Source organism: Ensifer sp. LC163, from assembly GCF_001695855.1.
Classification (GTDB): Bacteria; Pseudomonadota; Alphaproteobacteria; order Rhizobiales; family Rhizobiaceae; genus Ensifer.
The window spans coordinates 1-56944 of the sequence record NZ_MBSS01000008.1 but is presented as its reverse complement, the minus strand read 5'-3'; the positions used below and the strand labels follow the sequence as shown (position 1 = coordinate 56944).

Genomic DNA, 56944 nt, shown 5'->3' with positions numbered 1-56944 from the left:
TCACACCCTGGTGCAACAGCGACCTGATCGCCTCTTCGGCAGGCGTGTCGGAGCCTCCTCCCGCCAGCGGCGCAAGATCGGCCCCGCCCAGCATGATGGTGTCGAGTTTCGGCAGCAGATTGCACACCTGCGGCGCAACCGACAGGGCAACGCCGGCGGGAATATCCAGGGTGACGGGGATCCCGCCTTCCTGCGCAAGCTCGATTGCTCTCATCGCCGCGTCGGACTGCGGACTTTGCAGCAGGGCGTAGCCGGAGAGATGGAAGAGCGCCGCATCCCCAAACACATCGTCGGCAATGAATGCCGGCGATAGGTGCGCATTGGCTCCGCGATAGGCAAACATCGTTCGCTCGCCGCTCTTGCCGACGGTCACGATGTTCGTTTGCGTCGGCTCAGACGGGTCCCGGCCGATCCACGCCGTCGAGACCCCAATATCCTCGAGCGACGACAGCGCCTGCTGTCCCCATGCGTCTTGCCCCACCCGGCCGATCAGCCGGCAGTCGTGGCCGGCGCGCGAAAGCGCGATCGCCGTGTTGGTGGCCGAACCACCCAGCATGTGCCGCTGGGCGGTTGCGATCGCCTCTCCCCCCTCGGGCGGGTAGGCGGGGATATCAAGCACCAGGTCGATATTGATATCCCCGAGAAGGACGATCGCTGCCATTGCACAAGCCCTAGAGATCGAGGTGCATTTGTTCTATCGCCTGATCTACGTCGGCGATGATGTCGTCAACATGTTCGATGCCGACCGAGAAACGCACCAGGCCATCGACCACGCCCATTGCCTCGCGCTCCTGGCTGGGAATGTCGAGAAAGGCCATGGTCGCGGGCATCTGCGTCGTGGTGCGCAGTCCGCCGAGGCTTGCCGCGAACGAGCCGAGCTTCAGCCGCTTTAAGAGCCGCACACCCGAAGCCTCGTCCTCGACGCAGAAGGAGAGCATGGCGCCGCCGCCGCGCAACTGCTCGCTCGCCGAGGCATGGTTCGGATGCGAGGGTAGCCCCGGATAGAAGACCCGCTTGACCTTGGGATGCGCTTCGAGGTGTCTTGCAAGCGCCAGCGCATTGGCGCACTGCTTTTCCAGGCGCAGCGCAAGCGTCTGCGCCCCACGCAGCAGCAGCCAGGCATTGAACGGTGACAGCGGTGCGCCGAGCTTGTTGAGCGTGTTCCAGCGCACATCCTCCAGCCAGTCCGCAGGCAGGATGTCGGACTTCAGCGTGATCACCCCGCCGACCGCATCATTGTGGCCGCCGATGAACTTGGTCGCGCTTTCGACGACGACGTCGACACCGAACTCGTGGGGTCGGCAAACGGCCGGAGACGCAAACGTGTTGTCGCAAATCACGACGATGCCGCGCGCATGGGCGAGCTCCACCAGGGCTTTCAGTGGCGGCACCTTCATGGTCGGATTGGCGATCGCCTCGACGTAGAGGACCTTGGTCTCATCGGTAAACGCATTCTCGACCGCCCGCACATCGGTGCAATCGACAAGGCTGACCTTCAGCCCGAAATCGGCCGCGCGATGATCGAAGAACTCGTGCGTGCTCGAATAGGTGGTGAGATCGGCAACGATGTGGTCTCCCGCCTTCAGGATGCCGAACAGCGCATGCGAGATCGCAGCCATTCCGGAAGCCGTCGCCAGGCAGGCGGTTCCGCCCGTCAGCTGGGCGATGTGTTCTTCGAACTTGTATTCCGTCGGGTTGCCGCAGCGCGAATAGATGTTCACTTCCTTGCGCGCGCCGGCGACGATCTGGTCGTAGATGTCGCCGCCATACTGGAAGTTCGCCGACATGTAGATCGGGTAGCTGATCGACTGGGAATGCTCCTCCGGCGTGTAGAAAACTGCCCGGCTGGCAAAATCGAGCTCTTTAGGCGACATGAAACTTCTCCTGCATTGGACCCGGCTGAAGCCGGGTCATTAACGGCTATTCCTTGACGGCACCGCCGAGCAAAGCGGCAGTGATCTGGCGTTCGAAAAAGATGAAGAGGACCAGCGGCGCGATGGCGGCGAACAGGATTGCCGCCAGCATCACCGGATAATTGGTGATGTGTTCGCCGACGAAATCCGTGAGGCCCACGGGCAATGTCTTGCGCGCCGGACTGTTGATGAAGACGACCGGAAACAGGAAATCGTTCCAGACCCAGATCATGTTGACGATCGCCGCGGTGAACATCGCCGGGCGGGCGATCGGCAGCGCAACACGGGCGAAGATCGACCACTCGGAAGCACCATCCATGCGCGCCGCGTCGAAAAGTTCGCGCGGAAGCGTGTTGAAGAAGGCCTGCATGATGAAGATCGTGACCGGCACGTTGAATGCGGCGGTCGGCAGGACGACACCCATATGCGTGTCCAGCAGTCCGGCGCCACGAAGCATCACCACCAAGGGCACGAGCGCCACATAGGCGGGTATCGCCATGGCCGCCGTCAGGCCGAGTTCAACCGCAGGCATCCAGCGCGGACGATAAACCGCTAGCGCATAACCCGCCAAGGTCGCAACGACCACCGTGATAATCGTCGCTCCTGCCATGATCAGTAGCGAATTGACCGCGTAACCGCCAAGCGCGCCGCCGCTCCAGGCACCGACATAGGCGTCAAGCGAGAAGCTCCGCGGGAAAGACCAGACCGAACGCATGAACTCCTTGTTGGTCTTGAAGGTGCTGTAGATCATCCAGATGAACGGGAACACCACCAGCAGCACATGCAGCGTCAGGAGAACAAGGACCACCGTGTTGGTCACGGTCCAGCGGCGAACGGCACCCATGGCTCAAGTTCTCCCGCCGACGCCGGCTCTTTTCAGATACCGGAAGACGAGCCAGGCGCCGATCGCCGTCAGCAGCATCTGCGTGAAGCCGATCGTTGCGGCGTAGCCCATCTCGAAGCTGCCGAAGCCCATCTTGTAGAGGTAGGTGGAAACCACCTCGCTTGCATGGTTTGGGCCGCCATTGGTGAGGACAAAGACGAGCGAGAAGGTCTTGAGCGAGCCAATGATCGCAAGGAGAGAATTGGCACGCACCGCGTCTCCGACCATGGGGATGGTGATCGAGAAGAACTTAGTGAAATGGCCGGCCCCGTCGATCTCGGCAGCCTCATAGACGCTTTCGGGCACACTCCGCACCGCGGCCACGAAAAGCAGAACGTAGAGGCCGAGATAGGTGAAGCTCATCACCACCACCACGGCCGAGAAGGCCGTGCCGGATTCGCCGAGCCAACCGCGCTTCAGGCCGTCCAGCCCAAGCGCGCCGAATGCCGCGTTCACCAGGCCGAAATAGGGATTGTACATGAAGCGCCACAGCAGCCCGATGCAGATCTCGCTGACCATCACCGGTACAAGATAGAAGAACAGGAATATCCGGCTGAAGGCGGGCACGATGCGCACTAGGCAGTAGGCGATGCAAAGCGCCAGAAACACCTGGAAAACCATCGCCGAAAGCGCGACGAGAAGGTTTCGACCAAGCGCCCGCCAGAAGATCGGGTCGCCGGCCAGGCGGACGAAATTGCCTGCCCCTTGAAAGACGGGTGCAGACGCTCCGTCCCAACGGAAAAGCGAGAGCCAACCGGCATAGACGACGGGATAGGCGACGAAGGCTGCAATGAGCAGGAATGCAGGCGACAGGAACAGGAGTGCCGCCCTGTTGTGGCTGCTGGCAAAGCCTTTGCTGGTACTCATCGTTCTGGGGCTCCATGGAGGGCTTGCGCGGCGAGCGGCTCGCCGCGCAAGCGGATCATGTCGCTGGCGGCGATCTACTTGTCGGCCCGCAGCGCATCCTCGAGACGCTTGGCCGCATCGGCCGGCGGCACCGAGCCGTCAAGCACGCCCTGGAGCGATGTGTAGTAGATGTTGGTCGCAGCCGGCGGCATCGCCGTGTCATAGAAGGGATCGAGGTGGCCCGCAGCAGCCATCAGCTTGCTGCTGATATCGAACAGGACAGGGCCTGCGGCCGCCTCGGTCGTCGCGTCCTTCACAGTGACCATTGTCTTTCGAAGCTCGACATACTTGGTCATCACCTCGCGCGACGTCAGGAACTTGAGCAAGGTCACGGCATCGGCCTTGTTCTCGGCCTTCTGCGAGATGCCGAATGTGGCGGCGACGCCGGCCAGGACGTCAGACTGGTCACCAGCCCCGTCCTTGACTGTCGGGAAGGCGAAGTAGCCGAGCTCGAAGCCTTCAGGCGCATCCGCGGAGGCGCCGATCTGCCACGTGCCGTTCAGCATCATCGCCGCCTGGCCGTTGAGGAAGAGCATGTTGGCTTCCTGGTCTCCCATGCCGTTGAAGCCGATCGGGAAATAGCCCTTGCTCGAAAGCGCGGCGACATGTTCCAACGCCTTGGTCGCCTCATCGCCGAGCGCGGCTTTGGCATCCTTGTTGACGAAGGAGGAAACCACACCGGATCCCTTGAGGCGCATTTCGAGATACTGGAACCAGAACGTCGCGGGCCAGGCGTCCTTGTTGCCAAGCGCAAACGGGACAATGCCCTCGCCCTTGATCGTCTCGGCCAATGCCAGAAGCTCATCGTAGCTCGACGGCACCGTCCAGCCGTTTTCCGCAAAGAGCGCCTTGTCGTACCAGAAGACGACGGAGTCGACATCAACGGGAACGGCGTAGGCATGACCATCCTTGCTTGTCTGCGCCAGCGCGCTTTCAAGGAAGCTGTCGCCCCAGCCGTCCTTGGCGAGGTCCGCGTCGAGCGCATACATCTGTCCGCCATTGACGAAGGCGTTCAGGAAGCCGCCGGGCAGCGTGTAGAACACGTCAGGCGGATTGCCCGACGCCATGGCCGTGTTGAGCTTGGTCTTATAGGCCGACTGCTCGGCCGCAACCACATCCAGCTTGATGTCGGGATGGGCCTTGGCAAATTCGTCCAGTGCGAAGTTGATGAAATCGACCTTGTCCTGCTGACCCGCATAGGCGTGCCAGAACGAGAGTTCACCGGCCGCGGCCGGAAAGGCGGTCAGCACCACGGCCGCACCAGCAATCAACAAACGCTTCAGTCCCATGACATCCTCCCATAAGTCGAGCAGCGCAACTCATCGCGTCGATGCAGTGATGCCACATCATATCAGTCATGTCTATAGTGACACCACAACATGATTATGCTAGCCTCCTCGCCAAGACGCACCGCGAACCCGAAAAGGGCCCCGTCAATGATCAATGATTTGCGAGGCAACAGCAGCATTCCAGCCGGCAGCCGGCTTCGAAGCGTGCTGCCGAAATTGTCCGATTCCGAACGGCGCGTGGCGCTTTGGATGCTCGACAACAGCGACAGCGCCATCCGCCAGTCGATGTCGGCAATCGCCCAGGCGACGGATGTCAGCGATACGACCGTGCTGCGCATGTGCCGCACTGCCGGCTTCGAGGGGTTCACCGATCTCAAGCTGGCGCTGGCTCAGGAACCGCGCACCGTTCAAGCCGAAATATCGACCGAGCCGCAGACAAGCGACCTGCAGGCTGCCACCAGATTGTTTCGGGCCATCAGCCAGGCCCTGACCGATACGCTCGGCGTTCTCAATGAAAAGACCCTGGCCGAAGCAATCGATCTGATGGCCGGTGCCAGGCACATATTGGTCGGAGGCGTCGGCGGATCCGGCATCGTCGCGCAGGCATTTTATCAACGCTGCATCCGGCTGGGTCTGCGCTGCGATGCACCGGTCGATTCCCAGCTGCAGATCATGCATGCGGCGCTGACCGGGCCGGGCGATCTCGTCGTCGCCATCTCCTATTCGGGCATTACCAGCGATCCGGTTCTCGTGCTGCAGGAAGCCAAGTCGCGTGGCGCCTCGACGCTCTGTATCACCGGCAACAGCAGCTCACCGCTCGCCCGCCTCGCCGACGTCGTTTTGGTCAGCGTCTCGCATGAGCAGGGCAGCGAGCCGATGGCCGCGCAGATCGCGCAGATGACATTGGTCGACGCGCTCTATTCCGTCTTCGCCGCACGCAATACCGAGCGGGTTCAACTCACCGAGGAGCGCATGGTCAAGGCGATCCTCCCGAAGTCAATCTAGCCAAAACACGAGCAAGGCATTGAAAACACAAATCTACACCATGCAGACAGTCGCGGAAGCCCTTGCTGCGGCCGAAGTCGGCGTCGATTATCTCGGCGTCACACCTTCGAACCGGGGTCTGCCCGGAGAGATCAGCTTCGCCACGGCGCGAGAGATCACCGATGCCCTCAAGGGCAAGGCGCAACGGGTGGCGCTGTCGGTGGAGAGTGATCTCGAGGCGATCGTCGAGATGGTGGACGCAGTGCAACCCGACGTGCTGCACCTGTGCGGCGACATCGAACTCGTGACCGCCGAGCATGTCAAAACGTTGCGCACCAAGCTGCTTGCAAAGTATCCCGACCTGCAGATCCTCCAGGCCATTCCGATGACGGGCCCCGAGGCACTCGATCACGCCGCAAGGTTCGAGCCGTTCGCGGACATTTTCATCCTGGATTCCGTCGCCGCCCACATCGGCGGCATTGGTGCGGCCGGCGTCACCCATGACTGGTCGCTCAGCCGCGAGATCGTTAAACGCAGCAAACGACCGGTGATCCTGGCGGGCGGCCTCAAGCCGGAGAACGTCGCCGCTGCGATCGACGCGGTTCGCCCCTGGGCGGTCGACTCGCTCACGCACACGAACCGCCCGCTTCCGGAAGGCGGCTTTCGCAAGGACATCGACAAGATTGCGGCCTTCGTGGCTGCGGCCAAGCACGCCTGAAATTGAAGCCAGGCGCATTCCGGCGTGCAGCACCGCTGCGCGTCCTCGGGCCGCTTGGCTTCCGAATTCAGCCGTACCGCACCCGACGGTGGTGTCCAGAGAGCGACGGATTGCCAAGGAGGTGGCCGTTCATCCGCGCGACATGGCCCTGTCCAGCACCACCGACAGCAGCACATCCGCCCCGGCCGCAACGGCCTGGGGAGAGGCGTATTCCCGCGGATTGTGACTTATGCCATCACGGCAGGGAACGAAGATCATCACCGTCGGCATCCGTCGTGCCAGATGAAAGGCGTCGTGGCCCGCCCCGGACACCATATCGTGCGCGGCAAAGCCGAGACGTTCGGCGCAGGACCTGACCAGGTTTGCAAGGTTCGCGTCGAACCGGACAACGGGCGAGTGCCAGCGAGGCGCAACGTCCAGCCTTATTGCGGGGTAGTTGCGCGACAGGTCGCTGCAGCCACGCATCAGTGCATGATGCATTGCTTCCAACTCGATTTCGTCGGGATGCCGCAGGTCGACCGTCATCTCTATACGGCCAGGCACGACATTGATGGATCCGGGAAGAGCTCGCACTTGGCCAATGGTGCACCGCGCCTGCGGATCGCGGCCGCCGATATCATGGACAAGGTCGATCAGTCGCGCGAGCATCGGCACGGGATCTTTCCGCAGCGCCATCGGAACCGGTCCGGCATGGGTTTCCTCACCATGCAGCGAGATTTCATACCAGCGGATCCCCTGCCCGCCCGTCACGACGCCGATAGTCTTACCGCTGTTTTCAAGGATAGGCCCTTGTTCGATGTGCAGCTCGACATAGCAATCGGCCAAGCCGATATCCGGCACCGGCTCCCGCTCATAGCCGTGGCGAACGAGTTCGTCGGCGACACGGACTCCGCCTGCATCGCACGCGGCAAGAGCCTGTTCGAAAGGCAGGATGCCACAGGCCACGCCCGACCCCATCATCGCTGGCTGAAAGCGGCTGCCTTCTTCATTGGTCCAGACGCAAAGGTCCACAGGCCGCTCGGTCTCAAGGTCGAGGTCCGCAAGCGTCTCGAGAACTTCAAGCCCCGCCAGGACGCCGAGAACGCCGTCGAAACGCCCACCCGTCGGCTGGGTGTCGAGATGACTGCCGACAAGGACGGGTAAAGCGTCGGCATCGCGTCCCTGCCGACGGAAGAACAGATTGCCGATCGCGTCGCGCCGCAAGGCGAAACCCCGCGCCGCGCACCAGGAGATAAGCAGGGCGCGACCCGCCTCATCGTCATCGGACAAGGTCAGTCGGCAACTGCCGTCCCCGGGAATCGGACCAATCTGCGCCATCGCCAGAAGCCTTGCCCATAGCCGTTCGCCGTCGATGCGGTGCTGCATCCGCCTTCCTCCCTGCCTCGCTCGCTCCCAGATCGCCCTTATGCGCGAGCACTGCCAGTCCCCCGCATGGGGGACTCGATGGCCCGATCGAACGGCACGTAGGATGGCTGATCGAACGGAGCACCGAGGGGACAGCCCATGGATATGAAGGCGCATGTAAATTGGCACGCAATCGCACGCGCCGTCAGGCCGGAAACGCGACTGCTGATCGACGGCAAATTCCGCCATGCGGCGAGCGGGGCAACGCTCGCCTCCGTCAACCCGGCAACCGGCGAGCACATCGCCGATATCGCCTGTGGGGGCGCGGACGATGTGGACCTGGCGGCGAACGTTGCCGCCAAGCGTTTCAGGGACGGCGTCTGGTCCAAAATGCCCCTGCGCCAGCGCGTCGGTATCCTCACAAGATTTGCCGAGCTGATCGGCGAACATCGCGAGACGCTCGCCGTGCTGGACACGCTCGAGATGGGAAAGCCCGTCTCAGAAATGTGCACCATCGACATCCCTGCCAGCATCCTGACCATGAGGTTCATGGCCGAGGGGCTCGACAAGATCGGCGGCACTTGTCCCGTGACCAACGGCAACGCGCTGCATTACATCCTGCGCCAGCCACTCGGCGTCGTCGGCTGCATCACCCCATGGAATTATCCCTTGATGATGGCCGTGTGGAAGGTCGCCCCGGCGCTGGCGGCGGGAAACAGCGTTGTGCTCAAGCCCGCAGAAGACGCCTCCCTGAGCGCGTTGATGCTCGGGCGCCTGTTTCTGGAGGCGGGTGGCCCTGACGGCGTGTTCAATGTGGTCCCCGGCCTGGGCTCGGTCGCCGGCAAGGCACTTGCCCTGTCCCACGACGTCGCCAAGATCGCATTTACCGGGTCGACCGCTGTCGGAAGGCAGATGTACCGCTATGCCGCCGACTCCAATCTCAAGGCGGTCTCGGCCGAACTTGGCGGAAAATCGCCGCAGATCATCCTTGGGGATGTTGACAATCTGGCGAAAGTCGCCGCGACGGTCGCCGATGGCCTGTTCGGCAACCAGGGCGAAGTTTGTTCGGCGGGCACGCGGATACTGGTCGCGCGCCAGTTGGAAGAGGAGTTCACGGAATTGCTGCGCCAGGAAGCGCTTGCCCGGTACCGCCCGGGAGATCCGCTGGATCCTGCGACGACGATGGGCCCGCTGGTCAGCAAGACGCATCAACAGCGCGTCATCGGACATATCGCGACGGCCCTGGATGAAGGAGCGCGCTGCATCCTGGGCGGTCTGTCCGATCAGTCTTCCGAGATATCGGCCTTCGTGGAGCCGACACTCTTTGCCGGGGTCGACAACGGAATGTCGATCGCCCGCAACGAGGTCTTCGGCCCCGTCGGCGCCGTCATTGCCCATGATGGGCCGGAACACGCTGTCGCGCTCGCCAACGACAATCCCTACGGACTTGCGGCAGGGATCTGGACGACAAATCTAGGCGCGGCGCATCGGGCCGCGCGCGATCTGGAATGCGGCATGGTCTGGATCAACGGCTACATGAACGGTGACATGAGCCAGCCATGGAGCGGATGGAAGCTTTCCGGCCACGGACGCGACAAATGCCTCGACGCACTGGTGGATTCGACCCATAGCAAATCCGTATGGGTGACGCTCGAGTGACCCTGGCCTATGTGTGCCAAGAATTTGATCAAGACTGACGCGAGCAGGAGACCACGATGAAGACGTCAATCGGCACAGCGGCAGGCGCCGCAGCAGTCGCGTTCCTGACAACGTATGCGGTGGCGCCGGTCCTTGCGGCCGACGGGAACACCGTCATTCGCAACGCCGCAATCCACACGATGGCGTCGGACGAGGTCGAGGCGGATGCCCTGGCGATCGATGCCAAGGGCGTCATCGTCGCCGTCGGCAAGGAAGCCGACGTGATGTCGAAGGCAGGCTCGAATGCGCGTGTGATCGATCTCGACGGCAAGGCGGTTCTGCCTGGCTTTCAGGACACCCACGTTCACCTCGTCGAAGCCGGCGTGAACGAGATCCTCTGCGAATTCGAACCGTTCGCCACATTGAAGCAGACCCGAGAGGCGATCGAGGCATGCGAAGCCGAGACGGAAAGCGAGTGGGTCCTCGGTTCCGGCGTGGGCATGCCGCATCTGCTTGACCAGACGGATAACCCGGTCGCAGTGCTGGACGAGCTCGTGCCCGATCGACCGGCGCTCATCCTCGATGACATCGGGCACGCGGCCTGGGCCAACAGCAAGGCTCTCGAGGCGGTGGGCTATGACACGATTGAAGGAAACCCGCCCGGCGGCATTATCCTGCGCAATCCAGACGGCCGGCCCAACGGCATCGTGCTGGAGAATGCCCAGCAGAAACTGCGCAATCTGGCTTTTCCCGATACGCCCGAGAACGAAGAGTTTGCCTATGAAAGCATGCTGCCGACGCTGAAGACCTTTGCCGAGAATGGCATCACCACGGTCAGCGATGCCGGTGGGTTCTGGCCGCAGGGGCATGTCAAGGCATGGGAGACCGCCGAGAAAAACGGAACTCTGACGGTACGAGCTTCCAACGCGCTCTATGTCTACCCGGACATGCCTTTCGACGAACAGGTCCAGAAACTCGCGAAGCTCTACAGCAACGATCCGGATCGGCTGTTGAAGTTCAACCAGGCGAAACTCTACGTCGACGGCATTCTTGAGCAGCGCACCGGTGCTGTGCTGCGGCCCTACCGGAAGGGACCGGGCATCGATCATGGCTTCGAATCCGGCTTCCTCTATTTCGAACCGCCGGTCCTGACTGACTATGCACGCGCGCTTTCGCAGATCGGCTTCAAACTGCATTTTCATGTGACGGGCGACCGCAGCGCGCGACTGGCCCTCGATGCGATTGATCAGGCGGACACGAAGCCGGGTCCGCATCGGCTCACCCACCTCTATCTTCTCGACCCGGCGGACTACGGCCGCTTTCGCGACACCGGGGCCGTTGCCGATTTCCAATTGGCGCCGAGCTCGCTCGATCCCGATTACATCGCCTTCATCCGCCAGTTCATCGGCAAGCGCGCCGATCGCATGATGCCGGCGGCGAGCCTGGAAAAGAGCGGCGCAACCGTCGTGATGAGCAGCGACTTCGATGCCGATGAGCTTTCGCCGCTCGTCAAGATCCAGGCGGCGCTCGAGCGCCCGAAGGAAGGCGCGCCGGACGTGCGCACCGCCGTTAAGTGGATGACCGTCAATCCCGCCCGGCTCCTCAATCAGGAGGACCGCACCGGAACGCTCGAGGTCGGGAAATATGCCGATCTCGTGGTTCTCGACCGAGACATCTTCGACATTCCCGTGGGCGAAATCGGTGAGACGGATGTGAAGGCGACCCTTCTGCAGGGCAAACCCGTCTTTGATGCGGACAGTCTGTTCGCTGCAGAATGACGGGCTGCGAAGGATTGTTGTGAATCCCATGCCTTGGCGCGCCGTAGACCGGCGTTTCGGCGTGGCGGGAAGATCACTGGCCGAACAGCAGCGAAAACAGCTCGCCCTGCGACGATATCTTGAGTTTGGAGTAAATGCGCTTTCGGTGAACCTTGACGGTTTCCGGACTGTTGCCGAGATGGCGGGCGATGCTTTTGGTCGAATGCCCCTTGAGCATCAGTCTGATGACCTCGGCCTCCCGATTACTGACCGGCATGCTTGCGAGCCGGTCGAATACGGGCTCTTGAATGTCTGGCGGGCCGACCTGACAGACTTCGGGCCAATGCTTGCGGCAAAGGGCTGATATCACCGGCAACAGCGCGTCAAGCGATGCCTTGCCGGAAGGATCGGCGTGATGATCCTCCCGCCGCAATCCGAGAGAGAGCGCTATGCTTGTGTTCGCGCCCGCCCCGACGAGGATGGCGATCTCGTCCCGTAATCCGGTTTCGGCATAGAAGATCCGGTAATATTCGCTCTCCCTGAAATCATCCGGCGCGCATTCGTCGAGACTGACGACGCGGTCACGCGGTTCGCTGGCAAACAGGGCGTAGAAAGGGTCGAGCAGATAGGCAAAGCCGAGATAGGGCGCGACGGTGCGGCGCGTGGCATCCGGGTCGAGATCGCTGTAAAGCTGAACCGGGGGCCGGTCGGTCGAAAAGACCGAGATGAACAGGCTGTCGAAGCCGCATGCGCCAAGGCAAAGCCGACGCAGGGCGTCGGGAAAATCCGGCCCGCCAAGCGCCGCGACAGCCTGCGAGAGGGGTTGCACATGCTCGAAAGGAATTCCCGTCATCCGCATCCCCACTCCCGAAAGCCTTATCACAAGCCTACCTTGTCGAACGCGTCAGCTTTGTCAAAGCGGCTCCTGCTGCGTGATGCAATGAATGCCGCCGCCGCCAATTGCAATTGAATCAATCCGCACCTCGCGGATCCGCCGGTCGGGAAACAGCGACTGGAACATCCGCCTGACTGTCGTGTCCGAAGCGATGCCATAGGCCGGCATGATCACCCCGCCGTTGACGAGGTAGGAATTGACATAGGAGCGGCAGAATTTCGGATGGGTCGAAGGGGCATCGACCGCCTCGGGGATCGTGACGATGCGGATTGGCCGCCCCTTGGCGTCGGTCTGTCCCTGCATCGCTTCATAGTTGAGGCGAATGTAGTCGTTCCACGGCGTATCCTCGTCGCCGGGGCTCTCCATCAGCACGACGCCTTGCGCGGCGAAGACAGCGATGCCATCGGTATGGCCATCGGTCTCATCCTCGAGCGGATTGCCAGGAAGCCAGATGACCTTCTCCCCGCCGAGCATCTCCAAAAGCTCGCGCTCGATCTGCTCGCGCGTCCAATCCGGATTGCGGTTGCGATTGGGAAAGCAGGTTTCGGTGGTTATGATGGTGCCCTCTCCGTCGACGCTTACGCCGCCGCCTTCGGCAACCAGAGCGGAGACAAAGCCGGTTACGCCGGCCGCATCCACGACGGCTCCGGAGAAGCGGGCATCCGCGTCATGCGGATGATACTTGCCGCCCCAGGCGTTGAAGCGGAACCGTGTCGCTGCCCTGCGGCCGTCGACGGATTTGAGGAAGCACGGGCCAGCATCGCGGGCCCAGCTGTCGTCGATCTCAGTTTCGACGATATCGATCGACGGATCGAGCAGCGCTCGGGCACCGGCGACGTCTGCCGGCTGCACGGCCATCGTGACTGGCTCGAACTCGCGAATGGCATGAGCGACGGCAGCATAGTCGCGCCGGGTCGCTTCAATATCATCCCAGACCGCGCGGCGACCGGGCCACATCATCCAGGTCCGCTTGTGCGGTTCCCATTCCGCCGGCATGCGGAAACCGGCTTGTCGTGGCGTCTGATTCAGCATTTTCATTCTTTCTACCTAAGGTACTTGCTGTCGATTGCAAAACGGCTTCGGGCCGTTGGTCCTGTCGAATGCGGCTGGCGATATCACTCAACCGCGGCTTGTCTGCCCGTCCAACGTCAGGATCGGCCCGTAGAGATCCGGGCGGCGATCGCGATAGACCCCCCATGAGCGGCGGTAGCGTCTCACATCGTCGAGATCGAATGTCGCAAGCAAAAACGTTTCGTCGACGCGGTTGGCTTCGGCCACGATCAGGCCGGTATGGTCGGCAATGAAGGAGCTGCCATAGAACGTGCTGGTGGTTCTGCCGTCCACTTCCGTCCCCACGCGGTTCGATGCGATGAGCGGCACCATGTTCGCCGCCGCATGGCCCTGCATGGTGCGCTGCCAATGGCCCGAGCTGTCGAGGTCGGGGCTGTTCGGTTCGCTGCCGATCGCGGTCGGAAAGAACAGCAGTTCGGCACCGTCGATTGCAAGAAGACGAGCCGTCTCGGGAAACCACTGATCCCAGCAGATGCCGCAGCCGATGCGGGCATAGCGCGTATCCACGGCCCGCAGTCCGGTATCACCCGGGCTGAAGTAGAACTTTTCCTCATAGCCGGGCGCCTGCGGAATGTGAGACTTCCGGTAGTTCCAGAGGATCTCGCCGTCGGCATCGATGATGGCCAGTGAATTGTATTGAACCGGGCCGGCCTTCTCGTAGTAGGAGATCGGCAACACGACGGAGAGTTCCTTCGCCACCGCACGGAAGTGGTTGATCGCACGATCCTTGCCAAGTGGCGCGGCAAGCTCCAGATGCGCGAGCTTCTGCTCCAGGCAGAAATAAGGCGTCTGGAACAGCTCCTGTAAGAGTATGATGTGCGCGCCATCCTCATGCGCGAGCCGGATCAGCTCCTCTGCCTTTTGAATGTTTTCATCGACATCCCAGCTGCAGGCCATCTGGGTTGCTGCGACCGTCACTTGGCTCATTCGATTGTCCTTCGCCGTTTCTGCCGTTTCAACGCGCAGCCATGAAGTCCGCAACGGAGCCGGAGATTGCTTCGAGGATCTCGTCGCACTGGCTTTCGGTGATGATCAGGGGCGGTGAAAGGATGATGCGATTGCCGACAGGCCGCACGATAACCCCGCGCTCGACGCAGCCCTTGAAGATCTTTTCCGTCGCCTTTTCATGGGCGGGAAGAGGCTGGCGCGTAACCTTGTCGGCGACGAAATCGATGCCGAGCATGAGCCCGCCGCCGCGCACGTCACCGACGATATCGTGCTTCAACAGGAGACGGGCCCTCTGCTGCAGGTAGGCACCAACCCGCGCTGCATGGGCAAGCAGCTGCTCGCGTTCCATGATCGCGATGTTGGTGAGCGCCGCCGCGCAGGCGACGGGATGTCCGGAATAGGTAAGGCCCATGGCAAAGACGCCACCCTCGCATTGCGGGCGGCTGATAACGGCATGGATCTCATCGGAAATCAGCGTGGCTCCGAGCGGGATGTAGCCCGAGGTGATGCCCTTGGCGGAAACAAGAATGTCCGGCTGGGTCTCGTAGATCCGATCAGAGGCGAACCATTCGCCAAGGCGGCCAAAAGCCGTGACCACCTCATCAGCGATGTAGAGGATGTCATGACGGCGGCAGACCGCCTGCATCGCACGATGATACCCCTTCGGCGCGACCAGAACGCCACCTGCGCCCATGATCGGCTCGGCGATGAAGGCTGCGACATTTTGCGGGCCGAGCTGCTCGATCCGCATCTCGAATTCCGCCACCAGAAAGTCGCGATACGCGTCTTCGGTCATGTCCATGGGCTTGGCATAGCAGTCCGCGGCGGAAACATGATGGATGAAATCCTCGCCGACCTGGGAGAAACCATATTTGGTGCCGTGGATGCCGGTGAGGCCAGCCGCCACATAGGTCGCACCGTGATAGGCGTTGTTTCGCGAGATGATCTTGCGCTTGCCCGGCTGCCCTCGCATGGCGAAGTAGTAGTGAACGATGCGGATGGCCGCATCGTTGGCCGTCGAGCCGCCGCAAGTGTAATAGACATGGTTGAGACTGCCAGGCGAAAGATCCGCCAGCCGGGCAGCCAGTTCCGCTGCCGGAACATTCGTCGAGGCTCCGAAGGGATTGTAATATTCCATGTCCAGTACCTGCCGGGCGATGGCGTCGGCCATCTCCCGGCGGCCATGGCCTATGTTGACGCACCACAATCCCGCGATGCCATCGAGGAAGCGTTGCCCGGTGCTGTCGGTGACGAACATGCCTTCGGCTTTTTCGATCACCTGGCTGCCGGTCGCGGCAAAGGTCGTGAAATCGGCATAGGGATGAAGGACGTGGTCGCGGTCCATTTCCCATGCGGAACGGCTGTTGAGGCGCGTGCGTTCGCTGGCACCGAGGTTGTGCTGGATCGTCATCTTCTTTCTCCGGAAGGTTTGACACGGTCGAGCCGTGTCAGGACTGTTTGTCGCGATGGGCTCAGCGCAAGAGCTTGGTCCAGACGCGGTCGTAGAGCTTGGTCACCGCGGGCGAACAGGCCGGAAGAAATTCCGGTGTCGGCGCATCGGCAGGTGGATTGAGTTCGGGTGCAGCCGCAAGCGCCTTGTCGACAAAGGCCTCGGCCCCCTTGATGCCGTTGGAATAGCGGGCGTAGTTGGTGATCATCGCCGCATTTTCGGGGGCCATGACGAAGTTGACCCAGAGCTTGGCGTTTTCGAGGTTCGGCGCACCCTTCGGCACGGCAACATTGTCCATCCAGCCGGTATAGCCTTCCTTCGGATAGATATATTCCAGCGTCGGCTTCTCGTCGCGAGCCCGCATTGCATAGCCGTTCCAGCTCATCGAGACGACGGCCTCGCCCGAAGCAAGCAACTCCTTGGTCTCGGAATTGTAGCTCTTTACGAACGCCTTCTGCGTCGTCAACAGGTCGAGCACCGCCTTCAAATCCCCCGGGTTCTCGTTGCAGCGCGGCTTGCCGAGATAGCGCAGTGCCATGTTGATCACGTCGTTGACGTCGCGCAGCATGTTGATCTTGCCCTTGGTCGCGTCATCGGGCTCAAAGAGCGTCTTCAGCGAGTGATCTGCGCCGTCGACGAGCGCGCTGTCGATGACGAAGCCGGTGGAGCCCCAGGCCCAGGGCGCCGAGTAGACGCGGCCCGGATCCCAGAACACGTCCCGCCACGTCTCGTCGACATGCCTGAAGTTCTCCATCTGCGAAGCATTGATCGGTTCCAGCAGACCCTCGCGCACCAGGATCGTCATCGTGTCGTGCCCGGGCACGATGATGTCATAGCCACCGGCGCCTGATTTCAGCTTCGCCAGCATGGTCTCCATCGAATCATAGGTGTCGATGTGAACCTTCACGTCGTGGGTCTTCTCGAACTTGGCCACCATCTCCGGCGGCGTGTATTCGCCCCAGGTGTAGATGAAGAGGTCGCCGGCGGCGAAAGCGGGATGGCCGGCCATGCAGGTCAGCAATGCCGCGGACAGGATGATCTTCTTCATACGAGAGTTCCCCTTTTTGCTTGTTGTCAGGCAGTTGTCAGTGTTTGTGGCCGACCCGGCCGATAAGGGCGGAGACAAGGACGAGCACGGTGGAAGCGCCGAGCATCAGCGTCGAGATGGCATTGACTTCGGGCGTCATGCCGAGCCGCAGCATGCCGTAGATGTGGAGCGGCAAGGTGGTTGCGCCCGGTCCGGCCACCAGCGCGGTGATGATGAAATCGTCGAGCGAGATGATGAAGGCGAGCAGCCATCCGGATAGCAGCCCCGGCACCAGCAGCGGCAGAGTGATGCGGGTGAAAGCCTGCGCCGGCGAGGCGTAAAGATCGGCGGCCGCCGCCGGCAGGCTCGGATCCAGCCCCTCCAGCCGCGCCTTGATCGGCAGATAGGCGAAGGGAATGCAGAAGACGATGTGCGCCATCAGGATGGTGACGAAGCCGAGGCTGATGCCGATGGCCACGAAGAACACCAGCGAGGCAACGGCTGTGACGATTTCCGGTACCATCAGCGGGAAGGTCAGGACCACATAGGCCGCCTCTCCGCCGGTTGCTCGGCGATTGACGGTGGCAGTGGCGGCACCAAGGGCCAACAGCGTGGCGACCGTCGCGGCGATGACGGCGATGATCACGGAGTTCAGCGCTGCGGTCTGGATGTTCTCGTTGCCGAAGACGGTCGCATACCAGCGCAGGGAAAATCCGCTCCACCGACTGACCGAGCGGCCGTCGTTGAAGGAATAGGCCGCCAGAAAGACGATCGGCGCGTAGAGGAAGATCAGGCAGCCGACCGAGGCAGAGCCGAAGCCGGCGAAGGCCCGGATATCGCCGATGCGGGACGTGGCGGTGACCGTTCTCATGGTCGATGAAGAGGTGTTGGACATCGGTTGGTCTCCTCTAGAGCGTTTCCGGTTTAAGCGGAGCCGCAGAAACGCTCTATCTCTTTGTTTTTACGCATTTCCTGACGGAAAACCGCTTCGCACTTTTCCTGGAAATGCTCTAACGGCAATCGGACTTCTGGTGCCCGGCCCGACGGGCAAGCCACAGGAGCACAAGGAGCGTGAGCGTCAGCAGGATCATCGACAGCGCCGCGCCGAACGGCCAGTTTCGCGCGCTCTGGAACTGGGTGCCGATCAGGTTGCCAATCATCAGGGTCTTGCCGCCGCCGAGGATGTCGGGGGCGAGATACGAGCCGATCGACGGAATGAAGACGAGAAGGCTTCCGGCGATGAGGCCGGGCCGCATGACCGGCAGCACGATGCGGAAGAAGGCGATGCGGCGGCTGGCATAGAGGTCGTAGGCCGCTTCCAGCAACCGGAAATCGAAACGCTCGAAGGCCGAGTAGAGCGGCAGCACCATGAAGGGCAGGAAGGAATAGATCAGCCCGAGGCAGACCGCAAAGCCGTTGTAGCTCAAAGGCAAGGGCTCGCTGACGATCCCGAGATTCATCAGGACAGCGTTTATCGGACCATCGCCGCGCAGAACAAAGAGGAGTGCTATGGTGCGGATCAGCAGGTTGACCCAATAGGGAATGGTGATCAGCACCAGCCAGATATTCTTCTGCCGCTCCGGCCTGGTGGCGATGTAATAGGCCGTCGGCACGCTGATGACGAGGCAGAGCACCGTTGCGATGCCCGCCTGAAAGACGGAGCGCGCCAGGACGATGAGATAGTCGGGCGTAAACGTCAGACTGTTGTCGAGAAAATCCCGTTCGAACAGGATCGAGCTGTAGGCTTCGGTCGTGAATACCCATTCGACGCCGCCATAGGGCGCGGCCTGCAGGAAGGAGTAGACGAACATGATCGCCATCGGCGCGACCATGAAGACCAGGATGACAGCGATGGCGGGACCGAGCAGGCCGAGATCGGCAAGGCGCGGCGAGACGCGGGAGGAAAGGGAAAATTGCCGCGCGCTCATGACAGCAGCACCTTGATCGCGCCGGGCTCGAAACCCACGCCGACTTCGTCTCCCGGCGCGAAATCCAGCAGGCCTCGCAATCCGCCCCGCGGCGCCCGGGCTGTCAGCGACTGGTTCCCGGCAACGAGGTGATACTCGACCGCGTTTCCGAGATAGGTCCGGGCAACGACCCTTGCCATGCCGCTGCACGTTTCCTCGCCGGCCTCGCGGATAATCAGCCGTTCGGGACGAATGGACAGTGACACGGCCTGGCCGACCTCAAGCGGCCATTCGATTGGAGCACGGATGTCGGCGAACCCCTCGATGGTCAGGTTCGCCTCGGTGCCGCTCAGCCCCGACACCCGCGCATCGAGAAGGTTGGATTCGCCGATGAAATCGGCAACGAACCGGCTTTTCGGATGCTCGTAGATCTCTTCGGGCGTGCCGACCTGCTGCAATCTTCCCTGGTCGATGACCGCGATCCTGTCGCTCATCGCAAGCGCTTCTTCCTGATCGTGGGTCACGAAGATGAAGGTGATGCCGGTTTCGCGTTGCAGCGCCTTAAGTTCGAGCCGCATCTTCTGCCGGAGCTTCAAATCCAGCGCCGATAGCGGTTCGTCGAGCAGAAGCAATTTCGGTCGAGGCGCCAGCGCCCGGGCAAGCGCAACGCGCTGTCGTTGGCCGCCGGACATCGTGTCGGGTTTGCGATCCGCATACTCGGTCATGTGCACAAGCTCGAGCATGCGCTCCACCGTGCGTTCCGTTTCGACCCGAGAGGTGCCGAGCATTTCCAGCCCGAAGGCGATGTTGCGCCGAACCGTCATATGCGGGAAAAGCGCATACTGCTGAAACACGGTGTTGACCGGCCGGGCTTCCGGCGGCAGCCGGCTCACATCCTGACCAAAGATCGTGCAGGTCCCAGCGCTTAAGGTTTCGAAGCCGCCCAGGATGCGCAGAAGCGTTGTCTTGCCGCAGCCAGACGGGCCAAGCAGGGTGAAGAACTCGTTGGCATGGATCGACAGATGGAAATTCTTCAGCGCCTCATAGGCCCGTGAACTGCCGGCGTTGTAGACTTTCGAGAGCCCCTTCACTTCCGCAGCGATCGTGTCTTGTCGCGGGTCGTGAAGCCTTGGCTTTTCCGTTGAACCTTGAGCACGCTCGCTCGAGCGCGAAATCGATAGGCTGGCACTGGTTCGCATCTGATGTTCCCCTTGTTCGGGACTGAAACTTCCCGTCTTTTCCAAGGAGTATGGGGACATGGCGGAAGTGCGTTAAGTCACCCTTAGGGGGTATCGCCCGCGGATCCGTGGACCCGCGGGCAACGCCGGACGTGCGTCTATCCCTGCGCTTCGCTTTGCGGCCGCCTGCCGCGCAGGATGACGACCAGGGCCGTCACAACGGTCATCAGCACGAAATCGCCGCGATCGCCGGATCCAGATCGAGACGCAGATTGTCCGACATCCTCTTCGGCAAAGTCGTGACGTTGACGCCGCTGATAAAGAGGGTGACAGAACTCTCCTCCCAGGACATCACGAGGCTGATGAACCAGGCCGTGAAGAGGCCGAAGCGTATATTGGGCAGCGCTGGTGCCGATGCTGGCGAGCCACGTGTCGGCGTCCAGGAGTGCGCGGTAGTGGCGCAGCGAATAGTCGCCTTCAGGCAGCGAAAGAAACCGGTTCGCGGTAAAGGAGAACGGGACGACCGCCGCCGACGTCCGACGGCTGTATTTCGAGGATTTCAACCAAAACCTCGCCGCCGCGCGCGTCGGCTTGGGTATCGCGATGGGCGACAACATCACGGCTGCGGAGGAACTGGCCCAGGGTGCGCTGGTCCGCCCGCTGAAGGGCTCACTCAAGGCTTCGCCAAAAGGCTACTATGTGCTGACACAGAAGGGCCGCGAGAACTCCCCGCTGTCAAAAGTGTTCATCGAATGGATCTTCAACGAAGCCAGGAACGCAACTGACTGACCCCAGTCCCGGCGGCTTTGGCCCTTTGACGCCCGCCCCGAAAATGGCCATGGCGACGACGGTATCGAAACATTACCTGCATAAACCGAGAAATTCTTGCCCACCTGCCGAAGCAGCACCTGAAACGTGCGGAAGTGGCCGCGGCGTAGCCTTCGACAACCGTTTCGGCATCGAGCGAAGCTGTGTTCCTAAGCGCGAACATCATTCGGCCGCACCCTCGCTGGCAGCCAGTTCAGCACGCTCGCGGCGCGGCAGGCGACCGTTCAGCACGATGTAGGCCACAAGACCGATCACGAGCCCCCAGAACGCACCGCCGATGCCGAGCAAGTTGATATTCGCGGCCGACGCGAGGAAGGTAATCAGCGCGGCCTCGCGGGACTTCGGATCAGCCATGGCGCCAGCGAGACTGCCGCCGATTGTGCCCAGCAGCGCAAGTCCGGCCAGCGTCGTGATGAACGTCGCCGGCAATGCCATGAAGACCGCCGCAAGTGTCACACCGAATACGCCGACAAGCACATAGACGACACCCGCTGCGATCCCCGCCAGCCAACGCTTGGCCGGGTCTTCGTGGGCTTCCTTGCCTGTAGCGATCGCGGCGGTGATAGCCGCGACGTTGAAGGCGTGTGAGCCGAACGGCGCCATGACAAGTGAGCCAAGTCCCGTCATCGTCACGATCGGATTGGCGCTGGTCCTGAAGCCGTCATTGCGCAGAACCAGCATCCCCGGCATGTATTGCCCCGTCAGGGTGACCAGAAACAGCGGTAGCGCAACACTCAGGAGCGCATTCAACGAGAATTCCGGCAGAGTGAACACCGGCGCCGCCAGCTTCAGCTGAAGCCCGGAAAGGTCGACGCGGCTCTGCATAACCAAGAATGCAAGTCCGAGCACCAATATGCCGACCACGGCATAGCGCGCGGTAAAGCGTTTCAGCAGGAGATAGGCGATGATCAGAAGCCCGACCAGCAGCGGATCGACCGTCGCGCCACCAAAGGCCCCGATGCCGAATTGCAGCAATATACCCGCGAGCAGGCCCGAGGCGATGCCAGGCGGAATCAGCTTGATGACCTTGTCAAAACAGCCCGACAATCCCAGCGCCACAAAGGCTGCCGCCGAGATCAGATAGGCGCCTACCGCTTCAGCGTAGGGGGTTGTGGCAAGGGCGGTGACGAGGAAAGCCGCAGCCGGCGTCGACCAGGCCGTAATGATCGGCTCGCGATACCGCCAGCTCAGGAACAGTCCCGTCAGGCCGACGCCGATTGAAACAGACCACACCCAGGATGCCGTTAGCTCTGGACTTAGGCCGGCAACCTTTGCGGCCTGAAAGACCAGAATGAAGGTTCCGCCGTAATTGACGATGACGGAGATCAATCCGGCGACGATCGGGTGCGTGAAGTCGCTTAAACGTAGGGGCGATGGTGACGAGATAGGCTGCATGATCCTGTTGAATCTCCTGAAGATCTCTGGCCCCGGGGCCGTGATGCGGCTTGACTTTTAACCGATGAATGGCCTGATATTTCCCTCCACTTTTCGACAGGTAGCCAGACCATTTGTTCAAACATTCCCAATTGGAATCCGTGAAGGCATGGCTTGCCCATCCCGCACATGCTGAGCTGCCGCTGCATGCGCGGATCCAGCGGGCGGTACGGCAATTGATCGTCGACGGTGCGCTTGGCCCCGGCAAGCCACTGCCAGCCTCACGCGCTCTGGCCAAGTCGCTTGGCGTATCCCGCGATACGATCGAGGCCGCCTATTCCCAGCTCCATGCAGAGGGCTTTATCGACCGGCGGGTGGGCAGCGGCAGTTTCGTGGCGGAGATGACCGCGTTCTCCCCTGGCCATAAGCCCTCGCAACGGCGCGCGCTTCTGCGCCATCAGCCACCGAACCTCAGCAAACGCGGGACTGCGATGTTCCGCAGCGGCGGAGTATACGAGCAGCTCGCCCCCAGGCCGTTTGCGCCGGGCGTGCCTGAGACGCGCAGCTTTCCGCTTCCACTCTGGCAACGCCTGGAGCGACAGGTGCTGAAGGAAACAGGCACGCGAGCGCTGCTTCATGGCGATCCGCAAGGCACGGAGCCGCTTCGGCGCGCGATCGCCGACTATGTCAACCTTGAGCGCGGTGCTCGCGCCAGCGCCGACCGGGTGCTGGTCCTCACGAGCTCGCAACAGGCGATGACGCTCTGCGCCAATATGCTGCTTGATCCGGGAGATCGCATCTTGATCGAGGATCCAGCTTACTACGGCGCGCGGAAGGCGTTCGACGCTGCCGGGCTGGAATGCATACCAATTCCCGTCGACGATCATGGAATCGCGGTCGAACAGATCCTGGACGAGCCGCGCAAGGCCAAGGCCGTCTTCGTCACGCCTTCCCATCAGTTTCCAACCGGCGCAACACTTGCGCTCGAGCGTCGACTTTGCCTCATCGAATGGGCAGCCAGACATCAGGCCTGGATCATCGAGGACGACTACGACAGCGAATTCCACTACGACGGCAAGCCAACGGCCTGCGTGCAAGGTCTCGATCCACATGACCGGACCATTTACATCGGCACCTTCACCAAATCTCTTTTTCCCGGGTTACGGATCGGGTACGTCGTCCTGCCTCCGCAGCTGGTCAAACCGATGACCGTCGCACGCACACTGCTTGACGGCCACACCGCCTCGGCGGCGCAACTGACGCTTGCCCGTTTCATGGAAGGAGGACATTTCGGTGCGCATGTTCGCACCATGCGCGGCATTTACGCTGACCGGCTCAGAATCCTCACCAGCCTTATCGGGAAACACCTTTCGGCCTTCGTCGAACCTCGCATCCCGATCGGCGGGCTCCAGATGCCGTGCGTGCTGACCTGCGACTTGCCCGAGCGTGCAGCCATCGATGCCGCCCGGCGCGTCGGCATCGAACTTCTGGGGTTATCGGCGCTTCATGCATCCGGTGACGGCACGGCTGGGTTTCTGATGGGTTTTGCCGCCTACACGCCGGACGAACTTGAACTGGCAGTCAGAAAGCTCGCAGACGCACTGAAGACCCTGAAAAGCCCATAGCCAACCCTATTCCATCTGCGACTTTCACGCGCTCGACAGCCTCCGGGTAGCCTACTGCATAATTTATCCTTAAATCGGAATCGATTTAAGGATAAATTATGCAGCAAGTTTAAAGTGTTACAGCGTCCTTAGCGCGTCATGTTTGACGCGCGGCGCTGTAGGAATTAAACCGCCCGGCTGCAGGCGGCCGGCGCGATCTCGACGTCTTCGTTCAAGTGCACACATCCGGCGAGACCAGCAAATACGGTCTCCCGCCAACGAGCTGCTGGCGGTCGTCAAGCGTCGAGCGTCTACCGGCATATCCCCGGCTCAGGCCCGCGCGGCCTGATGACGCTCGCGATCTTCAGCGCAGACAAGGAGCGAATGCGAAACTGTTTCCGGTTGCCGCGCAGTCTGCGGGACCGTGCCGCGCTTATCGATCCGGCGGCCGCGATCCAATGGCCGAAGCGCCAAAAGGCACCTCGGCTCATCTTTGATCGGGCCTAGCCGACATAGCCGTGCACCTGTCGCGCCCGTTCGGGCGAGATATAACCGTTGCGGATATCGTCGGCGACTGAAGTCGGATCGCGCTCCTTCGGGTCGCCAAGTCCGCCGCCCGTGCCTGTAATGATCCGGATGACGTCGTTCGTATCCACCTTGATGCCGGATCCGAAGGCGTAGCGCTCATTGCTTCCGTCCTTGCGCATCACCAGCGCATAGTTTGGCGTTCCCTCGTTACCGCCGTCGAGCGACCAGGGCAGGATGCGCGAACGGGTGTAGCCAAGCGTCAGGAAGCTGTCGTCGCGGCGAATGCGGTAGTCGATGCGGATACCGTGACCGCCGGACCATTTGCCTTCTCCGCCGGCATCGGTGTTGAGCTCCATGCGATCGACAATGAGACCGTTGCGCGCCTCGGAAATCTCGGCCGGGCAATTGTAGGTCTCGCCATGCACGCCCGAGAAAATCGCGCTGTTGCCGTCCCGGCCGGCACTTGCGCCCCATCCACCAATCTGCGGTTCGATGATCGTGTACTGGCGACCGGTGTCGGGATGGATACCGCCGATGAACGTGCCGGCGATCGAGGAGAAATGCCCGGCCGGCAGCTTGTGGGGCATATGCGGCGCCAGGCAGCGCCAGACCAGATCGTAGGCCCGGATTCCGATCTCGTAGTAGAAGCCGACGGCAGCGGGCTCCCTCGCATGGAAGCAGGTACCTTTCGTGGTCAGAACCTTGAGCGGGCGGAACGATCCTTCGTTCGCCGGCGAGGCCGGGTCGGTCAGCGCCTTGAAGATGACCTGCATGCTGACCAGCGTATCGTCGCGGCAGGCGTTCGACGGCCCTTCGTCCTGCGCAGGGTTGTCGCGCAGGTCAATCACGAACTCGTCGTCGCTGATTGTCACCTTCACGTTGAAGAACCGGCCGTCGTCCTGCTCCTCCGTGAGCTCGAACGTGCCATGCGGCTGCTTGGCAAGCTCGGCGCGGGTGACTTTCTCCCCGAAGTTCATGAAGCTGTCCATGGCGGCCTCGAAGGTCGAGACGCCGTACTTCTCCGCGAGTTCGGCCAGGCGCCTGGCGCCGATGCGAACCGACGCGATCGCCGCCCAGAGGTCGCCCTCGATAAAATCGGGCATGCGCGAATTGACGGTGATGATGTCGAAGACAGCCGGGATCGGCTCGCCCCGGGCGATCATCTTGATCGCCGGCAGGCGCAGGCCTTCCTGAAAGATTTCCGTCGCATCGGCCGAGAGCGAGCCCGGCGACTTGCCGCCGACGTCGGAATTGTGGGCAATATTGGCGGTCCAGGCGATGATCCTGCCGTCGGCGAAGACGGGCATCGCGACGACGAGGTCGTTGAGATGGGTGACGCCGCCGTAATAGGGATCGTTGGTGATGAACACGTCGCCCGGCTCGATATCACCGGGCTTGTTGAACTTCTCCAGCAGCACCTTGACCGATTTGTCGAGCACGCCGATGAAGCCGGGGATACCGGCGCCGGACGACGCCAGCCGGCCGGTCGCATCAGTGATGCCGGTGCCCATGTCGAGCACCTCGTAGATGATCGAGCTCATTGCCGTCTTGCGCATGGCGGCAAACATCTCGTCAGCCGTTGCCTGCAGCGAATTCTGGATGATCTCCAGAGTGATGGGGTCGTGGGAAACTGAAGTCATGCCCCGCTCTCCTCAAGCCTTGAGATTGATATGGATGTTGCCGAAGCCATCGACCTCGACGCGATTGCCGGGATGGATGACGATCGTCGTCCCGGGATCTTCGATCACCGCAGGGCCGGAAAACGTCATGCCAGGCTCGAGCTTTTCGCCGTCGTAGATCGCGGCCTTGTGGACACCCTCAAGCGCGTAGTCCACCTCGCGCTCACCCTTGGAAGCCACCTCGGCCTCGGCACCGGTCGGCTCTTTATGGCGCATGGTCAGTTTGCCGACCTCGGCTGAGGCAACGAGGTGAATGCCGACAAGCTCAACCGGCGCGTCGAGCCGGTAGGTATATTCGCGCTCGTAGGTCTCGTGGAATGCCGCCTCGATCTCGGCCAGCCTTGCGTCCGAAATGACACCTTCAATCAGCACCTCGGTCGTGTGCTCCTGGTTCTGGTAACGGAACTTGCCGTATCGCAGGAACTTGACCTTCGACGCATCCACTTCCTCCTCGCCGAACTGCTGAAGGGCGACCGCTTCGGTCTCGGCGAACAGGGCCTCGACAGCATTGCCGCCGCCCGCCCTCAATTCCGCCAGCTTGGTGACGAAGAAATCGCGGCGAAGGTCGGACATCATCATGCCCCAGGCGGAGAAGACGGCGGCGCCCGCCGGAATCACCACCTTCTTCACACCGAGTTCGGCGCCGAGTGCCACCGCATGCATGGCACCGCCGCCGCCGAAGGCGACGAGCGTGAAGTCGCGCGGATCATGCCCGCGGTTGAGGGAAACCAGCTTCAGCGCGTTGACCATATTGTTGTTGGCGATGCGGATGATGCCGCGCGCCACATCGCTTGGGCTCGCACCTAGCTTTGCGCCGACATCGCTCAATGCTTTCTCGGCCGCCGCCATGTCTGCAATGACCGAGCCGCCGCAGAAATAGTCACGGTTGATGCGGCCAAGCCAGAGGTTGGCATCGGTCGTCGTCGGGCTCGTGCCGCCGCGCCCATAGGCGGCCGGTCCCGGCATCGCACCGGCCGACTTCGGGCCGACATGCAGCTTGCCGAATTCGTCCACCCAGGCGATCGATCCGCCACCATTGCCGATTTCGACCAGGTCGACCACCGGCACCATGATCGGATAGCCGGCAGAGGTCCGATCGCGCTCGATCCAATAGTCGGTCATGATCCTGACCTTACCGTCTTCGATCAGCGAGCATTTCGCCGTGGTGCCGCCGATATCGAGGGCGAGCACGTTCCGTTCGCCAATCAGCTTGCCGAGCTCGGCAGCGCCCCAGAAGCCAGAGGCTGGCCCGGACTCGACCATGGTGATCGGGATCTTCGAGACGGAATCCAGGGAATCGACGCCGCAGTTCGACTGCATGATGAACAGGTTACCGTCGAAGCCGCGATCCTTGAGACCGTCGTTCAGGCGGCCGAGATAGCGCTCAGCGGCCGGCTGGACATAGGCCGACATGACCGCCGTGTTGGTGCGCTCGTATTCGCGCCACTCACGGGTGATCTGGTGCGAGGAGACCGCTGATATGCCGGGCCAAAGGCGTCGCACCTCTGACAGGGCCGCCTGCTCATGCGCCGGGTTGGCGTAGGAGTGCAGGAAGCAGATGGCAACCGCCTCGACACCGTCGGCGCGAAAGTCGTCCAGGATCGCTCTCAGCGGCGCGAGATCGAGCGGCTGCAGTTCCTCGCCCTTGTAGTTCATCCGTCCCGGCAGCTCGCGGCGCAGATAACGCGGCACGAAAACCTCCGGCTTCACATAATGAAGGTTGAAGAAGTCCGGTCGGTTGCCGCGGGCGATTTCGAGCGTGTCGCGAAAGCCCTCGGTGGTGATGAGGCCGACTTTCACGCCCTTGCGTTCGGTCAGAGCGTTGATGACGACGGTGGTACCGTGGGCAAGGAAGTCGACCGTCTTCGGGTCGATCGCCGCCTTCTCCAGGACATTGAGCACGCCCTGCTCGAAGTTGGGCGGGGTCGTGTCAGACTTGGCGGTGATGATCCGGGACTGGCCCGTGGCGTGATCGGTCTCGAAGCAGACCAGATCGGTAAAGGTGCCGCCGACGTCGGTGGCAACGCGAATGGTTTTCTCGGCCATTATCTTGCTCCGGCTTTCATCTGTTCATGGAGAAGCATGCAAACGGCGCCGGGCAGTTTCAGCGCCTCGGCCGCCTTGATGCGTTCGTCGGTGTAAAAGCCCGCTTCGTGCAGGCAGTTCAGCGTGCCGATGACTTCGCCATCGACGATGATCGGCACATTGATGACGGATTCGCAGCCAAGCGACTGAATCAGCTCATGATCGTCGAACACCGTGGCGATGTCTTCGATCGTGTTGGCGACAAAGGTCTGCTTGTCACGCAATGTGATATCTGACCAACGGGTGTCGTTGTAGGGCTTCGTTCCCAGCACCGGATAGGCGTCGGGCATATTGGAGTAGACGCGTTCGGAAACCTTGTCCTTCGTGTCGCTGGTCATGATCGTGAACAGCTTCACGCCGACGACGTCGTGGGTGAGCTTTTCCAAGGCGGCATAGGCCGCCTGCGGCTGTTGGCCCGCAGCGGCCACGGCTTCGACGAAGAATTTATAGTCAGGCATCTGCATGGTCATTCTCCATAAGTCGGTCGCGAAGAGCCGCTTCCTCGCGGCTGACGACCGGAACCGCGCCGATAAGGCGGCGGGTATAGTCATGCTTGGGGGTGGTGAAGAGGTCCGTCGTCGTACCGAGTTCGACGAGTTTGCCGCGCTCGAACACCGCGACGCGGTCGGCGATGTTGCGCACGACGGAAAGGTCGTGGGTGATGAAGATATAGGTGAGGTTGCGCTTCTCCTTGAGGTCCTGCAGCAACCGCAGCACGCGGGCCTGGACCAGAACGTCGAGCGCCGAGGTCGGCTCGTCCAGCACCACCAGTTCGGACTGGCAGGCGAGCGCCCGGGCGATCGCCACGCGCTGCCGTTGGCCGCCGGAAAGCGCGGCCGGTGCGCGGGTGCGGAAGTCGGCGGGCAAACCGACTTCTTCCAGCAGACGCCCGGTCTCGGCATCGCGCGCCTTGCGGTCGCCAATATCGTGAACGTCGAGCGCGAGACGAAGCGAGGCGCCGATCGATCGTCGCGGATTGAGCGAGGACAGCGGGTTCTGCTGCACAAGCTGGATCCGGCGGCGATGCCGCTTCGTCCTCGTCTGGTCAAGCGGTTCGCCGTCGAAGATCATCTCGCCCGAGGTCGCACCGTAGATGCCGAGGATGACGTTGGCGATCGTCGATTTGCCCGAGCCGGACTCACCGACGATCGCCAGGCATTCGCCCTTTGCGACCTCGAAGGAAACGGTGTCGAGCGCACGAACCGTGTTGGAACCGACCGCGAATGCCTTGGACACGGAGCGTATGGAGAGCAGAGCACTCATGCCAGCAGTTCCTTCTCGCTAAAGCCGGCATGCGCCGCAAGCGGCGCGAAGAAATCGTCGGTCGTCTCGGCAATATCGGGGATGCCGCCGCCGGTAATCCGGGGAACGGCCGCCAGCAGCGCGCGCGTATAGGGATGGCGTGGATTGTCGAACAAGGCGCCAGTCGGCCCCTGCTCGACGATATTGCCCTGGTAGATGACGTAGACCCGATCGGCGAACTCGCGCACGACGCCGAGATTGTGGGAGATGAACAGCACGGCGGTGTGATGTTTTTCGGCAAGGGTGCTCATCAGCCGCAGCGTCTGCGCCTGGACCGTGACGTCGAGCGCCGTGCCGGGCTCATCGGCCAGGAGCAGCGACGGGTTGTTGGCGAGCGCCATGGCGATCATCACGCGCTGGTTCATACCGCCCGAAAGCTGGAACGCATAGGAATCGAGCACGCGCTCCGGTTCGTGAATCGACACATCGGCAAGCGCCTCGACCGCCTTGAGGCGTGCGTCGGCAGCGGAGATACCCGGCTTCGCGCGGTCGAGTACCTCGCGAAACTGCACTCCGATCGTATAGGTCGGGTTCAGCGAGGACGTCGGGTCCTGAAAGATCATCGACATCTTCGTTCCGCGCAGCTGATGCCGGTCGCGGCGCGACAGCCGATCGAGCTCCCGGCCCTCGAATTCCAGCTTGCCCGCAATCCGGGCCGTCTTCATCTGCTGCAGCAGGCCGAGCACGATGCGGGCCGTCACCGACTTTCCCGAACCGGACTCACCGACGAGAGCGACACGCTCTCCCTTGCGGATATGCAGCGATATGCCGTGCAGCACTTCGATCAATCCGCGATGCGTCTTGAAGGCGAGCTTCAGGTCTTCGATCTTGAGGGTCGGAGCACTCATTGATCCACTCCCAGGATTTCGCGCAGGGCGTCGCCGATGAGGTTGAAGCCGAAGACGGCAATGAGAATGGCAAGGCCGGGGAACACGGTCAGCCACCAGCTGTCGGGCAGATATTTGGCGCCTTCTGCGACCATCGAGCCCAGATCAGGCGTCGGCGGCTGGACACCGAGACCGAGGAACGACAGCGACGAGGCAATCAGGATCACGAAACCGAAGTCGAGCATCATCTTGGTCAGGATCGACGGCACGCAGTTCGGCAGGATTTCGCGGAACATGATGTGCAGCTTCGAGGCGCCGATGACCTCGGCAGCGAGCACATAGCCCTCCTCCTTCTCGGAGCGGGCGAGATTGTAGACGAGCCGGGTGTACCAGGGCCACCACATCACGGTGACCGCGATCATGCCATTGGTCAACGTCGGCTCCAGCAGCCCCATCATCGACATGGCCAGTACCAGCGGCGGGATCGACAGGAAGACATCGGTCAGCCGCATCAGCAGATATTCGGTCCAGCCGCCGACATATCCAGCGATCAGTCCGATCGCGACGCCGACCGGAACCGCAATCGCCAAGACGACGATGCCGAGTACGAGCGAAATGCGATAGGCATAGATGATGCGGCTGAAGAGATCGCGGCCGACCAGATCCGTGCCGAATATGTAGGGCCATTCCGGCGCCTTGTTGAAGTTGACGAAGTCGACGACAGCGCCGCGATGCTCGGGAAACGGCGCTATGAGATCGGCGAACACGGCCGAAAGCACCACGAGCGCGACCAGGATCAGGCCGATGAGCGAAAGCGGATTGCGGGTAAGGATGAGAAGCGTTCTCTTCATGACGCCCTCTGGGAAAGACGGATGCGCGGATTGATGATGGAGACCAGCAGGTCGACGACGATGTTCACGATCAGGAACAGGGCCGACATGATCAGCACTGTACCGACGATGGCGTTGAGATCCTTGCGCAGAATGACGGCGACGCCGTAGCGCGATAGGCCGGGCCAGGCAAAGACCGCTTCGACAAGGAAGGCGTTGCCGAGCATGGCTGCAAAGTCGAGCCCGATGATGGTCAGCGACGGGATCAGCGACGGCCGGAAGGCATAGCGCCTGGCGATGCGCTTTTCGGCAAAACCATAGGACTGCGCCATCTCGATATAGGGCTTGTCGTAGGTCTCCACCATGTTGGAGCGGACGAGCCGTGCCGCCTGCCCGATGCCCGACAACGCCAGTGCGAACGCCGGCAGCACGATATGCCACGCCGCATTGCCGAACGCTCTGATATTGCCGGCGAGCAAGGTGTCGATCAGCAGGAAGCCGGAAACGGGTGGGATCGTGAAACTATCGGAGATGCGGCCCGCAATCGGAAAGAGCGGCAGGAAATAGGCAAAGACCAGCATCAGGATCACCGCCCACACGAAACCCGGGGCGGAAACGCCGAGCAACGTCACCATCCGGATCGCATGATCGATGAAAGTGCCGCGATGGCGCGCCGAGAGAATGCCGAGCGGCAGACCGAAAGCGACCATCATCAGCCCGGCGATGATGACCAATTCCAGCGTTGCGGGTAGAAACTGGGCGATGTCCGACGTTACCGGCCGATTGGTGTAGAGCGATGTGCCGAGATCGCCCCGCACCAGGTCCGCGAGAAAATAGCCGTATTGCGTCAGGAACGACTGGTCGAGATGCAGCCTGTCACGAAGGGCGGCAATCGCTTCGGCCGTGGCGTTCGGGCCGAGTGCGATGCGGGCGGGATCGCCGGGGATGACCCGGGCGATGGCGAAAATCAGCAAGGAAACTCCGATCAAAACGATCAATGAGGTTCCCAGCCGCTTCGCAAGGAGGCGGATTAAAGACGGCATCTTGGTGGTTCTCGGTTGGGTCTGTCAGCAGACGACGGTCCGCGCCGCCGTCAGCGGCGCGGATGGCGCTTCGATCATTCCTTCATTTCCATCAGGCGGAAATTGAAGCCGAAACCCGCAAGCGGGAACGCCTTGGCCGGATCCGTCAGGGCCGGCACGGAAACACGGTTGCTCGCGGCAAAGACGGCGGTCTGATCCTGAGCGAAGATCGACGGGGTCACTGTCAGCAGACGCTTGCCGAGGTCCTGATAGATTTTCGCCCGGCCGTCGTCGCTTTGCTCCGCGCGGCCCTTGTCGAGCAGCGCATCGACCTCGGCGTCTTTCAGATATTCCGGCGCCTGCCAGGTGCCAGCGGCCGACGAATGGTACATGCCGTAAAGCAGCGTATCCGGATCGCCGGTCAGCGTGTTGACGAAGAGCTGCGAGATGTTCGGCGTGTTTTCCGGCTTGGAAACCTGTTCGGAGAACAATGCCCAGGGTAGCTTCTTGACCTCGGCCTTGATGCCGATTTCGGCGAAATTTGCCTGCATCAGCAGTGCAAAGCGCTCTTCGAGCGGAACTTCGCCGATCCAGGAGAGCTCGACATTCATCTCCTCCGGTCTGTACTTGCACTTGGCGAGATGTTCCTTGGCTTTCTCGACGTCACGCTTCAGGACGTTGTCCTGCGGCAGCGCACCGAGCATGCCGACGGGGATCGCACCGGTGGCGGGGCTGCCCTGCGAGACCTTGTCGTTGATGGCGACGATCTTGACGCCGGACTCGTAGTCGAAGGCATAGGAGACCGCGAGGCGGCACTCGGCATCGTCGAACGGCGGCTTGGCGGTGTTCATCTTGATGTAGAAGCCGGTCGTGCCGCGCTCGGTGAGCAATTGCGCGCCGTCGGCCGCCAGCGACTTCAGCACTTCCGGCGGCAGCCACTGCGAAGAGATGTCGTGCTCGCCCTGGGAAATCAGGGTGCGAACCGTCGCGGCCTCCAGGCCGTAACGCATGCGCACCGTATCCGGCGCCTTTGCCGGCACGCCGAGGAAGTACCCGGCGTTCTTCGACATCACCGTCTCCTCCTGCGGATTGTGCGAGACGACCTTGTAGGCACCGGTTCCGGCCGCATTGGCAGACAGGAAGCCCTGGCCCCAATCCTTCATCTCGCCATCGCCATTGCCGAGATGCTCGAGCACCAGCTTCTTGTCGACGACAGGCAGGCGCGTCAGCGCCGAAATGAAGGGTGAATAGGGTTGTTTCAGCGTGAAGCGCACGGTGGCGGCATCGATGGCTTCAACCTTGTCGACGTTTTCGAAGAGGTAGGAGAGACCGCTGCCAAGCGCCTTCATTCGCTCGAAGGAGAAGACCACGTCATCGGCCGTGAGCGGATTGCCGCTCTGGAACTTGACGTTCGTACGCAGTTTGAAGGTGTAGGCAGTGCCTTCCACCTCCCAGCTTGCCGCCAGATGCGGATCGTAGCCCGGCTGGCCCTGCTTGGGAATGACGAGAGCGTCATAGACGTTGAAGATCAGGATCGAGTCCGCGTAGTCGGAGGCCTTGGCCGGATCAAGCTCGCCGACAGGCGCCTCATCAAGCCGCAGGACCGTCTCGGCCGCTGCAAGGCCGTGGACCGAGGATGCTGTCAGGAGGGCCGCGGCCAGCATCTTCATGATGGTTTTCATTTCAATTCCCCTTGCTGATCTTACGTTTTTTGGGTGCGCTGCGACGGTTTTCCGCACGCGTCACCACCAGGCTGTTATCCGTGTTTCCCGACGGCTCGCCATCGCCGAAGACATCCATCGTGCAGGTGTGCAGGACGGTGGCCGGCTCGGTCGTGTGGTTCCAGGTCGCGTGGGTGCGGATCGATGGAAAATGGGCGGAATCGCCCGCTTTCAGAACCATGCGCTCGCCGTCCACTTCGAGCGTCAATGCCCCTTCCAGAATGAAGAAGATCTCTTCTCCCTCATGCGACATCGGCTCGCTTCGAAAGCCCGGCGGCTCGTGAATGATCGTGCTTCGAAGAACGTTGCCCGGAAAGGCTGCCGAGATCCGCTCGTAGGACACAGTGCTGCCGGCCTCGCCCCCAAGTGCGTAAACGGGGCGGCTTTCGCGCCGCGTGAAGGGCGAGGCGGGCTTGGGCGAATTGAGAAAGGTTCCGACCTCGACCTTCAGGACGCGGCAGACGGCAACGAGCGACGTGAGGGATGGTACGGTGATACCGCGCTCAATCTGCGAGATGAAACCGGCGGAGAAGCCGGCCTGGTCGGCAACCTCCTGCAGCGTCATCTTCAGCGCCTTGCGCCGCTCGCGCAACCGATCGCCAAGTGACGGCAGTTCTGTCGCGACAATTTCCGCTTTCGAGATATTTTCGGTCTTCAAGGGTGCCCCTCAGTTTTTTAGTATTTCTTCAGCGTAGGACTGGACGTAATTATCTGTCAATCGCATTTTTTTAGAATTGCTAAAAACGGTGAGGGCGGCGCGTCCAGCGGCCCGCTTGACTCCCTTTCAGAACATATTTAGTAAGTTGTAGGCCTAACCCTACAATTGGACACCATGACCCGATCAACCTCGAATGCAACTTCCACGCTGTCGCTGACAGACCTGCCGGGCCCGGATGTGCCTGTGCGTCGGTTGTGCCATCCTTGGCGCTGGATCAGTGGCGGCGCCGTCATCCTCCTGCTTGCCGTGATCGGTCGCGCCTTTGCGGTCGGTCAAATCCAGTGGCCAGTGGTCGGGGAGTTTCTGACGGCCGGCGTCATCATCACCGGTTTCGGCTGGACGCTGCTGATCTCGGCCTGCGCACTTGCGCTTGGCGTGATCCTCGGCTTCGCCTTCGGGATCATGCGCCTTTCGGAAAATCCGATCCTGCGCTTTGCCGCGTGGCTTTACGTCTGGATATTCCGTGGCACGCCGGTGCTGCTCCAGCTTCTCATCTGGTTCAACATCGCGCTCGTCTTTCCGCGGCTCTATATTCCGGGTCTTGTGGACGAGCGCATGGTCGATGTGGTGACCCCCTTTGTCGCTGCCGTTCTTGGCCTTGGCGTCAACGAAGGCTCCTATCTGACGGAAGTGGTGCGCGGCGGAATCTCGTCTGTCGATCGCGGCCAGAAAGAAGCGGCCCACACACTCGGCATGACGCCGGGCCAGACGATGCGGCGCATCATGCTGCCGCAGACCCTACGGTTGATCCTGCCGGTTCTTGGCAACAGCGCCATCGGTATGCTGAAATTCTCCTCGCTCGCCGCCACGATCGCCATGGGCGAGATGCTGAACGCGGCCCAGCGGATCTACTTCATCAACGGCGCGGTTATCGAGCTGCTGTTCGTTTGTGCCGCCTGGTATCTGGCCGGAACGACGGTGCTCTCCATCGGTCAGTATTATCTCGAACGCCATTTCGGCCGCGACGCTGCCGTCGCCGCTGACCGAAGCTGGTTCAAAGGACGGGCGCGGCGTGCCGCCGCCGTGAGGGAAGCATGAGTCTCGCAGTCAAGGCGGTAGGCATCCGCAAGAGTTTCGGCCACCACGAAGTGCTGAAAAACCTCGACCTCGAAGTGGCCTATGGTGAGGTGCTGTGCATCCTCGGTCCTTCGGGTAGCGGCAAGAGCACATTCCTTCGGTGCATCAACCACCTCGAAACGCCAAACGGCGGTTATGTCTGGGTCGATGGCGCGATCATGGGCTATGCGCTCCACCGGGGCGCTCTGCAGGAGCTGCCTGTCAAGCGGCTGCGCGCCCAGCAGAGCCAGCTCGGCATGGTGTTCCAGCATTTCAATCTGTTCGCGCATCTGACGGTGCTCGGCAATGTCATCGAAGGGCCGATGGTCGTACGCGGACTGCGCCGCGCCGAAGCCGAAGCCCGCGCCATGGATCTGCTGGAGCAGGTCGGTATGGCGGCCAAGGCCTCAAGCTATCCGTCGCAGCTTTCCGGCGGCCAGAAGCAACGCGTGGCAATCGCCCGGGCGCTCGCCATGGAGCCGCGGGTGATGCTGTTCGACGAGCCGACCAGCGCGCTCGATCCGGAGCTCGTCGGCGAAGTGCTGGAGGTCATGCGCAATCTGGCGCGCGGCGGCACCACCATGATTGTCGTCACCCATGAGATCGGCTTTGCCCGCGAGGTGGCCGACCGCGTCGTGGTGATGATCGACGGAGAAATTCGCGAGACGGGCGCGCCGGAACAGGTCCTCAGCAACCCCGGCGATCCGCGCGTGCGTACATTCCTCAGCCGCGTTCTGGCCTGACAATTTTCAGCTTAAAAATGGGAGAACAGAAAATGAAACGACTGCTGCCAATAGTTCTGGGACTTGCCTCCACCACATTCATCAGCCTCGGCGTAGCCGGAGCGGCCCATGCCGCGGCCGATGAGAAGCTGGCCGCCGCCCTGCCCGAAGCCGTGCGCGCCGCCGGCAAGCTGAACGTCACGATCAGCCTTGCCTATCCGCCGATGGAATACAGCGATGCCGGCTCGACCGACCTGAAGGGCTTCGACATCGATCTGGCCAAGGCCATCGCCGAGCGCCTCGGCCTGACGGCCGAATTCCAGAACGTCGAATTCCCGCAATTGATTCCGCAGGTCGTCACCGGCCGGTCCGACATGATCATGACCGCCTTCTCCGACAAGGTCGAACGCCAGACACAGCTCGATTTCATCGACTACTTCAAGACTGGCAACGTCTTTTATTCCACGGCCGATCATCAAGGTGAGATCAAGGTCGAAACCGACCTCTGCGGCAAGACCGTCGCCGTGGCGACGGGCACCAGCTGGGTCACCTGGGCGGAAAATGTCGGTAAGGCCAATTGTGCCGCCGACAAGCCGATCACCGTCATCCAGATCCCCACCCAGGCCGAGCACATCATGCAGATCCGCCAAGGCCGCGCACAGGCCTCGGTCATCGGCCTGGAAGGCCTGCTCGATCTGATGAAGCAGGAACCGGACAAGTTCTACCAGATCGGCAAGGTGGACGACATCAACTACTACGGCATCGCCTTCGCCAAGGCGAATGGCCCCTTGCGCGATGCGGTGCTGGCAACGCTCGAGGCGCTGAAGGCGGATGGTACTTATGCACAGATCCTCGACCGTCATGGCTTGAAAGAAGCCGCCGTGGAAGAGTTCAAGGTGAACGGAACCACGAAGTAACGGAGCCAAACCGGAGCCCGCCTTGACCCATCCTTCCATGCCAGACGCCTCCACCGCCGCGGACGACAGATTGTCGAGATTGCGCCTCGATCTCTATTCGAGCGAGCAGCTTTACCGGCAGCTCTACCGGGCTCTTCGAGCCGCAATCCTGAGCGGTGACTTTTCCGAGGGGGAAGCCATTCCCTCGGAAAACCAGTTGCGCGATCAGTTCGGCATCGCCCGGACCACGGTTCGCAATGCGATGGCGCTTTTGGTGTCGGAAGGACTGGTCCAGCAGGTTCGCGGCCGAGGCACGATCGTTTCGCACCGGCCGATCAGCCACAATATCTGGAACTTCGGCAGCTTTACCGAACTGGCCCGCCGACAGGGCCAACGCCCGACGACGCGGGTGCTGGAGCACCGGGTCGAGAACGGTGAACTGTTGCTGGTGCGCGCACGCGGACTTGCCAACGGCGAAACCGTCAACTGGCTGAACGTCGATACGTCGCAACTCGATCTCGCCCTCTATCCAGGCATCGACCGCTACGATTTCGCGGCGCAATCACTCTACGAGGTATTGCGCCGCGATTATGATCGCCACCCCCTGCGCTCGGAATTGCTTTTGACGGTTGTGCCGCCATCCGAACGTCTGCGGGAGGTTTTTGCTCCGGCGCCTGAAGTGCCGGGCTATCTTTGTGCCAGCGGGGACGTGCTCGACGCCGACGATCGGTTGGTGGAACGCACGTCGATCGTCTACTCGCCGGCCGTCCAGATGAAATTCGCAACCCGCTGGGGACGCGATACCGCACCCGCCTGAGGGCGGCGCGATGCAGGAGAACAAACATGAGCCGCTTCGGCGAGACCTTCACGACCCCAAAACCCATTCTCGGCATGTTGCACCTGGGAGGCGATAGCCCTGAGTCAAAGCTTGCCCAGGCCCTGGAAGAAGCCCGCATCATGACAGGCGAAGGCGTGGATGGGTTGGTGGTGGAGAATTATTTCGGCCATGCCGAGGATGTGGAGCGGGTGCTGGAGCGGCTGTTCGGTCTCGATCTCGGCACGCGCATCGGCGTCAACGTGTTGCGCGACGACGCGCGCGCCTTTGAACTTGCCCGACGCTATCCCGTCGCCTTCATCCAGGTCGATTCCGTCGCCGGTCATCTGCCGCCCGAGACGGATGCACCCTTCGCCGCAGACCTTGCCGCTCGCCGTGAAGGCGTCTCGGCGCTGCTGCTCGGCGGTGTGCGATTTAAATATCAACCGGTGCTCTCCGGCAGGCCGGAAGCAGAGGATGTGCGCATTGGCGCCTCGCGTTGCGACGGTCTCGTGGTGACCTCGGACGCCACGGGCCGACCGACCGATATGGATAAGGTGGCGCGTTTCCGCGCCGCAACCGGAGGAACCGTGCCGTTGCTGATTGGCGCCGGCCTTACCGAGGCCAATGCCGCTGAACAGTTGGTCCACGCAGACGGCGCCGTCGTCGGAAGCTGGTTCAAGCACGACCATAAGGATACCGGCCGGGTTGAAGCCGCTCATGTCGCCGGCCTGATGCGCGTCGTGCGCGCCGCAAGGAGCGCCGCATGAGCGCTCCGGATGCCGTTCTCGCCCGGCCGGTGACCGCGGAAAACTTTTCGCGGTTCGGCACGACCTACGACCTGACTGACGATGCCGATCCCAAGGTGATATGGACCGCGGGCGCCGGCTGGCATGACGGTTTCACCGCTACGCCGCTGATCGAGGGCGCCGGCCACCTCGGCATCACCCGCGGCGGCAGCGCGCCGTGGCTCTGTGCTGCGATGGAGCGGCATCCGGGCACCGAAGAGGCGATATTCTGCGCATCCCAACCGATCGTGCTCGCCGTCGCGCCCGCGTCAGACGCCGAGGCGCCGCATCGAGATGACATTGAAGCATTCGTGGTCGCGCCGGGACAGGCGGTGGTGATGCGTCGCGGCGTCTGGCACGACGCCTGTCGCGGCGTTTCGGGGCCCACGCCCTACTACTGGATGGCAATCTGCGGCCTCGGTGAAAGCCCCTGGGTGCCGGTCGCTGGCGGACCACGCCTGATCAAGGCGGCTGCTCAGGAGGGACCAGACGCATGACGACCTTTTTCATCGGCGACGTGGCGCTCGACGAATATTACACGGCCGATCGCTGGCCCGGCCGTGCGGACAAGGGCATGGTCGCGGAACTGCCGGCGGAGACCGGCGGCTCCATCGCCAACGCCGCTGTGGTACATGCGGCACTGGGCGGCGAAACGCAGTTCATCTCGTTGCTCAACGACAGCCCGCTGTCAAAACGGCTGATTGCCGACCTCATGGAGAACGGCGTCGGCGTCGACCACATGCTGACCGATCCCGCCATTCCGGAATCACGTAACCTGATCTTCCTGGTCGAGGGCGAGCATATCGTGCTGACGGTCGAGATGGGCGAACAGCCGATGTGGCTGTCACCAGACAGCTTGACGGCTCTGCGTCAGCCCGGCCTCATGTATACAACGCTTTATCGTGCCCGCCGCCTGCATATACGGACTGAAGGCGGTATTCTGAAACAGGCCGGACTTCTGGCCGATCTGCGCCGGCACGGGCGCCGCACCATCTTCGACCTCGACGTCGGCGGCTGCACGCCGGAGGATATGGCCTACCTCAACGGTGCGGCGGTGGTCATCTTCAACCAGGTCGGCTTCCGTACCGCCTTCGGCCATGAAGACCTGTCGCTTATCGGGGACTGGATGCGTGACCAAGACATCGACTGGGTGGTGCGCACGGTGGCCGCCGAAGGCGCAGAGGCGCGTAGCGGTGATACGATACTGCGCGCCAGCGGGTTTCCCGTCGATGTCGTCGACGTGACCGGCGCGGGCGACACCTTTGGCGGTGTGCTGACCTGGTGTCTTGAGCAGAACCAGCCCTTTGCCGCTGCCTTGGACTTCGCCGTGGCCGCCGCAGCCCGCTCAGTGACCATCCATGGCCCCCGCGGCGGCAAGGCGAACGCCGACGAAATCCGCCGCTGGCGCGATGCGAGACGCCGGTAAGCCATCAGTTTGCCCTACAGCGCCGCGCGTCTTAATCAGACGCGCAAAGGTCGCTGCAGCAAGTCAGGACCGCGCAGTCGCACAACGCTTAGTTAGAGCGATTCCGGTTTAGACGGAGTCGCAGAAACGCTCTATCTCTTTGTTTTTACGTATTTCCTGACGGAAAGCCGCTTCGCACTTTTCCTGGAAATGCTCTAGGCGTTGTCCGTCCAGTTCTCGTGACCGTGCCGGACACGGACAATGAGAATGTCGCCGTCGGCCTCAACCCGATAGACGACAAGATGGGCTTTGAACGGATGGATGCGCATCGGCGGCGATAACTCTGGACGCTCGCGCGCCATGCGAGGACTAGCGGCAATCAGGACGAAGATACCGAAAAGCTCGTCATGATACCGGCTGGCCTGAGCGGCCCCGAAGAGGCGCACGCCTTCCTCGGCAATAGCGATAATGTCTTCTTCTGCAGCGAGGGAAAGGCGGAATCCCATTAACGATGGTCGCGCGGTGTTTCAGCCCGCGCCAATGCCGCAGCGAAAAGTTCGTCCTTCGAGCGATTACCGGTTCCGCTTTTCAGGCCGTCGTCGACGAAGCGCTGCATGACGGCAATCTTGTCATTACGCTCCTGATCCCTGCGAATGAGATCGCGCACATAGTCGCTGGCGTTTGCATAGCGGCCCGTGCGCGTTTGTGCTTCCACCCAATCCTTCATCGGATCGGGCAACGATACGTTCATCGTGGCCATATTCAGCCTCCATAGCTCCCTTCACGATGACACAGTTTGCCAAAGTTTGTCAAACATCAGGAATGTTGCCGGCGCTGCTGCCACGCTCTTTTGAGGCGTGTAGCGGCACGGCTTCGCACCAATCGCGCCAGCGAGTGCGCGTTTTCGAGATGTTGCCCTGGGCGGCGGTCCGGTCTTTCTTGTCAGCAGTTCGAACCCCATTCGGATAGCCGATGAGCCCGATTGACCGCGTGCCTTACCCCACTCTCAATAGTAAGGCGAAACGCACACCTGTCGCGGACCGTAATAGGGCTGGAACGTGTTGTCGTAGGCCCGATAGGAACGGTAGCGCGCATAGCACCAGTGCGTATGTGCACCGCCGTCATAGTAGACTTCGCGGTAATAGCGTGGCGCATAATAGTGCGGACGGTAGTAGGTCCGGCCGTAGTAGTCCGGTTCATAGTAACTGGGGCCATAATACCGGGGCTGCGCCAGCAACCCACCGATAACGGCGCCGGCGGCAAGTCCACCCAATGCCCAGGCCCAATCATCGCCACCGTTATGGTGATGTCCGTTGTAGTATCCGCCGCGATATCGCCTGTACTGCACCAGCTGAGCTTGCGGCGCTTCAATCCTCGGCGCGGCAATTGCGGGAAACGCCATGGCCGGCGGAGCGCTTGTCAGCGCCGTCGCCAGCGCCAGAGTAACGATTGCAAACCTTTTCATCGGCTTCACCTTCCCTCTGCAGCGCCACACGTCGAATTCGGCGCGCAAAGGACACTGCAGCCCTTTAATCGCGGCATAATTCTACCCTAGAATCGAACGTGAGTTGAGGATTTATGCATTCGCAGGAAGCATCCCCGTCCAGGCTTCGAATGCGGGAATGCCTGTCTTTTCGACGAACCCTCGATGAGGTCCCTGCCTCGAAAGGCGCGCGCCAGCTTGCCGGCCGACAGCTGCCGTTCGCCCAGGAGCAGGCGTCACCTCGAGCCTCTCCAGGAAAAGTCCGAAGCGGTTTTCCGCCGGGAAATGCGAAAAACAAAGGATAGAGCGTTTCCATGTGTCCATTTAAGACGGAAACGCATCTACAGCGCCGCGCGTCAAATATGACGCGCTAAGGACGCTGTAACACTTTAAATGTGCTGCATAATTCCTTAAATCGGATCCGATTTAAGGAATTATGCGGTAGGATGCGCGATAGCTAAGGAAGCTGGCAACCGCGCTTCAGCGCACGACCTTCACCGGCCCGGGGTCAACTTCCCGGGCCTGGCGACTTGCCTGTCAACCGCCGGTCAATCGGCGGTCGGTGGCGGCAGCGTATCGCGGATCTGATCGATCTTGCCGTCCTCGGGCCCGACCCCGAGGATATCCTTGGCCTCGTCAAGCATATCGTCGGTCACGACACCATCTTTCGAGAAGCCGGCAAGCGCCTCGCGCAGGGCCTCGTCGCTGAGAGCCGGATCGCTTGGGATGGCGTCGACGCCGTTCTCAGCTTCGAACTCGGCATAGGCAATGGCGTAGGCAGAAACCGCGGCCATTCGGGGATCGTTCGAATTGAGGTATGCGTGATAGTTGCGGTTCAGCGAGCGCAGTCCCGGGGTGCCGACGCCAGCACCTGTCGGATCCACCTTGGCCAGCTTGTCGGCCTTGGCAGATTTTCTTGCTGTGTCCGGTGCCTTGTCGCGTGTGAAGAACGATTTCAACGTCGACTTGTCGCTGGCCTTGCTCGACCGGGAGTCCTTGTTTGTGCGCGCGGTTTCCGATTTCCCATGGCTGGAACCTGAGCCCCCGCCATGGCTGCCGCCATTTCCGTTACCGCCGCCACCACCGGAATTGCCATGGCCGTCCTTGGCGAAGGCTGTGCCCGCCGCGCCGACCATCCCGCCCGCCGCCGGAGCCAGAGCCAAACTCAGCGCCACGATGCCACGAGCGACTGCTTTCGTGAAAACCATAAGAAACTCCTCTTCGAATCGCCGCGGCACCGAATTTGACGAAGGCCGCGCTTGTAGAGGAATTGAACCTATCTTGGGCAAAAGGGATCGGCTATGACCCTCGGACCATTGCGGCGGCCTATAGGACCTTGGTCCTGTCCGGCAGGCAGTCAAAGGTCCGATAAGAATTGAGAACCGAGCCACGGCATTGACCGGCCTGCCCAACCGGATAGGTTATCGTGGGTTTGTTGTACCACAGCGACGCTGGCGAACAGCGGTCGATCCCGGGAAATTTCGTGCGCGCCAGCCAACTCATCAAAAATTGGAACGCCCGCTCGTTGGCAACGCAGTTCTTGCTGATAGGCGGCCTTGTTGCGGCGTCTGCAATGGTGCTGGTCGGGGCGTTTGTTTCGCGCCTTATCGAGGAGGCGGTCACGCGGAACTCCGCCGCGACCACCGCTCTCTACGTGGACAGTGTGATCGCACCGTTGTTGCCCGACATGCAGACGACCCAGGTACTCAACGACGCGGTGGCGCGCGCGCTGGACGAAACGCTTGGCCAAGGTGCTCTGGGAGACCGCCTCTTGTCCTTCCGCCTCTGGCGGGCAGACGGCACGGTTCTCTATTCAAGCGACGAAGCCCAGATTGGAAAACGGCTCGAACTCAGCGACGAGTTGCGAACGGCGTTCTCCGGCAGCATGGTGGCGCTCTTCGATCAGTCCGGGGAGCTGTCAGACAAACGCCCAGCCGACATGCCGGTCCTTGAGATCTACAATCCGGTGCTGCAACCGTGGTCGGGAGAGGTCGTCGCCGTTTCTGAATTTCATGAAGTCTCCTATGATTTCCAACACGGCTTGAGCCAGGCGCGCTTCTATAGCTGGTTGGCGGTTGCAGCCTTTACGCTCGCCTTTTTTGTGGTCCTCTCCGCGATCGTGCTGCGCGGCAGCCGGACGATTGAAAGCCAGCGCCATGCACTCAAGGATCGGATCGCCGAACTTTCAGGTTTGCTCGCTCAGAACGAAGCTTTGCGGGGACGGCTCCAGCGGGCCTCGCAACGCACGACGGCGCTCAACGAAAGCCACCTGCGCCGCATCGGCGCTGATCTGCACGACGGGCCGGCGCAGTTGCTGGCCTTCGCTTCCCTGCGGCTCGACAGCGATGCTTTCACGAGCCAGAAATCAGCACGCACCGCACGCGAGCGCATCATCGGCGAAATCAAGGAAAGTCTCGATGAAGCAATGCAGGAGATCCGGACGATCTGCAGCGGCCTCGTCCTGCCGCAGATCGAGACGGCGACGCTCTCCGAGATCTTGAAACGGGTGGTTCACGCTCATCAGCAGCGAACGGGAACCGCCGTGAACCTGTCGGTTTTCGACCCGCCTGATCACCTCTCTCTGTCCGCCAGGATCTGCATCTACCGCTTCGTGCAGGAGGCCCTCAACAATGCCTACCGCCATGGCGGCGGCGTCGGCCAGCGTGTCTCGCAATGGACGAAGGGTGAGCAGGTGACGGTCGAGGTCGGAGACAACGGGCCTGGCTTCGACCCGGATCTCGTGCAACCGACGGGCCTTGGCCTTGAGGGATTAAGAGAACGCATCGAAAGCTTGGGCGGTGCCTTCGAGATTAGCGTCTCCGCCTCCGGCACCGTTGTTCGTATGACAATCAGCACTGAGGAGACAAAAGCGGCATGACGACAGCGATACGCGTGGCCGTGGTCGATGACCACCCCCTGTTTCGAGAAGGCGTAACAAGGAGCCTGCTGGAGATTGGCGGCTTCGAGATCGTTGCCGAGGGGAGTTCCAGGGATGATGCCCTGCTTATTGCCGAGAACGTGCGTCCCGATGTCTTGCTGCTGGATATCTCCATGCCCGGCGGCGGCTTGAACACAATCCTCCCGATCCTCGAGTTGTCGCCATCGCAAAAGATCATCATGCTGACCGTTTCCGAAACCAGCGACGATGTCACCGCGGCGCTTGACCGAGGCGCGCTCGGATATGTGCTGAAGGGTGTAGGCGGTCGAGCACTGGCGGAAATCATTCGCAGCGTCGCCGCGGGCGAAAGCTATGTCACTCCCGCGCTTTCAGCCAAACTCCTTTCCAACCGCACGCGCGGTCCAGGAAACCTGTCGGCCCTGGTCGCCAACTTGACCGCGCGCGAACATGAAGTGCTGCAGTTGGTGGCCGCGGGCATGAGCAACAAGCACGTCGCTCGGAAGCTCGACCTGCAGGAAAAGACAGTAAAGCACCATATGACGCAGATCATGGCCAAACTCGGCGTCAGCAACCGGACTGAGGCTGCCATGGTACTGCGCGACGCCGTTGATTGACGTCCCCTCACTGAATGAGGGACTGAATTCGTTTCAGGTCCGCCAGGGTGGCCCTTCGGTTGATGATCGTGCGCCCTCGCGCATCCTTCATGATGTAGCGGCCGCCGCTGATCTCCTCGCTTATGCCATCGGCATGGCGCACGCCGACCCTGGAAGCATCGCCGCCGATAGCAGCTCCGCCACCCCTGGCCCCCGTCGAATTGCCACGGGCGTTGCCGCCGCTCGATCTGTCTTTTGCGGAGTTGCCCCCTCCGTTCCCCCCGCCGTTGCTACCGCCATTTCCTCCGCCATTGCCTCCACCGTTTCCGCCGCCATTGCCCCCACCATTGCCGTTGTTCTCCCCGCTCTTGGCAAAGGCAGCTTGGGGGACAAGTTCCAGCAACGAGCCGGCAGGGCCGACAGTATATGGAAGAGCTACGGCAAACAGACAAACGGCTCCCGAGCTGACTGCGGTAAGAAACTTCCGACGCGTAGGCATGACATCTCCTCAGAACAGAACTTTGCCGACCCTTTACTGGCGGTCGAGATTACGCACGCTTGATAGAGCCATAACCAGGGCCCTTCCCGGCAGTGTTCGTCCCCGATACCCTCGTCAACAAACGCCGGCAATAAAGGGACCAAGTCTTTGAGACCGAGGCTGCTCCCCCCCGATCAACGCATGGCAGCAGGCCGTCGTTGGGAAACGTGCACGCCGTCAGCCCGATCCATCTTCTCGAGAGATGACATGAGCCGCGCTTCAATATCGCGACAAAGGACTTCGAGCTCACGGATCGCTTCTGGCCGCGGATTATCTTCTGCCTGCAGTCTGTGCAGCTCCATTACCACCAGGCTGTAGGCTTGCCACAGGTCAAGAAGAGACTCCAGGGCATGTATCCTGATTGCCGGCTCTTGCGGATCCGGCGGGGAAAGAAGTCGGCGCAGAGAGTTCTTGATCGACATGTTCGCGACACCAGCCCAACAATCCTATCAGCGTGCGGAACAAGCGGGTTTGTGTCAAAGCGGACTGAAGTCGGATCAGACATAGGACCAAAGTCCGCGACCGCGACAACTCACGGCATTTTTTGATACCGTTACCGTGTCTCGGGTTTGTTCTCCAACGGCATCCGCCTCCCGTCGCAGGGGACCTTTTTCTGTTCAGCGCGCGGCACAATCTCGAAATTTGAGAGTTGCATCGTGCGATATCGCACGAGCATCGCGGATGCGGAGAACCTTGCGCTTCCCTTATACATCTGGGTTTGTGAACAAAATCGGCGGCGTCCCGTTGTTCGGCACGGGGAGAGGACGAACGAAATTTCTCGGCCGCCATCTTGAATTTACACGCAAAGCGCGAATATCCAGGCAGTCATATGCCGTTTTGGTGCATTCCCCTCGGTATTCTGCGCGGTGCATAAAGTTGTAGATAGCTAGGAAAGGGAATATCCATAAAACTGCACTAGACCGATTATCGTCAGTGAATCGGGAGCTGGATGCATGCAGAGAGAGGTACCATTCAACGGGCAGAAGGACTGGCGGATCGCGCGCTATGTCCTCGGCGGCATCGTTGGTTTCGCCATCCTCGCCCAGGCCCTGGTCTATCTCAGCCTGGTTGCTCTCGTCGATCGCCCCTATGCGGCGGCCGTTGTGGGCGCGGCTTTGATTTCCCTGCTGATGGGTGTGCCGCTGATCGTCATCGCGGCCATGCAGTTTCGTCGGGCCCAGCGTCTCCGTAACCAGATCAACCATGTCGTTGCCCATGACACCACGACCGGCTGCGTCACCGGCCGCGGGCTCGTCCAGTATGTCAATGGTCTTGAGCGCCGCCGTCAACGCGCCGTCGAGGAGCTTCACGGGGCTCTCATCCATCTGCGGATCAACAACCTCGACGATGTCGGCGCCGCCTTCGGCCCGGAATGGAGCGAGGAACTGCTGCAATTCGTCGCCTCGACCATCAGCACCTCGGTGCGGCGCGATGATATCGTCGCGCGAACCGGCCCAGCGAGCTTCGACGTCCTGTTGGTCGCTGCGACCGAAGCCGATGCCGAGCAGGTTTGCACCCGCCTGACGAAAGCGCTGACCTCGTCGCATTTCTCTGCCGATGGCCGCAAGGTCGATCTCGCACTCAGCGTTGGCGGTGCGTTGTTCGAGGGCAGCGTCGATCTGGAACGGCTGCGCCGCGCCGCAACCTCGGAGACCGTTGCGGTTGCTGCCGGGGCAACTCAGAGCGTCGGCTTCGTCCGCCTGCCTTCGGCCTGAAACGATGCGGCACTGGCGCGCGCTTCGGCTTAGTACCTAGTCCTCGCTCGCGGCGGCTGAGGTGAGTCTGCCGCATTCGCGTCGGCGTTGAGTTGAGGGCAGTGTCCTGGTCGATCTGAGCCGGCTCAGATCCTGGAGCAATTACGCCCGCTCCATTTCTTTTCAATAGGTTAAAAGATCCTCTTGCGGCAGGGCGGCTGTTCCATTTTTGCAACATAGCCGTGCGAAAGCTAGCGACGGTCTGGAACGACCCCAAATTTGGTGGCCGCGTTTTATTACCGCTGTATTATTTAGCGGTGGGTTTCTGCAGTTTTAACGTCCGCCTGGATTTGCTAGCGTGACGAACTGATTGCGAGGGGGATAGTATTGACCGTGGGGAAAACCTTAAAGGGCGGATTGTTTTCCATTCTGCTCGCGTCGACCGTGTTCGCGGGGAGTGCGGCCGAAGCGATGACGCTCAAGGAAGCGCTTCAAATCGCAATGGAATCGAACCCGGAGATCGGACAATCGATCGAGAACCGCGAGGCGATCGAGTTCGAATTGCGGCAGGCCCGTGGCCTCTATCTGCCGAGCCTCGATGTGGAAGCGTCGACCGGCGTGCAGCATCTCGAGGATACCGGCCGTCGGCTGGCCTCGATCGAGAACGACCCGCTCTATCCTTCCGACGTCGGCATCACCGTCACGCAGAAGCTCTTCGATGGCGGCGGCCGTCGGGCGGAGCTGGAGCGCCAGGCGGCGCGCGTCGATAGTGCGTCGTTCCGCGTGCTTGAGCGTTCCGAAACGATCGGCTTGCAGATCGTGCGCGAGTATTTCGAGTATATCCTTCAGCAGCAAATCGTGGCGGAGGCCCGCAAGAACGTCGGCGTGCACCAGTCGATCCTGTCGGATATCAGCTCGCTGATATCGGGGGGCGCCCTGACTGAGGCGGATCGCCAGCAGGCCAGCGAACGCCTGCTGTCCGCAAAGGCTCGCCTGCAAGAGGCAGAGGAAGCGTTCGACACGGTCAAGATCAGCTTCAACCGCCTGGTTGGTCAGCCGCTCACCAAGCCGTCCATGCCGAAGTCGGTTGGCGGTGCTCTGCCGAAGACGCTGGAAACGGCGATCGGCATCGCTCGCGGCAACAATCCGCGCATCAAAGCCGCCGATTCCGACATCAGCGTCGCGGATTCGCAGGTCAAGGCCGCGCGCTCGAACATGCTTCCCGAGGTCTTTGCCGAAGGGCGCGCACGCACGGGCAACGATATCGACGGCACGACCGGCAACACCTGGGACGCGCAGGCGCGGATCGTGGCGAAGTGGAACCTCTATCGCGGCGGCATCGACATCGCCAATGAGCAGGAGCAGATGCGCCGGGCGAGCGAGCAACGCCTGGTCTTCCACCAGGCGCATCGCGAGGTCGAGGAAGCCGTTCGCATTTCCTGGGAACGCCGCACGAGCCAGTATGACATTGCGCGCACACTGAATGCACAGGCCCAGATGAACGTGCAGCTCGTCGAGTCCTATCGCGAGCAGCTCAAAGTCGGCCAGCGCTCTCTGCTCGATGTGCTGGGCGCGCAGAATTCGCGTTTCAACGTCAGCATCCTCGCGAAGACCGCGCAGTACGCAGCCTTGTTTGCCGAATATCGCCTGCTTGCCGCGACCGGACAACTTCTGTCCACCATGCAGGTCAAGGCACCGGCTCAATCCGAAGCCTACGCGCGCGCCGAGTTCGATGTTCCAGCCACGCCTGCTACGGAAACCTATCGCCGTGTCCCGTCGCGCCAGACAAACGACTTGCCACTCGACTTGTTGGCGCCGATCCGGCAGAAATAACAGTCCTCGTGAGGGCGGACACAACCGGTGGTGATGCAAGGTATCGACAGGCATGCGCAGATTGGCCCGTCCCTGACCGGCTTTTCCGAGGCGTTCAAGGAGATTTGCATCTTCTTGAACCGCCCGTCGTCAGACAGTGTGCTCTATTCCGACGTCCCCTTCGACGCCCGGTCGCCGAGCGCTGAAGACGTCTCGCGCATAGCCGAACGGGTGGGTCTGGAGACGGAACTCGTTTCGACGCGCGCGCTTACCAATCGCGATTTCGTGTTCCCGCTGCTGCTCATCTTTCGCGACGGCAGCGCCAGGGCGTTGTTGGAAGAGGCTCTGGACGGCACTCTCAGTCTTTCGAACAAGGTGGGCAGACCCGACGAGCCGGCGATCAAGCTGTCTGATCTGCAACTCGGCGGGCTCGCCTATGCCGTGTCGTTCTCGGCCACCTATTTGAATGCGGCGGCCGGTCGGGGCGTCGGCGCGGCGCGCAACATCGACCGCCGGCACTGGTTGACCTCGACGATCAAGCCCTTCTGGCAAGCCTATGTGCAGGTGGCGATCGCGGCATTCTTCATCAACGTCCTGGCGCTCGCCGCGCCGCTCTTCACGATGAACGTCTACGATCGCATCCTGCCCAACAAAGCGATCGCGACGCTCTGGGTTCTGGCGCTGGGCATCAGCGCTGCCATCCTCTTCGACTTCCTGTTGAAGACGGTGCGGGCGGCGCTGATCGACTACGCCGGCCGCAAGGCCGATCTGAAACTCTCCTACATGCTGTTCGAGAAGATCCTGCATGCAACCATGGCCTCGCGGCCGCCGTCCACCGGCGAATATGCCAACCGGGCGATGCAGTACGAATTCGTGCGGGAGTTTTTCACGTCGAATACGCTCAGCACCATCATCGACAGTCTTTTCGTTTTCGTCTTCATCGCGGCCATCTATGCGGTCGCGGGCTGGATCGCGCTTGTTCCGACGATCGCTTTTGTCTTGAGCCTCGTGATCGGCTACGTCGCGCAGTATAAGATCGGCCACCGCGTCGCTGCGGCTTCGAACGAGTCCGCCCAGCGCCAGGCGCTGCTGGTCGAGACGATCGGCGCGATCGAGACGGTGAAAACGCTGCAATCGGAAAAGCAGCTCCTTCGCCGCTGGAACGAACTGGCCAAGCATTCCTCGAACACGGCCGAACAGATCAAGGAGATTTCCTCCTGGGCATCGCACGCGACGCAGTTCGTGCAACAATTGGTGACGGTCTGCATTGTCGTGGCCGGCGCCTATGAATTCACGGAGGGAAATATCTCCTCCGGCGCGATCATCGCCGCGAGCATGTTGGCCGGCCGCGCCGTCGCGCCCCTCGGCCAGATTGCGATGACGCTGGCGCGGCTGCGCCAGGCGCTTCTATCGCTGCGGATCCTGAATGCGGTGATGGAGCAGCCGGAGGACCGACCCGATACGATCGGTTTCGTCAATCGCGAGATCCGTAACGGCAGCATTACCTTCGTCAACCTCGAGTTCGCCTACCCGGGTAACGACCACAAGGTAGTCAGCGGTATGAACGTCGCGATCAAGGCGGGCGAGCGGGTCGGCATCATCGGCCGCATCGGCTCCGGAAAGACGACGATCGGCCGCCTCCTGGGGGGGCTCTATCCGCCAAGCGCCGGGCGTATCCTGCTCGACGGCGTCGATATCCGGCAACTGCACCCCTCCGTCGTTCGCTCGGCGGTCTCGTTCGTGTCGCAGAATTCCGACCTGTTCTCGGGCACCATCAAGGAAAACCTCCTGATGGCGAATCCGACCGCAAGTGATGAAGAAGTGGTCGCGGCAGCGCGGCTCGCCGGGGTCGACGAATTTGTTTCCCATCATCCGCGCGGCTACGACATGCCTGTGGGTGAGCGCGGTTCGCAGCTTTCCGGCGGGCAACGCCAGGCGGTTGCCATCGCCCGGCTGCTGTTGCGAAAGCCGAAGATCGTTTTCCTTGATGAACCCTCCGGAGCAATGGACCTCGCCAGCGAACGCGAGCTGATCAACAAGCTCTCCAATGTCTTCAGCAGCGATGTCACTCTTGTGATCTCAACGCATCGCCACAGCATGCTGAGCCTCGTCGATCGGCTACTGGTCCTCGACCGCGGGCGCGTCGTTGCCGATGGTCCGAAGGCCGAGGTCATCGAGCAGTTGCAAAGGCGGCCCGGTCCTTCCGGCCGGCCGGCGGGAGCTGGGCTATGATGCACGTTTTCAGCAAGAGCGCGAAACGAAGCCGGTCGGCAAGTGGCGGAAGGTGCCAGCATGACTGAGAAACCGCCGCTTGCCGCGCGCGCCGGGCTGCTTGTCGTAGGCTTGCTGATCAGTTCTTTCGTCGCCTGGGCAGCGATCGCCGAGGTGGATGAGATCGCCCGCGGAGAAGGCAAGGTCATTCCCGTCTCAAAGACGCAGATCATCCAGTCGAGTGAGCCCGGCATCGTGCGCGAGATCGCGGTGCAGCCCGGACAGGTCGTTCGCCGCGGCGATCTGATCCTCCGGCTCGACGATACCGCGAGCGGCTCCTCGCTTGGCGAGCTCGAGGCGAAGGCGCGATCATTGCGCGCGCAAATCGCGCGGCTGGAGCTCGAGGAGACCGGCGCCTACGACGCAAAATACCAATGTCCTGACGAAATCACCAAGGTCGCGCCGGCCATATGCGCCAACGAAGAACAGCTGCTTCAAGCCAAAGCCGGTAATTTTAACAACAAGCTGTCGGTCATGCAGGCACGTGAGGGCCAGCGCCAGAAGGAACTGGCCGAAGCACAGGCGAATATCAACCGGCTGGCAGAGAGCTTGCAGGTAACCGAGCGCGAGCAGGAGCTGCTCGCGCCGATGGTCAAGCGTAAGCTCGTCGCGCAGACCGAGTCGCTCAGGGTCGAGAAGGAGCTGACCGATACCCGGGGCCAGCTCGCCCTCTGGAAGGAATCGGTCGGAAAGCTGGAGGAGGCACTCCGGGAGGCAACGCTGCAGGTGACGGAACTTTCGCTGCAACTGAAGCAGGAGGCCCTGGCGGAGAAAACCGAGGCGCTTTCGCAGCTTTCCGTAATCGAGGAAACCATCCGCGGTGCCAGCAGCCGGGTCGCCAACACCGACATTCGTTCGCCGGTCGACGGCATCATCAATACACTGGATGTCAACACGGTCGGCGCCTATGTGACGCCCGGTGGAGTGATCGCAGGCGTCGTCCCAACGTCAGAGATCCTGCTTGTCGAGGCGCGGCTTTCGCCGCGGGATGTTGCCTTCGTGCGCGCCGGCCAGCCGGCGCTGATCAAGATATCGGCCTATGATTTTTCGATTTACGGCGGCCTCGGCGGTGTCGTCGAGACCGTCAGCGCGGACAGCCTGGTCGATCAGAACAACGGCGAAACCTACTATCTCGTACGCGTCAAGACCGACACGGCCGCGCTGGTGAAGGATGGCCGCGAATATGCCATCATGCCCGGCATGATTGCGTCGGTGGATATCATGACCGGCAAGAAGACGATCCTTGCCTATCTGATGAAACCGATCAACAAGGCGCGCGAGGAAGCTCTGCGGGAGCGCTGATCAATGAACGAGACGCCGCCTCCCCCGTCCGAAAAGGACCTGAGCGCGCTGCGGTTCCGGGTCGTCACCGTCGGTGGTCAGCGCCACGGAATAAAGCTCGAGGAGATCTATTGGCAGAGCCTTGGCGAGCTTGCCGCGCGGCATGGCCGCAAGCTAGCCGATATCGTTGCCGCCTGCGAAAGAGAACTTGAGGGCGAAGGCAACCTGACGGCGCGGCTGCGCTATATCGCCACCCGCCACCTGCGCGACGAACTTTCGTCGGCCAAGGCGCGCAGCAATCTGGCGATAGTCACGAGCCAGGTCCGCGCAAGCCCGTCGCCAGCCTTTGCGCTCACCGGGAACAGGCATATCATTGCCTACAACCCCGCATTCCTCTCCTTCGTCCAATCTCGTGTCCTGCGGTCGCAGCAACCACAGCCCGCCCTGGGCTTGAAACTTTCCTTCGACGTTCAGTTTGTCGATCTCGTCGGCCGCCTGAAATCGGCTCCCGGCGAGCCGCAATCGGCCGGCTTCACCATAGGGGCGCAGGGTCAGGTCACGCGGGGCAAGCTCAACGCCGCCCTCGCCCCGATCTCCGACCAGGACGTGATCATCGGCTTTATTCTGATCTGATGACGCGGCACCATCGCTGCAGCAGCGCAGGTTGGCAGGACAATGGCGATTTCGAGCGACCACCGGTGCGGCGAAAGGTTCAGCGAAGCGCGACACCCTCGCCGGGCATGACATCGGACAGTGGTGCGGTCGACGCGACCTTGTCGCCGGTCGACTTGACGCCGTGGATCCAGGAGCGGTCGGCGCTGACCGAAAAGAGCGGCTGGTAGTTGGGCAGCGCGCTGTCGAGCTTCACCTCGTCGCTCAGATTGTCGAGGATGAAGTGGCCCTGGCTGGTCGTGATCGCGAGCACGGCATGATAGAAATTGCGTCGGACATCGCGAAGAACGACGATCGCCATGGCTTCCGCCGGAAGGCCGGCCGCCTTCAGGGCGGCCATTTTCAGGATGGCATAGTCTTCGCAATCCCCCTTGCCGCGGCCGAGAATTTCGGCCGGCGTCGCCCAATAATCCTTGGAGCCGTAGTTTTCGGCGTCCGGCTGGTAGCGAACGAGCCGGTTGACCGTCCGGTTGATGCCGCTGATCTTGTGCCGGAAGGCGAGACTTTCGGCGTTTTCAATCGCCTTGCCGAGGATGCCGCGGGCGGCACAACCACTCTGTTGTGCGCAGCGGCTGAAATCAGTCGCGGCAACCGCCGGGAAGACAGTCTTCCATTTGCGGGCGACAGGGATCGAAGAGACGCGAAAGGCGACGGAATGAAAGACGGCGGAGGGTTCCGACCGTGCCGCCGTTTGGCTGCCAATGTTGGCGCGCGTCGCTATCGCCACTTTCTGGACCTGCTGACGCTTGAGCCCTTCGGAAGCTTGGTGCGACCAGGCGCCGATTACCTGCGTGGCGACGGCAGCCAACGGGCTTGCGAGGCTCATTATCTGCTGAAAGAGAGCGGGCTGGAGCATGCCGGTTTGTCCGGCCTGTACGGACGATGTTGCAGAAAGCGACACTAGGCCCATCGCAACCACCGAAGTCTTCAGGTATTTCGCGCAGTGGTTCCAGCTCTTCTTGTTCATCACCGTGCCTCTCGTTGCATGAAGGCACTCTACGAATGAAAAGAAAAACTCCGGTAAAGCGGCATGTATTATTTAGTATGTCTTACAAAAATACGTTTTACATAAAATTTTATTCAAATTTTATACTTGTGTATTCTTTTGGAGCACGGGCGGATTTTCACCAAATCGCGAACCTCGGCACTATGAGGTGTCACGACAGCCAAGACCAGGCCGCTCGCCGCCGTGGCACTCATCGCGGTCTATTTGGTGGAGACGCGTTCGTTGAGGATGCAGCGTGTGGCAACGCGGTTCGGTCGATTATGTGAATTCCGGTGCTGCTCCGCGGGACGTCAGGGCTTGTTTAATCGAACTCTGGCGGGCCGTCCGGCATTCGTTTCGCGATCATGACCAGAATTGTTAAAATTGCGCTAATCTAACCAATTTTGGGTATTAGCATAACATATTATGCCATTTTTCGATAACCCCTCCGGTACCGATTGCGGCCGCACAAGGTTGGTGTTTTCTTGCCCGCAAAGGTCGAGGGGTATTTCTTATGGCAACCGAAGGCACCGCAATTTCCAACGAAGCCGCCGCAACGCCGGCAGAGGCAATCGAGCATCACGAAGCGCCAGATGGCAAAGTCGGGCGTCTGGTGGCGCAGGCCGGTGCTGGCGCGGCGGAAGAGCCGCAGCTCCTGGACCCGGCAACCGGTGCTCCGGTGAAGGGTGCTGAGACCACCCCCCTGACGCCGCCGATGCCGGCGACGATCAGCGCTGATGCTTCGAATATCGTGCACCTGCCTGCAGGCGCATCGATCGAAAAGATCAAGGTCGTCGGCACGGATATCGTTTTGGAACAGCCTGACGGCTCCACCATCACGGTCCAGAACGCCGCATTGAAGGTTCCGACTTTCGTGATCGGGGACGCCGAAATCCCGCGCGAAACGCTCGTGGCGGTGCTCGGAGAAAACGGCATCAACGTCGCCGCGGGCCCGGATGGCAGCATCAGCGTCGTATCGAACCAGAGCAGCGGCGGCAACTTCTCCGACGCGGATGGCGGCATTGGCCAGGCCGGCCCGGTCATCGACCTGCTGGCGCCCACCGAGCTGCAGTTTCCGGCGCTCGAGGCCACCGAGCTTCTGCCCTTCGCTGTCGATCCCAACGACAACCCCTCGATCATCCCCGATGGCAACAGCGATCCCAGCGGCATTTTCGTCAGCGACAGGCAGGTCGATGAGGCCGGCCTCGCCAGCGGATCGCGTGCCGGTGACGGCAGCGCGTCGGTCAGCGGCGTCTTTACCATTTCCGATCCGGATGGCCTCGACGACATCGCCAGCCTGACCATCAACGGTCAGACTTTCGCGATTGGTGGCCTCGTCGGCCAGAGCGTTGCTGGCGAGTTCGGTACATTGACCATCACCGCCTACGACCCGGCGACAGGCGTGGCGCAATACACCTACGACCTGGTGAGCCCCGTCCCCAGTTCCGGCGTCATTCCCGGCACGAATGTCGAGCAGGACCGCGACGCCTTCAACCTGACGGTCACCGATGGTGACGGTGCGACCGGCTCGGCCACACTGCGCATCGATGTTGTCGACGACGTGCCGGTGATCGGCATCACCGATCCGGTCTCGCCGAACGTAGTGGAAGGCCAGACGCTGAACGGCAACTGGACGCTGACGGCCGGCGCCGACGGTGTCAGCACGGTCAACGTGACGGTCGGCGACGCGACGCAGACGCTGGCCTTGACGGCCGGGCAGTCGGTGGCCTTCGCGCTCGTCGAGGGCACGCTGACGGTCAATGCCGACAAGACCTGGTCGTTTGCGGCCAACAGCAACGTCAACAATCCGGCTGGCGTCAATGTCAGCTTCACGTTGTCGGCCAAGGACGCCGACAACGATACGACGAGCGACAGCCAGACGATCACGGTGACCGACGGCGTCGGCCCGACGGTCAATCCGGAAGCAGCCAGTGCATCGCTTGCACTCGACGACCAGAACCTTGCCGACGGCAGCACGCCGCTGGGGTCCGACACCAGCAGCGGCACGATCGGCTTCATCGCCGGTTCGGATGCGATCGCCACGATCGCGTTCGGCGACACCGGGGGCCTGACGGGCGCGCTGACCTGGGATCGGATCTCCGGCACCCAGATCGTCGGCAAGGCCGGCAGCGTGACCATCGTCACGCTCGATCTGGTGCGCGTCGGCGACAGCGCGACGGTGACGGCGACGCTTTCCGACAATTACGCCAGCCACCCCGACATCACCACCGACGACCTTGCTACACTCGGCTCGGTTCAGGTCATCGCCTCCGACACCGACGGCGACCGGGCCGAAGGCACCGTCACCGTCTCGGTCTCCGACGACGCGCCTTCGGCGGTGGCCGATGGTGTCTCGCAGGCTGCGGAGAACACGCCGGTGACGGTGGACGTTCTGGCCAATGACGCGAAGGGTGCCGATGGCGTTGCCTTCGCCAAGGTGACGCCGGTCGATGGCAGCCTGACGGGCGGCGGCACGCTGGTTTACAACAACAACGGCACGTTCACCTACACGCCGGCGGCCGGCGAACAGGGAACGGTGACGTTCCGCTACCGGATCGAGGACGGCGACGGCGACACGTCGGAGGCGACGGCGACGATCACGCTTCAGG

At 61.8% G+C, this 56944-nt stretch carries 54 protein-coding genes (1 of these 54 cut by a window edge); 22 read left to right on the top strand and 32 right to left on the bottom strand.

The features are described from left to right. The 5 genes from BC360_RS07640 to BC360_RS07620 form a co-directional block, all read right to left on the bottom strand. Positions 1-661, bottom strand: partial view of a carbohydrate kinase family protein gene (locus tag BC360_RS07640; RefSeq protein ID WP_065794791.1) — the 5' portion only. Its footprint begins 326 nt before the window's first position; only the first 661 of its 987 coding nucleotides appear in the window; its start codon is at positions 659-661; the stop codon falls past the left edge of the window. A gap of 10 nt (positions 662-671) precedes the next feature. Further along, positions 672-1874: a trans-sulfuration enzyme family protein gene (locus tag BC360_RS07635; protein WP_065794790.1), complete on the bottom strand. Its 1203-nt coding sequence runs from the start codon at positions 1872-1874 to the stop codon at positions 672-674. 46 nt (positions 1875-1920) lie between these two features. Then, entirely contained in the window at positions 1921-2757 is an 837-nt protein-coding gene (locus BC360_RS07630) for a carbohydrate ABC transporter permease (RefSeq protein ID WP_065794789.1), read from the bottom strand. A gap of 3 nt (positions 2758-2760) precedes the next feature. Beyond that, positions 2761-3663: a carbohydrate ABC transporter permease gene (locus BC360_RS07625; RefSeq protein ID WP_065794788.1), complete on the bottom strand. Its 903-nt coding sequence runs from the start codon at positions 3661-3663 to the stop codon at positions 2761-2763. A gap of 74 nt (positions 3664-3737) precedes the next feature. Beyond that, positions 3738-4991 carry an ABC transporter substrate-binding protein gene (locus BC360_RS07620; protein ID WP_139109953.1) on the bottom strand — a complete coding sequence of 418 codons (1254 nt, stop codon included), beginning with the start codon at positions 4989-4991 and terminating at the stop codon, positions 3738-3740. Between the two features lie 90 nt (positions 4992-5081). Here BC360_RS07620 and BC360_RS07615 point away from each other — a divergent pair, with 90 nt between their 5' ends. Together BC360_RS07615 and BC360_RS07610 are read left to right on the top strand one after the other, a co-directional pair. Further along, entirely contained in the window at positions 5082-5996 is a 915-nt protein-coding gene (locus BC360_RS07615) for a MurR/RpiR family transcriptional regulator (protein ID WP_320416824.1), read from the top strand. Positions 5997-6015: 19 nt separating this feature from the next. After that, positions 6016-6693, top strand: a complete 678-nt coding sequence (locus BC360_RS07610) for a phosphoribosylanthranilate isomerase (RefSeq protein ID WP_065794787.1) — start codon at positions 6016-6018, stop codon at positions 6691-6693. A gap of 129 nt (positions 6694-6822) precedes the next feature. Here the strand turns inward: BC360_RS07610 and BC360_RS07605 are convergent, their stop codons facing one another. Then, on the bottom strand, positions 6823-8058 hold the full coding sequence (locus BC360_RS07605; RefSeq protein ID WP_065794786.1) for a Zn-dependent hydrolase: 1236 nt from the start codon (positions 8056-8058) through the stop codon (positions 6823-6825). 138 nt (positions 8059-8196) lie between these two features. On the opposite strand from BC360_RS07605, the gene BC360_RS07600 reads away from it, so the two are divergent. Both BC360_RS07600 and BC360_RS07595 read left to right on the top strand, forming a co-directional pair. Continuing rightward, positions 8197-9696, top strand: coding sequence for an aldehyde dehydrogenase family protein (locus BC360_RS07600; protein WP_065794785.1), 1500 nt, complete (start codon positions 8197-8199; stop codon positions 9694-9696). A gap of 56 nt (positions 9697-9752) precedes the next feature. Further along, a complete protein-coding gene (locus tag BC360_RS07595) occupies positions 9753-11453 on the top strand; it encodes an amidohydrolase (RefSeq protein ID WP_065794784.1) in 1701 nt (566 codons plus the stop codon). A 73-nt stretch (positions 11454-11526) separates the two neighbouring features. Here the strand turns inward: BC360_RS07595 and BC360_RS07590 are convergent, their stop codons facing one another. The 9 genes from BC360_RS07590 to BC360_RS07550 form a co-directional block, all read right to left on the bottom strand. Continuing rightward, on the bottom strand, positions 11527-12285 hold the full coding sequence (locus BC360_RS07590) for a helix-turn-helix transcriptional regulator (protein WP_161491363.1): 759 nt from the start codon (positions 12283-12285) through the stop codon (positions 11527-11529). A gap of 60 nt (positions 12286-12345) precedes the next feature. Beyond that, a complete protein-coding gene (locus tag BC360_RS07585; protein WP_208858160.1) occupies positions 12346-13365 on the bottom strand; it encodes an agmatine/peptidylarginine deiminase in 1020 nt (339 codons plus the stop codon). Positions 13366-13446: 81 nt separating this feature from the next. Further along, entirely contained in the window at positions 13447-14325 is an 879-nt protein-coding gene (gene aguB, locus BC360_RS07580; protein WP_065794782.1) for an N-carbamoylputrescine amidase, read from the bottom strand. Between the two features lie 28 nt (positions 14326-14353). Further along, positions 14354-15757: an aminotransferase gene (locus BC360_RS07575; RefSeq protein WP_065794781.1), complete on the bottom strand. Its 1404-nt coding sequence runs from the start codon at positions 15755-15757 to the stop codon at positions 14354-14356. A gap of 61 nt (positions 15758-15818) precedes the next feature. Beyond that, positions 15819-16844, bottom strand: a complete 1026-nt coding sequence (locus BC360_RS07570; RefSeq protein WP_065794780.1) for an extracellular solute-binding protein — start codon at positions 16842-16844, stop codon at positions 15819-15821. Positions 16845-16881: 37 nt separating this feature from the next. Next, complete coding sequence (locus tag BC360_RS07565) at positions 16882-17718, bottom strand: ABC transporter permease (protein ID WP_244512685.1); 837 nt, start codon at positions 17716-17718, stop codon at positions 16882-16884. A gap of 115 nt (positions 17719-17833) precedes the next feature. Beyond that, positions 17834-18751 carry an ABC transporter permease gene (locus tag BC360_RS07560; RefSeq protein WP_065794779.1) on the bottom strand — a complete coding sequence of 306 codons (918 nt, stop codon included), beginning with the start codon at positions 18749-18751 and terminating at the stop codon, positions 17834-17836. Then, positions 18748-19929, bottom strand: a complete 1182-nt coding sequence (locus BC360_RS07555) for an ABC transporter ATP-binding protein (protein ID WP_083222470.1) — start codon at positions 19927-19929, stop codon at positions 18748-18750. Before BC360_RS07555 ends, BC360_RS07560 begins: the two co-directional genes overlap by 4 nt. 137 nt (positions 19930-20066) lie before the next feature. After that, positions 20067-20525 carry a hypothetical protein gene (locus BC360_RS07550; protein WP_065794778.1) on the bottom strand — a complete coding sequence of 153 codons (459 nt, stop codon included), beginning with the start codon at positions 20523-20525 and terminating at the stop codon, positions 20067-20069. Between BC360_RS07550 and BC360_RS07545 the strand changes: the two genes are divergently transcribed. Then, positions 20500-20697 (top strand): LysR substrate-binding domain-containing protein, encoded by a 198-nt coding sequence (locus tag BC360_RS07545; RefSeq protein ID WP_244512684.1) that lies wholly within the window; start codon positions 20500-20502, stop codon positions 20695-20697. The genes BC360_RS07550 and BC360_RS07545 overlap by 26 nt on opposite strands. Before the next feature lie 201 nt (positions 20698-20898). Here the strand turns inward: BC360_RS07545 and BC360_RS07540 are convergent, their stop codons facing one another. After that, positions 20899-22131, bottom strand: a complete 1233-nt coding sequence (locus BC360_RS07540) for a benzoate/H(+) symporter BenE family transporter (RefSeq protein WP_065794776.1) — start codon at positions 22129-22131, stop codon at positions 20899-20901. A 113-nt stretch (positions 22132-22244) separates the two neighbouring features. Here BC360_RS07540 and BC360_RS07535 point away from each other — a divergent pair, with 113 nt between their 5' ends. Continuing rightward, positions 22245-23735, top strand: a complete 1491-nt coding sequence (locus BC360_RS07535) for a PLP-dependent aminotransferase family protein (protein WP_065794775.1) — start codon at positions 22245-22247, stop codon at positions 23733-23735. A gap of 482 nt (positions 23736-24217) precedes the next feature. Here the strand turns inward: BC360_RS07535 and BC360_RS07530 are convergent, their stop codons facing one another. Genes BC360_RS07530 through BC360_RS07500 form a run of 7 tightly spaced genes read right to left on the bottom strand, consistent with a single transcriptional unit; the run spans position 24218 to position 31939 of the window. Further along, the gene (locus BC360_RS07530; protein ID WP_065794774.1) at positions 24218-25882 is read right to left on the bottom strand and encodes a hydantoinase B/oxoprolinase family protein; all 1665 of its coding nucleotides are present in this window, start codon (positions 25880-25882) and stop codon (positions 24218-24220) included. Between the two features lie 12 nt (positions 25883-25894). After that, entirely contained in the window at positions 25895-27967 is a 2073-nt protein-coding gene (locus BC360_RS07525; protein WP_065794773.1) for a hydantoinase/oxoprolinase family protein, read from the bottom strand. Then, positions 27967-28470, bottom strand: coding sequence for a GAF domain-containing protein (locus BC360_RS07520; protein WP_208858159.1), 504 nt, complete (start codon positions 28468-28470; stop codon positions 27967-27969). Before BC360_RS07520 ends, BC360_RS07525 begins: the two co-directional genes overlap by 1 nt. Beyond that, the gene (locus tag BC360_RS07515; protein ID WP_065794772.1) at positions 28457-29269 is read right to left on the bottom strand and encodes an ABC transporter ATP-binding protein; all 813 of its coding nucleotides are present in this window, start codon (positions 29267-29269) and stop codon (positions 28457-28459) included. The genes BC360_RS07520 and BC360_RS07515 overlap by 14 nt, the downstream gene beginning before the upstream one ends. Further along, a complete protein-coding gene (locus BC360_RS07510; RefSeq protein WP_065794771.1) occupies positions 29266-30156 on the bottom strand; it encodes an ABC transporter ATP-binding protein in 891 nt (296 codons plus the stop codon). The genes BC360_RS07515 and BC360_RS07510 overlap by 4 nt, the downstream gene beginning before the upstream one ends. After that, on the bottom strand, positions 30153-30986 hold the full coding sequence (locus BC360_RS07505; protein ID WP_065794770.1) for an ABC transporter permease: 834 nt from the start codon (positions 30984-30986) through the stop codon (positions 30153-30155). Before BC360_RS07505 ends, BC360_RS07510 begins: the two co-directional genes overlap by 4 nt. Beyond that, complete coding sequence (locus BC360_RS07500; RefSeq protein ID WP_244512683.1) at positions 30983-31939, bottom strand: ABC transporter permease; 957 nt, start codon at positions 31937-31939, stop codon at positions 30983-30985. Before BC360_RS07500 ends, BC360_RS07505 begins: the two co-directional genes overlap by 4 nt. On the opposite strand from BC360_RS07500, the gene BC360_RS32305 reads away from it, so the two are divergent. Continuing rightward, the gene (locus BC360_RS32305) at positions 31923-32114 is read left to right on the top strand and encodes a hypothetical protein (protein WP_167590808.1); all 192 of its coding nucleotides are present in this window, start codon (positions 31923-31925) and stop codon (positions 32112-32114) included. The genes BC360_RS07500 and BC360_RS32305 overlap by 17 nt on opposite strands. On the opposite strand, the gene BC360_RS07495 is transcribed toward BC360_RS32305, so the two are convergent. Together BC360_RS07495 and BC360_RS07490 are read right to left on the bottom strand one after the other, a co-directional pair. Next, positions 32083-33669 (bottom strand): ABC transporter substrate-binding protein, encoded by a 1587-nt coding sequence (locus BC360_RS07495; protein WP_065794768.1) that lies wholly within the window; start codon positions 33667-33669, stop codon positions 32083-32085. The two genes, BC360_RS32305 and BC360_RS07495, sit on opposite strands and share 32 nt — an antisense overlap. Before the next feature lies 1 nt (position 33670). Further along, positions 33671-34366 (bottom strand): helix-turn-helix domain-containing protein, encoded by a 696-nt coding sequence (locus BC360_RS07490; protein WP_208858158.1) that lies wholly within the window; start codon positions 34364-34366, stop codon positions 33671-33673. A 174-nt stretch (positions 34367-34540) separates the two neighbouring features. On the opposite strand from BC360_RS07490, the gene BC360_RS07485 reads away from it, so the two are divergent. The 7 genes from BC360_RS07485 (at position 34541) to BC360_RS07455 (ending at position 40128) form a co-directional block, all read left to right on the top strand. Beyond that, positions 34541-35464 carry an amino acid ABC transporter permease gene (locus BC360_RS07485; protein ID WP_083222467.1) on the top strand — a complete coding sequence of 308 codons (924 nt, stop codon included), beginning with the start codon at positions 34541-34543 and terminating at the stop codon, positions 35462-35464. Continuing rightward, the gene (locus BC360_RS07480) at positions 35461-36225 is read left to right on the top strand and encodes an amino acid ABC transporter ATP-binding protein (RefSeq protein WP_065794767.1); all 765 of its coding nucleotides are present in this window, start codon (positions 35461-35463) and stop codon (positions 36223-36225) included. Before BC360_RS07485 ends, BC360_RS07480 begins: the two co-directional genes overlap by 4 nt. Positions 36226-36257: 32 nt before the next feature. Then, on the top strand, positions 36258-37121 hold the full coding sequence (locus BC360_RS07475; protein WP_161491362.1) for an ABC transporter substrate-binding protein: 864 nt from the start codon (positions 36258-36260) through the stop codon (positions 37119-37121). A gap of 70 nt (positions 37122-37191) precedes the next feature. After that, positions 37192-37917: a GntR family transcriptional regulator gene (locus BC360_RS07470; protein ID WP_161491361.1), complete on the top strand. Its 726-nt coding sequence runs from the start codon at positions 37192-37194 to the stop codon at positions 37915-37917. 26 nt (positions 37918-37943) lie between these two features. Continuing rightward, positions 37944-38684, top strand: a complete 741-nt coding sequence (locus BC360_RS07465) for a BtpA/SgcQ family protein (RefSeq protein ID WP_065794766.1) — start codon at positions 37944-37946, stop codon at positions 38682-38684. Further along, a complete protein-coding gene (locus tag BC360_RS07460; RefSeq protein WP_065794765.1) occupies positions 38681-39199 on the top strand; it encodes an ureidoglycolate lyase in 519 nt (172 codons plus the stop codon). Before BC360_RS07465 ends, BC360_RS07460 begins: the two co-directional genes overlap by 4 nt. After that, a complete protein-coding gene (locus BC360_RS07455; RefSeq protein WP_065794764.1) occupies positions 39196-40128 on the top strand; it encodes a carbohydrate kinase family protein in 933 nt (310 codons plus the stop codon). Before BC360_RS07460 ends, BC360_RS07455 begins: the two co-directional genes overlap by 4 nt. 194 nt (positions 40129-40322) lie before the next feature. Here BC360_RS07455 and BC360_RS07450 read toward each other — a convergent pair whose 3' ends face one another. The 4 genes from BC360_RS07450 to BC360_RS07435 all read right to left on the bottom strand — a co-directional run bounded on the left by BC360_RS07450 (position 40323) and on the right by BC360_RS07435 (position 42798). Further along, positions 40323-40613, bottom strand: a complete 291-nt coding sequence (locus BC360_RS07450) for a type II toxin-antitoxin system RelE/ParE family toxin (RefSeq protein ID WP_065781744.1) — start codon at positions 40611-40613, stop codon at positions 40323-40325. Next, entirely contained in the window at positions 40613-40867 is a 255-nt protein-coding gene (locus BC360_RS07445; RefSeq protein ID WP_065781745.1) for a type II toxin-antitoxin system ParD family antitoxin, read from the bottom strand. Before BC360_RS07445 ends, BC360_RS07450 begins: the two co-directional genes overlap by 1 nt. A gap of 246 nt (positions 40868-41113) precedes the next feature. After that, positions 41114-41572 carry a BA14K family protein gene (locus BC360_RS07440; RefSeq protein WP_065794763.1) on the bottom strand — a complete coding sequence of 153 codons (459 nt, stop codon included), beginning with the start codon at positions 41570-41572 and terminating at the stop codon, positions 41114-41116. 566 nt (positions 41573-42138) lie between these two features. Continuing rightward, positions 42139-42798, bottom strand: a complete 660-nt coding sequence (locus BC360_RS07435) for a hypothetical protein (protein ID WP_065794762.1) — start codon at positions 42796-42798, stop codon at positions 42139-42141. A gap of 275 nt (positions 42799-43073) precedes the next feature. On the opposite strand from BC360_RS07435, the gene BC360_RS07430 reads away from it, so the two are divergent. Continuing rightward, a complete protein-coding gene (locus BC360_RS07430; RefSeq protein WP_065794761.1) occupies positions 43074-44468 on the top strand; it encodes a sensor histidine kinase in 1395 nt (464 codons plus the stop codon). Continuing rightward, positions 44465-45103: a LuxR C-terminal-related transcriptional regulator gene (locus BC360_RS07425; RefSeq protein ID WP_065794760.1), complete on the top strand. Its 639-nt coding sequence runs from the start codon at positions 44465-44467 to the stop codon at positions 45101-45103. Before BC360_RS07430 ends, BC360_RS07425 begins: the two co-directional genes overlap by 4 nt. Positions 45104-45110: 7 nt before the next feature. Here the strand turns inward: BC360_RS07425 and BC360_RS31365 are convergent, their stop codons facing one another. Both BC360_RS31365 and BC360_RS07410 read right to left on the bottom strand, forming a co-directional pair. Beyond that, positions 45111-45485 (bottom strand): hypothetical protein, encoded by a 375-nt coding sequence (locus BC360_RS31365; RefSeq protein ID WP_167590810.1) that lies wholly within the window; start codon positions 45483-45485, stop codon positions 45111-45113. Between the two features lie 269 nt (positions 45486-45754). Beyond that, complete coding sequence (locus tag BC360_RS07410) at positions 45755-46042, bottom strand: hypothetical protein (protein WP_065794758.1); 288 nt, start codon at positions 46040-46042, stop codon at positions 45755-45757. 531 nt (positions 46043-46573) lie between these two features. Between BC360_RS07410 and BC360_RS07405 the strand changes: the two genes are divergently transcribed. From BC360_RS07405 to BC360_RS07385, 5 genes are all read left to right on the top strand, one after another. After that, positions 46574-47335, top strand: a complete 762-nt coding sequence (locus BC360_RS07405; protein WP_065794757.1) for a GGDEF domain-containing protein — start codon at positions 46574-46576, stop codon at positions 47333-47335. Positions 47336-47701: 366 nt separating this feature from the next. Continuing rightward, entirely contained in the window at positions 47702-49147 is a 1446-nt protein-coding gene (locus tag BC360_RS07400) for a TolC family outer membrane protein (RefSeq protein ID WP_065794756.1), read from the top strand. Between the two features lie 33 nt (positions 49148-49180). Further along, on the top strand, positions 49181-51358 hold the full coding sequence (locus BC360_RS07395) for a type I secretion system permease/ATPase (RefSeq protein ID WP_065794755.1): 2178 nt from the start codon (positions 49181-49183) through the stop codon (positions 51356-51358). A gap of 60 nt (positions 51359-51418) precedes the next feature. Continuing rightward, positions 51419-52699, top strand: coding sequence for an HlyD family type I secretion periplasmic adaptor subunit (locus BC360_RS07390; RefSeq protein ID WP_065794754.1), 1281 nt, complete (start codon positions 51419-51421; stop codon positions 52697-52699). Positions 52700-52702: 3 nt separating this feature from the next. Then, on the top strand, positions 52703-53311 hold the full coding sequence (locus BC360_RS07385) for a ribbon-helix-helix domain-containing protein (protein ID WP_065794753.1): 609 nt from the start codon (positions 52703-52705) through the stop codon (positions 53309-53311). 79 nt (positions 53312-53390) lie between these two features. Here BC360_RS07385 and BC360_RS07380 read toward each other — a convergent pair whose 3' ends face one another. Further along, the gene (locus tag BC360_RS07380; RefSeq protein ID WP_244512682.1) at positions 53391-54317 is read right to left on the bottom strand and encodes a transglutaminase-like cysteine peptidase; all 927 of its coding nucleotides are present in this window, start codon (positions 54315-54317) and stop codon (positions 53391-53393) included. A 532-nt stretch (positions 54318-54849) separates the two neighbouring features. Between BC360_RS07380 and BC360_RS07375 the strand changes: the two genes are divergently transcribed. Then, positions 54850-56944 (top strand): Ig-like domain-containing protein (locus BC360_RS07375; protein WP_167590809.1); only part of this gene is annotated, 2095 nt, incomplete at its 3' end.

What these genes read in the sequence shown, in the direction of transcription:
- BC360_RS07635 (WP_065794790.1), bottom strand. Translation starts at nt 1,874, where the DNA reads ATGTCGCCTAAAGAGCTCGATTTTGCCAGCCGGGCAGTTTTCTACACG.
- BC360_RS07630 (WP_065794789.1), bottom strand. Translation starts at nt 2,757, where the DNA reads ATGGGTGCCGTTCGCCGCTGGACCGTGACCAACACGGTGGTCCTTGTT.
- BC360_RS07625 (WP_065794788.1), bottom strand. Translation starts at nt 3,663, where the DNA reads ATGAGTACCAGCAAAGGCTTTGCCAGCAGCCACAACAGGGCGGCACTC.
- BC360_RS07620 (WP_139109953.1), bottom strand. Translation starts at nt 4,991, where the DNA reads ATGGGACTGAAGCGTTTGTTGATTGCTGGTGCGGCCGTGGTGCTGACC.
- BC360_RS07615 (WP_320416824.1), top strand. Translation starts at nt 5,082, where the DNA reads ATGATTATGCTAGCCTCCTCGCCAAGACGCACCGCGAACCCGAAAAGG.
- BC360_RS07605 (WP_065794786.1), bottom strand. Translation starts at nt 8,058, where the DNA reads ATGCAGCACCGCATCGACGGCGAACGGCTATGGGCAAGGCTTCTGGCG.
- BC360_RS07600 (WP_065794785.1), top strand. Translation starts at nt 8,197, where the DNA reads ATGGATATGAAGGCGCATGTAAATTGGCACGCAATCGCACGCGCCGTC.
- BC360_RS07595 (WP_065794784.1), top strand. Translation starts at nt 9,753, where the DNA reads ATGAAGACGTCAATCGGCACAGCGGCAGGCGCCGCAGCAGTCGCGTTC.
- BC360_RS07590 (WP_161491363.1), bottom strand. Translation starts at nt 12,285, where the DNA reads ATGACGGGAATTCCTTTCGAGCATGTGCAACCCCTCTCGCAGGCTGTC.
- BC360_RS07585 (WP_208858160.1), bottom strand. Translation starts at nt 13,365, where the DNA reads ATGAAAATGCTGAATCAGACGCCACGACAAGCCGGTTTCCGCATGCCG.
- aguB (WP_065794782.1), bottom strand. Translation starts at nt 14,325, where the DNA reads ATGAGCCAAGTGACGGTCGCAGCAACCCAGATGGCCTGCAGCTGGGAT.
- BC360_RS07575 (WP_065794781.1), bottom strand. Translation starts at nt 15,757, where the DNA reads ATGACGATCCAGCACAACCTCGGTGCCAGCGAACGCACGCGCCTCAAC.
- BC360_RS07570 (WP_065794780.1), bottom strand. Translation starts at nt 16,844, where the DNA reads ATGAAGAAGATCATCCTGTCCGCGGCATTGCTGACCTGCATGGCCGGC.
- BC360_RS07565 (WP_244512685.1), bottom strand. Translation starts at nt 17,718, where the DNA reads ATGTCCAACACCTCTTCATCGACCATGAGAACGGTCACCGCCACGTCC.
- BC360_RS07560 (WP_065794779.1), bottom strand. Translation starts at nt 18,751, where the DNA reads ATGAGCGCGCGGCAATTTTCCCTTTCCTCCCGCGTCTCGCCGCGCCTT.
- BC360_RS07555 (WP_083222470.1), bottom strand. Translation starts at nt 19,929, where the DNA reads ATGCGAACCAGTGCCAGCCTATCGATTTCGCGCTCGAGCGAGCGTGCT.
- BC360_RS07550 (WP_065794778.1), bottom strand. Translation starts at nt 20,525, where the DNA reads ATGTTGTCGCCCATCGCGATACCCAAGCCGACGCGCGCGGCGGCGAGG.
- BC360_RS07540 (WP_065794776.1), bottom strand. Translation starts at nt 22,131, where the DNA reads ATGCAGCCTATCTCGTCACCATCGCCCCTACGTTTAAGCGACTTCACG.
- BC360_RS07530 (WP_065794774.1), bottom strand. Translation starts at nt 25,882, where the DNA reads ATGACTTCAGTTTCCCACGACCCCATCACTCTGGAGATCATCCAGAAT.
- BC360_RS07525 (WP_065794773.1), bottom strand. Translation starts at nt 27,967, where the DNA reads ATGGCCGAGAAAACCATTCGCGTTGCCACCGACGTCGGCGGCACCTTT.
- BC360_RS07520 (WP_208858159.1), bottom strand. Translation starts at nt 28,470, where the DNA reads ATGCAGATGCCTGACTATAAATTCTTCGTCGAAGCCGTGGCCGCTGCG.
- BC360_RS07515 (WP_065794772.1), bottom strand. Translation starts at nt 29,269, where the DNA reads ATGAGTGCTCTGCTCTCCATACGCTCCGTGTCCAAGGCATTCGCGGTC.
- BC360_RS07510 (WP_065794771.1), bottom strand. Translation starts at nt 30,156, where the DNA reads ATGAGTGCTCCGACCCTCAAGATCGAAGACCTGAAGCTCGCCTTCAAG.
- BC360_RS07505 (WP_065794770.1), bottom strand. Translation starts at nt 30,986, where the DNA reads ATGAAGAGAACGCTTCTCATCCTTACCCGCAATCCGCTTTCGCTCATC.
- BC360_RS32305 (WP_167590808.1), top strand. Translation starts at nt 31,923, where the DNA reads ATGGCGAAAATCAGCAAGGAAACTCCGATCAAAACGATCAATGAGGTT.
- BC360_RS07495 (WP_065794768.1), bottom strand. Translation starts at nt 33,669, where the DNA reads ATGAAAACCATCATGAAGATGCTGGCCGCGGCCCTCCTGACAGCATCC.
- BC360_RS07485 (WP_083222467.1), top strand. Translation starts at nt 34,541, where the DNA reads ATGACCCGATCAACCTCGAATGCAACTTCCACGCTGTCGCTGACAGAC.
- BC360_RS07480 (WP_065794767.1), top strand. Translation starts at nt 35,461, where the DNA reads ATGAGTCTCGCAGTCAAGGCGGTAGGCATCCGCAAGAGTTTCGGCCAC.
- BC360_RS07475 (WP_161491362.1), top strand. Translation starts at nt 36,258, where the DNA reads ATGAAACGACTGCTGCCAATAGTTCTGGGACTTGCCTCCACCACATTC.
- BC360_RS07465 (WP_065794766.1), top strand. Translation starts at nt 37,944, where the DNA reads ATGAGCCGCTTCGGCGAGACCTTCACGACCCCAAAACCCATTCTCGGC.
- BC360_RS07460 (WP_065794765.1), top strand. Translation starts at nt 38,681, where the DNA reads ATGAGCGCTCCGGATGCCGTTCTCGCCCGGCCGGTGACCGCGGAAAAC.
- BC360_RS07455 (WP_065794764.1), top strand. Translation starts at nt 39,196, where the DNA reads ATGACGACCTTTTTCATCGGCGACGTGGCGCTCGACGAATATTACACG.
- BC360_RS07450 (WP_065781744.1), bottom strand. Translation starts at nt 40,613, where the DNA reads ATGGGATTCCGCCTTTCCCTCGCTGCAGAAGAAGACATTATCGCTATT.
- BC360_RS07445 (WP_065781745.1), bottom strand. Translation starts at nt 40,867, where the DNA reads ATGGCCACGATGAACGTATCGTTGCCCGATCCGATGAAGGATTGGGTG.
- BC360_RS07440 (WP_065794763.1), bottom strand. Translation starts at nt 41,572, where the DNA reads ATGAAAAGGTTTGCAATCGTTACTCTGGCGCTGGCGACGGCGCTGACA.
- BC360_RS07435 (WP_065794762.1), bottom strand. Translation starts at nt 42,798, where the DNA reads ATGGTTTTCACGAAAGCAGTCGCTCGTGGCATCGTGGCGCTGAGTTTG.
- BC360_RS07425 (WP_065794760.1), top strand. Translation starts at nt 44,465, where the DNA reads ATGACGACAGCGATACGCGTGGCCGTGGTCGATGACCACCCCCTGTTT.
- BC360_RS07410 (WP_065794758.1), bottom strand. Translation starts at nt 46,042, where the DNA reads ATGTCGATCAAGAACTCTCTGCGCCGACTTCTTTCCCCGCCGGATCCG.
- BC360_RS07405 (WP_065794757.1), top strand. Translation starts at nt 46,574, where the DNA reads ATGCAGAGAGAGGTACCATTCAACGGGCAGAAGGACTGGCGGATCGCG.
- BC360_RS07395 (WP_065794755.1), top strand. Translation starts at nt 49,181, where the DNA reads ATGCAAGGTATCGACAGGCATGCGCAGATTGGCCCGTCCCTGACCGGC.
- BC360_RS07390 (WP_065794754.1), top strand. Translation starts at nt 51,419, where the DNA reads ATGACTGAGAAACCGCCGCTTGCCGCGCGCGCCGGGCTGCTTGTCGTA.
- BC360_RS07385 (WP_065794753.1), top strand. Translation starts at nt 52,703, where the DNA reads ATGAACGAGACGCCGCCTCCCCCGTCCGAAAAGGACCTGAGCGCGCTG.
- BC360_RS07380 (WP_244512682.1), bottom strand. Translation starts at nt 54,317, where the DNA reads ATGAACAAGAAGAGCTGGAACCACTGCGCGAAATACCTGAAGACTTCG.